The 56,661-nt window shown below is 64.4% G+C and carries 50 protein-coding genes (2 of these 50 running past the window's edge); 20 read left to right on the top strand and 30 right to left on the bottom strand.

The annotated features are described in order from the left end of the window. Both K1X15_RS01385 and K1X15_RS01380 read right to left on the bottom strand, forming a co-directional pair. Positions 1–709: the 5' portion of a sigma-54-dependent transcriptional regulator gene (locus tag K1X15_RS01385; RefSeq protein ID WP_220305737.1), read on the bottom strand. It extends 626 nt beyond the left edge of the window; only the first 709 of its 1,335 coding nucleotides appear in the window; it begins with the start codon at positions 707–709; its stop codon lies beyond the left edge, outside the window. Then, the gene (locus K1X15_RS01380; protein ID WP_220305736.1) at positions 706–2,517 is read right to left on the bottom strand and encodes an ATP-binding protein; all 1,812 of its coding nucleotides are present in this window, start codon (positions 2,515–2,517) and stop codon (positions 706–708) included. The genes K1X15_RS01385 and K1X15_RS01380 overlap by 4 nt, the downstream gene beginning before the upstream one ends. A 359-nt stretch (positions 2,518–2,876) precedes the next feature. Between K1X15_RS01380 and K1X15_RS01375 the strand changes: the two genes are divergently transcribed. Continuing rightward, complete coding sequence (locus tag K1X15_RS01375) at positions 2,877–3,911, top strand: sulfate/molybdate ABC transporter ATP-binding protein (protein WP_220305735.1); 1,035 nt, start codon at positions 2,877–2,879, stop codon at positions 3,909–3,911. Here K1X15_RS01375 and K1X15_RS01370 read toward each other — a convergent pair. The 6 genes from K1X15_RS01370 to K1X15_RS01345 all read right to left on the bottom strand — a co-directional run bounded on the left by K1X15_RS01370 (position 3,842) and on the right by K1X15_RS01345 (position 10,777). Next, positions 3,842–5,755, bottom strand: a complete 1,914-nt coding sequence (locus K1X15_RS01370; protein ID WP_220305734.1) for a glycosyltransferase family 2 protein — start codon at positions 5,753–5,755, stop codon at positions 3,842–3,844. The genes K1X15_RS01375 and K1X15_RS01370 overlap by 70 nt on opposite strands. A gap of 10 nt (positions 5,756–5,765) precedes the next feature. Next, positions 5,766–6,419 (bottom strand): acyl-homoserine-lactone synthase, encoded by a 654-nt coding sequence (locus K1X15_RS01365; RefSeq protein WP_220305733.1) that lies wholly within the window; start codon positions 6,417–6,419, stop codon positions 5,766–5,768. A 104-nt stretch (positions 6,420–6,523) separates the two neighbouring features. Further along, entirely contained in the window at positions 6,524–7,243 is a 720-nt protein-coding gene (locus K1X15_RS01360) for an autoinducer binding domain-containing protein (RefSeq protein WP_220305732.1), read from the bottom strand. A 111-nt stretch (positions 7,244–7,354) separates the two neighbouring features. Next, positions 7,355–8,356, bottom strand: a complete 1,002-nt coding sequence (locus K1X15_RS01355) for an Hsp33 family molecular chaperone (protein WP_220307385.1) — start codon at positions 8,354–8,356, stop codon at positions 7,355–7,357. Between the two features lie 148 nt (positions 8,357–8,504). Then, a complete protein-coding gene (gene argF / locus K1X15_RS01350; protein ID WP_220305731.1) occupies positions 8,505–9,437 on the bottom strand; it encodes an ornithine carbamoyltransferase in 933 nt (310 codons plus the stop codon). A gap of 131 nt (positions 9,438–9,568) precedes the next feature. Continuing rightward, positions 9,569–10,777 (bottom strand): aspartate aminotransferase family protein, encoded by a 1,209-nt coding sequence (locus K1X15_RS01345; RefSeq protein ID WP_220305730.1) that lies wholly within the window; start codon positions 10,775–10,777, stop codon positions 9,569–9,571. Between the two features lie 375 nt (positions 10,778–11,152). Between K1X15_RS01345 and K1X15_RS01340 the strand changes: the two genes are divergently transcribed. Then, positions 11,153–11,692, top strand: coding sequence for a GcrA family cell cycle regulator (locus K1X15_RS01340; protein WP_220305729.1), 540 nt, complete (start codon positions 11,153–11,155; stop codon positions 11,690–11,692). Positions 11,693–11,866: 174 nt separating this feature from the next. Here K1X15_RS01340 and K1X15_RS01335 read toward each other — a convergent pair whose 3' ends face one another. Together K1X15_RS01335 and K1X15_RS01330 are read right to left on the bottom strand one after the other, a co-directional pair. Beyond that, on the bottom strand, positions 11,867–12,145 hold the full coding sequence (locus K1X15_RS01335) for a hypothetical protein (protein ID WP_220305728.1): 279 nt from the start codon (positions 12,143–12,145) through the stop codon (positions 11,867–11,869). Positions 12,146–12,266: 121 nt separating this feature from the next. Then, complete coding sequence (locus tag K1X15_RS01330; protein WP_220305727.1) at positions 12,267–13,559, bottom strand: sensor histidine kinase; 1,293 nt, start codon at positions 13,557–13,559, stop codon at positions 12,267–12,269. Between the two features lie 87 nt (positions 13,560–13,646). Here K1X15_RS01330 and ppk2 point away from each other — a divergent pair, with 87 nt between their 5' ends. Then, on the top strand, positions 13,647–14,501 hold the full coding sequence (gene ppk2, locus K1X15_RS01325) for a polyphosphate kinase 2 (protein WP_220305726.1): 855 nt from the start codon (positions 13,647–13,649) through the stop codon (positions 14,499–14,501). A gap of 174 nt (positions 14,502–14,675) precedes the next feature. Here ppk2 and K1X15_RS01320 read toward each other — a convergent pair whose 3' ends face one another. Next, a complete protein-coding gene (locus K1X15_RS01320; protein WP_220305725.1) occupies positions 14,676–15,917 on the bottom strand; it encodes an aminopeptidase in 1,242 nt (413 codons plus the stop codon). A gap of 165 nt (positions 15,918–16,082) precedes the next feature. Between K1X15_RS01320 and K1X15_RS21375 the strand changes: the two genes are divergently transcribed. Together K1X15_RS21375 and K1X15_RS01315 are read left to right on the top strand one after the other, a co-directional pair. Beyond that, positions 16,083–16,205 carry a hypothetical protein gene (locus K1X15_RS21375; protein WP_276315287.1) on the top strand — a complete coding sequence of 41 codons (123 nt, stop codon included), beginning with the start codon at positions 16,083–16,085 and terminating at the stop codon, positions 16,203–16,205. A 484-nt stretch (positions 16,206–16,689) separates the two neighbouring features. Then, positions 16,690–18,486, top strand: a complete 1,797-nt coding sequence (locus tag K1X15_RS01315; RefSeq protein ID WP_220305724.1) for an ABC transporter ATP-binding protein — start codon at positions 16,690–16,692, stop codon at positions 18,484–18,486. Between the two features lie 34 nt (positions 18,487–18,520). Here the strand turns inward: K1X15_RS01315 and K1X15_RS01310 are convergent, their stop codons facing one another. Genes K1X15_RS01310 through K1X15_RS01300 form a run of 3 tightly spaced genes read right to left on the bottom strand, consistent with a single transcriptional unit; the run spans position 18,521 to position 20,280 of the window. Beyond that, positions 18,521–18,694, bottom strand: coding sequence for a hypothetical protein (locus K1X15_RS01310; RefSeq protein WP_220305723.1), 174 nt, complete (start codon positions 18,692–18,694; stop codon positions 18,521–18,523). A 58-nt stretch (positions 18,695–18,752) separates the two neighbouring features. Then, positions 18,753–19,298: a DUF924 family protein gene (locus K1X15_RS01305; protein ID WP_220305722.1), complete on the bottom strand. Its 546-nt coding sequence runs from the start codon at positions 19,296–19,298 to the stop codon at positions 18,753–18,755. Between the two features lie 58 nt (positions 19,299–19,356). After that, entirely contained in the window at positions 19,357–20,280 is a 924-nt protein-coding gene (locus K1X15_RS01300) for a VOC family protein (RefSeq protein ID WP_220305721.1), read from the bottom strand. 165 nt (positions 20,281–20,445) lie between these two features. On the opposite strand from K1X15_RS01300, the gene K1X15_RS01295 reads away from it, so the two are divergent. The 5 genes from K1X15_RS01295 (at position 20,446) to K1X15_RS01275 (ending at position 25,291) form a co-directional block, all read left to right on the top strand. Then, on the top strand, positions 20,446–21,021 hold the full coding sequence (locus K1X15_RS01295; RefSeq protein WP_276315286.1) for a DNA-3-methyladenine glycosylase: 576 nt from the start codon (positions 20,446–20,448) through the stop codon (positions 21,019–21,021). Between the two features lie 184 nt (positions 21,022–21,205). Further along, positions 21,206–21,523 carry a plasmid stabilization protein gene (locus K1X15_RS01290; RefSeq protein ID WP_220305720.1) on the top strand — a complete coding sequence of 106 codons (318 nt, stop codon included), beginning with the start codon at positions 21,206–21,208 and terminating at the stop codon, positions 21,521–21,523. A gap of 9 nt (positions 21,524–21,532) precedes the next feature. Beyond that, entirely contained in the window at positions 21,533–22,396 is an 864-nt protein-coding gene (locus K1X15_RS01285; protein WP_240549618.1) for an SDR family oxidoreductase, read from the top strand. A 49-nt stretch (positions 22,397–22,445) separates the two neighbouring features. Next, on the top strand, positions 22,446–24,302 hold the full coding sequence (recQ, locus tag K1X15_RS01280; protein WP_220305719.1) for a DNA helicase RecQ: 1,857 nt from the start codon (positions 22,446–22,448) through the stop codon (positions 24,300–24,302). Beyond that, positions 24,299–25,291, top strand: a complete 993-nt coding sequence (locus tag K1X15_RS01275; protein WP_220305718.1) for an acetyltransferase domain-containing protein — start codon at positions 24,299–24,301, stop codon at positions 25,289–25,291. The genes recQ and K1X15_RS01275 overlap by 4 nt, the downstream gene beginning before the upstream one ends. Here K1X15_RS01275 and K1X15_RS01270 read toward each other — a convergent pair. The 3 genes from K1X15_RS01270 to K1X15_RS01260 all read right to left on the bottom strand — a co-directional run bounded on the left by K1X15_RS01270 (position 25,267) and on the right by K1X15_RS01260 (position 30,347). Further along, entirely contained in the window at positions 25,267–26,583 is a 1,317-nt protein-coding gene (locus tag K1X15_RS01270) for a hypothetical protein (protein WP_220305717.1), read from the bottom strand. The two genes, K1X15_RS01275 and K1X15_RS01270, sit on opposite strands and share 25 nt — an antisense overlap. A gap of 102 nt (positions 26,584–26,685) precedes the next feature. Further along, positions 26,686–28,584 (bottom strand): ABC transporter ATP-binding protein, encoded by a 1,899-nt coding sequence (locus tag K1X15_RS01265; RefSeq protein WP_220305716.1) that lies wholly within the window; start codon positions 28,582–28,584, stop codon positions 26,686–26,688. After that, complete coding sequence (locus K1X15_RS01260; RefSeq protein ID WP_220307382.1) at positions 28,581–30,347, bottom strand: ABC transporter ATP-binding protein; 1,767 nt, start codon at positions 30,345–30,347, stop codon at positions 28,581–28,583. The genes K1X15_RS01265 and K1X15_RS01260 overlap by 4 nt, the downstream gene beginning before the upstream one ends. 326 nt (positions 30,348–30,673) lie before the next feature. On the opposite strand from K1X15_RS01260, the gene K1X15_RS01255 reads away from it, so the two are divergent. Together K1X15_RS01255 and K1X15_RS01250 are read left to right on the top strand one after the other, a co-directional pair. Next, positions 30,674–31,420 carry a TSUP family transporter gene (locus K1X15_RS01255; protein WP_220305715.1) on the top strand — a complete coding sequence of 249 codons (747 nt, stop codon included), beginning with the start codon at positions 30,674–30,676 and terminating at the stop codon, positions 31,418–31,420. Between the two features lie 321 nt (positions 31,421–31,741). Then, complete coding sequence (locus K1X15_RS01250) at positions 31,742–32,653, top strand: LysR family transcriptional regulator (RefSeq protein WP_220305714.1); 912 nt, start codon at positions 31,742–31,744, stop codon at positions 32,651–32,653. Positions 32,654–32,672: 19 nt separating this feature from the next. Here K1X15_RS01250 and K1X15_RS01245 read toward each other — a convergent pair whose 3' ends face one another. Together K1X15_RS01245 and K1X15_RS01240 are read right to left on the bottom strand one after the other, a co-directional pair. Beyond that, positions 32,673–34,412, bottom strand: a complete 1,740-nt coding sequence (locus tag K1X15_RS01245) for a PAS domain S-box protein (protein WP_220305713.1) — start codon at positions 34,410–34,412, stop codon at positions 32,673–32,675. A gap of 68 nt (positions 34,413–34,480) precedes the next feature. Then, positions 34,481–35,311 carry a sugar phosphate isomerase/epimerase family protein gene (locus tag K1X15_RS01240; RefSeq protein ID WP_220305712.1) on the bottom strand — a complete coding sequence of 277 codons (831 nt, stop codon included), beginning with the start codon at positions 35,309–35,311 and terminating at the stop codon, positions 34,481–34,483. A gap of 128 nt (positions 35,312–35,439) precedes the next feature. On the opposite strand from K1X15_RS01240, the gene eat reads away from it, so the two are divergent. Further along, positions 35,440–36,933 carry an ethanolamine permease gene (eat, locus tag K1X15_RS01235; RefSeq protein WP_220305711.1) on the top strand — a complete coding sequence of 498 codons (1,494 nt, stop codon included), beginning with the start codon at positions 35,440–35,442 and terminating at the stop codon, positions 36,931–36,933. 98 nt (positions 36,934–37,031) lie between these two features. On the opposite strand, the gene K1X15_RS01230 is transcribed toward eat, so the two are convergent. From K1X15_RS01230 to K1X15_RS01220, 3 genes are all read right to left on the bottom strand, one after another. Continuing rightward, entirely contained in the window at positions 37,032–38,096 is a 1,065-nt protein-coding gene (locus K1X15_RS01230; RefSeq protein WP_220305710.1) for a D-TA family PLP-dependent enzyme, read from the bottom strand. Then, positions 38,093–38,869, bottom strand: a complete 777-nt coding sequence (locus tag K1X15_RS01225; protein ID WP_220305709.1) for an SDR family oxidoreductase — start codon at positions 38,867–38,869, stop codon at positions 38,093–38,095. The genes K1X15_RS01230 and K1X15_RS01225 overlap by 4 nt, the downstream gene beginning before the upstream one ends. Before the next feature lie 143 nt (positions 38,870–39,012). Next, complete coding sequence (locus K1X15_RS01220) at positions 39,013–39,396, bottom strand: RidA family protein (protein WP_220305708.1); 384 nt, start codon at positions 39,394–39,396, stop codon at positions 39,013–39,015. 179 nt (positions 39,397–39,575) lie between these two features. Here K1X15_RS01220 and K1X15_RS01215 point away from each other — a divergent pair, with 179 nt between their 5' ends. Then, positions 39,576–41,033 carry a M81 family metallopeptidase gene (locus tag K1X15_RS01215; protein WP_220305707.1) on the top strand — a complete coding sequence of 486 codons (1,458 nt, stop codon included), beginning with the start codon at positions 39,576–39,578 and terminating at the stop codon, positions 41,031–41,033. Between the two features lie 175 nt (positions 41,034–41,208). Here the strand turns inward: K1X15_RS01215 and K1X15_RS01210 are convergent, their stop codons facing one another. The 7 genes from K1X15_RS01210 to K1X15_RS01180 all read right to left on the bottom strand — a co-directional run bounded on the left by K1X15_RS01210 (position 41,209) and on the right by K1X15_RS01180 (position 49,821). Beyond that, entirely contained in the window at positions 41,209–43,215 is a 2,007-nt protein-coding gene (locus K1X15_RS01210; RefSeq protein WP_220305706.1) for a beta-N-acetylhexosaminidase, read from the bottom strand. Positions 43,216–43,409: 194 nt separating this feature from the next. Beyond that, the gene (locus K1X15_RS01205; protein WP_220305705.1) at positions 43,410–44,276 is read right to left on the bottom strand and encodes a MurR/RpiR family transcriptional regulator; all 867 of its coding nucleotides are present in this window, start codon (positions 44,274–44,276) and stop codon (positions 43,410–43,412) included. An 85-nt stretch (positions 44,277–44,361) separates the two neighbouring features. Then, positions 44,362–45,438, bottom strand: coding sequence for an ABC transporter ATP-binding protein (locus tag K1X15_RS01200; RefSeq protein WP_220305704.1), 1,077 nt, complete (start codon positions 45,436–45,438; stop codon positions 44,362–44,364). 74 nt (positions 45,439–45,512) lie between these two features. Next, positions 45,513–46,706 (bottom strand): ABC transporter substrate-binding protein, encoded by a 1,194-nt coding sequence (locus K1X15_RS01195; protein ID WP_220307381.1) that lies wholly within the window; start codon positions 46,704–46,706, stop codon positions 45,513–45,515. A 117-nt stretch (positions 46,707–46,823) separates the two neighbouring features. After that, complete coding sequence (locus tag K1X15_RS01190) at positions 46,824–47,666, bottom strand: carbohydrate ABC transporter permease (RefSeq protein ID WP_220307380.1); 843 nt, start codon at positions 47,664–47,666, stop codon at positions 46,824–46,826. A 101-nt stretch (positions 47,667–47,767) separates the two neighbouring features. Further along, positions 47,768–48,655: a carbohydrate ABC transporter permease gene (locus K1X15_RS01185; protein WP_220305703.1), complete on the bottom strand. Its 888-nt coding sequence runs from the start codon at positions 48,653–48,655 to the stop codon at positions 47,768–47,770. An 11-nt stretch (positions 48,656–48,666) separates the two neighbouring features. Further along, positions 48,667–49,821 carry a Gfo/Idh/MocA family protein gene (locus tag K1X15_RS01180; protein ID WP_220305702.1) on the bottom strand — a complete coding sequence of 385 codons (1,155 nt, stop codon included), beginning with the start codon at positions 49,819–49,821 and terminating at the stop codon, positions 48,667–48,669. Positions 49,822–50,190: 369 nt separating this feature from the next. On the opposite strand from K1X15_RS01180, the gene K1X15_RS01175 reads away from it, so the two are divergent. The 6 genes from K1X15_RS01175 to K1X15_RS01150 all read left to right on the top strand — a co-directional run bounded on the left by K1X15_RS01175 (position 50,191) and on the right by K1X15_RS01150 (position 55,468). After that, positions 50,191–50,685 (top strand): hypothetical protein, encoded by a 495-nt coding sequence (locus K1X15_RS01175; protein ID WP_220305701.1) that lies wholly within the window; start codon positions 50,191–50,193, stop codon positions 50,683–50,685. A gap of 217 nt (positions 50,686–50,902) precedes the next feature. Then, positions 50,903–52,090 carry an MFS transporter gene (locus tag K1X15_RS01170; RefSeq protein ID WP_240549617.1) on the top strand — a complete coding sequence of 396 codons (1,188 nt, stop codon included), beginning with the start codon at positions 50,903–50,905 and terminating at the stop codon, positions 52,088–52,090. Further along, positions 52,090–53,523: a M81 family metallopeptidase gene (locus tag K1X15_RS01165; protein WP_220305700.1), complete on the top strand. Its 1,434-nt coding sequence runs from the start codon at positions 52,090–52,092 to the stop codon at positions 53,521–53,523. The genes K1X15_RS01170 and K1X15_RS01165 overlap by 1 nt, the downstream gene beginning before the upstream one ends. A 32-nt stretch (positions 53,524–53,555) precedes the next feature. Further along, entirely contained in the window at positions 53,556–53,867 is a 312-nt protein-coding gene (locus tag K1X15_RS01160; RefSeq protein ID WP_220305699.1) for a hypothetical protein, read from the top strand. Positions 53,868–53,946: 79 nt separating this feature from the next. Beyond that, positions 53,947–54,714 carry a DeoR/GlpR family DNA-binding transcription regulator gene (locus K1X15_RS01155; RefSeq protein WP_220305698.1) on the top strand — a complete coding sequence of 256 codons (768 nt, stop codon included), beginning with the start codon at positions 53,947–53,949 and terminating at the stop codon, positions 54,712–54,714. Positions 54,715–54,730: 16 nt separating this feature from the next. Continuing rightward, positions 54,731–55,468, top strand: a complete 738-nt coding sequence (locus tag K1X15_RS01150; RefSeq protein WP_220305697.1) for a fumarylacetoacetate hydrolase family protein — start codon at positions 54,731–54,733, stop codon at positions 55,466–55,468. A gap of 53 nt (positions 55,469–55,521) precedes the next feature. Here the strand turns inward: K1X15_RS01150 and K1X15_RS01145 are convergent, their stop codons facing one another. Further along, positions 55,522–56,661, bottom strand: the 3' portion of a protein-coding gene (locus K1X15_RS01145) for an L-fuconate dehydratase (RefSeq protein ID WP_220305696.1). 135 nt of this gene lie beyond the right edge of the window; the window shows 1,140 of its 1,275 coding nt (coding positions 136–1,275); its start codon lies beyond the right edge, outside the window; it ends in the stop codon at positions 55,522–55,524.

Genomic DNA, 56,661 nt, shown 5'->3' with positions numbered 1-56,661 from the left:
CCCTCGCATATTCGAGCTTGCCGATCCTCTCGCCGGCCGCACCGGTGAAGGCGCCGCGGGCATGGCCGAACATTTCGCTTTCGAACACGGTCTCGGGGATGGCGGCACAATTGATGGCCACGAACTGGCCCCTGGCCCGTCCGCCGAAATCGTGCAGGGCCCGGGCGATCACTTCCTTGCCCGTGCCGGTTTCCCCCGTCACCAGCACGTCGACATCGATGTTGGCCAGTTGCAGCACGGAGCGGCGCAATTCGACCATGGCGGGCGAGAGGCCGACCAGGCGATCCTCGAGTTCGGTGCCGCCGGCGGCCTGGCGCAGACGCGTGAGTTCCCGCCCGAGGCGTCGCCGTTCCACCGCCCGATCCAGCACTGCCACCAGCAGTTCGGCGTCATAGGGTTTTTCGATGAAATCATGCGCGCCGGAACGCATGGCGCCGACCGCGAGGGGCACATCGCCATGCCCGGTCAGCAGTACAACGGGCAGATCGGGGGCGCGGTCACGGAAATGTTCGAGCACGGCCAGTCCATCGAGGCCGGGCATGCGCACATCGGTCACGACGCAATCGAATGTGGCGGGATCGACCTGGGCGATAGCCACATCGGGGGCGGTGAAACTGGTGACGGCAAAACCGCAGACACCGAGCCATTCCTCGGCCGCCGTGCAGAGTTCGGCCTCGTCATCGATGAACAGCACCCGACCCCGGTTCATGCCGATTCCAGTTTCTCGCCGGTCGCGGCGGCGCGATAAACGGGCAAGGTGACCCGGGCCAGCGTGCCGCCCTCGGCGCCCGCTTCGAAGCGCAGCGCGCCACCGAATTCCTCCAGCAGGGTGCGAGAGATCGATAGGCCCAGCCCGAGACTCTCCCCGCTCTTCTTGGTGGTAAAGAACGGCTCGAACAGGCGCTCGCGCACGGTGTCGGGTATGCCGGCGCCGCTATCGGCAATGTCAACCACGACCGTGTCATCGCCCTCGCTGCGCGCGATCAGGCGCACAGCCGCATTGCCGGCAGCGGCAGTGGCCTCGATGGCGTTGAGGATGAGATTGATAAAGACCTGCTCGAGCCGCACCGCATTACCGGCCACGGGCGGCAGGCCCGGCTCCCACACCGCCGTCACCAGCACGCCGGCATCGCGCGCCTGGGGCGTCAGGATATCCATGGCCGCATCGAGAACGCCGGACAACTGAACCTGTTCGGGCGGGCCAGGATCGCGCCGCGAAGAGAAGGTGCGCAGATGCTTGATGGTGCGCTGCATCCGCCGGAGCAGGTTGCGCCCGCTTTCGAGAATGCGCCTGACCTCACCCGGCGCATTGCGCTGGGCGTGCAGATCGGCGGCTGCAAGGGTGTTGTCGAGCGCCGAGAGGGGCTGGCTGACCTCGTGTACTATGGCGGCCGACATGCGGCCCAGGGCCGCCAGCTTGGCGGCGTGAATGAGGTTTTCCTGGGTGGCACGCAGTTCCGCCTCGGCGCGGCGGCGCTCCTCCACCTCATGGGCAAGTGCCTGCGTGCGCTCGGCGACCCGTCGCTCGAGAACGGCATTCTGGTCCAGCTTGAACCGTACGATCTGCCGACGCTGATTGAAAACAAGCCAGGCGCCCAGTGCCAGCACGGCCACCAGCGCAGCGAACCCGCCGATCAGCCGCGCTTCGCGCTCCACCGGCTCGAGCGGCAAAGCGGAGAGCAATTGCCAGCCATCCGGCTCCACCGCCCGGACGCCAAGCAGATATCTTTCGTCGGCGCCGATCATCAGGCTGCCGGCGTCCACATCCGCTTCCGGCGCCAGCGGCGTCGCGGCGGCGAGATCGACGCCATCATAGCGGCGCTGTTGTTCGAGCCGATCCAGGGTGCCAGGGTCGAGGGCCTGCAGCGGGCGATAGGTCCAGGCCGGATCACCGGACAAAAAGACCACACCCTCGCGGTCGGCAATGGCACTCATTTCTCCGGCCGCTGCCCAGGTCAACGCCAGGGGACCCATATCGACCTTGGCCACAACCACGCCGACGGACCTTGCGCCCACATCGATGCGGCTTGAAAGAAAATAGCCCGGCTTGCCCGTGGTGACGCCCACTGCATAGAAGCGGCCGGAGCCGAACGCCATGGCGTCGGCAAAGTAAGGCCGGAACGCGTAGTTGTGGCCCACAAAGCTGCCGGGCTCGTTCCAGTTGCTGGCCGCCAGCGTTTCCCCCGCGGGATCGAGCACATAGAGCTCGTCGACGCCGGACATGGCCCGGACGGACTTCAGATAGGCATTGGCCGCCGCGATAGCTTCGGGGCCACGCAGCTGGAGCAATGCCAGGATGCGGGAATCCTCGCCGACCACGCCGGGCAGATAGCGGAAGCGCTCGATCTCGCTTTCGACCGAGCGCAGATTGATGGTGAGACGATCCTGGACCTGCCGTTCGACCTCGCCGAGACCGCGCAGATAGGCCACACGCCAGGCGCCCAGCGCCAGGCACAGCACCACGGCCAGGGTCAGGGCGGCAAGTCCGATGTGACGGCGCCGGATCGCTGCGGGCACGGAAACGCACTCCTCCACGGCCGCCGGCGCGGCCGGCGGATCCTTGATGAGTTGAGCCCAGTTCAGCGGCAGGTGCAATCCATACCTTCTCACGAGACGGGGCCAGCGGTGCTCACGCACCTCAACCGCACATATGGCGGAAGCAGGCCAAGGCGCAGTTATTTCAATGTGTTAGGAGCGCAGGCGCGGTGCCCTCGCGCTAACCCAAAGGCGCTATCCTGCGCAGCGGCGCAATCGTGGGAGATTTTGGCGTGGGCCGCGCCACGGGGGAAAAATTCATGGCCCGCCCCCGCAAAGCCCCTTGCGGTAAGCATGAATTTGTTCCGAATACCGGCACTGGCTGCCCAATGGGATCGATGATGGAAGTTCGCGTAGAAAACGTCCGCAAGGAATTCGACCGGTTTCCGGCGCTGCACGACGTCTCGCTCGACATCAGGTCAGGCGAGCTGATCGCCCTGCTCGGCCCCTCCGGTTCGGGCAAGACCACCCTGCTGCGCCTGATTGCCGGCCTCGAACGGCCGACGGCCGGCCGCATCCTGTTCGGTGATGAAGACGCCTCGGAAAAGAGCGTGCAGGCGCGCAATATCGGCTTCGTGTTTCAGCACTACGCGCTGTTTCGGCACATGAGCATCCTGGAAAACATTGCCTTTGGCCTCAAGGTGCGGCCACGCGCCACCCGTCCGGCCAATGCCGAAATCCGGCGCCGGGCCATGGAGCTGCTGGACCTGGTGCAGCTTTCGGGCCTCGAAAAGCGCTATCCCAGCCAGCTTTCGGGTGGTCAACGCCAGCGCGTGGCGCTGGCCCGGGCGCTGGCGATCGAGCCGCGCGTGCTGCTGCTCGATGAACCTTTCGGCGCCCTGGACGCACAGGTGCGTCGCGAACTGCGCAAATGGCTGCGGGAAATCCACGACCGGACGGGGCATACCACGGTCTTCGTTACCCATGACCAGGAAGAGGCGCTGGAGCTGGCGGACCGGCTCTGCGTGATGAGCCAGGGCCGCATCGAACAGGTCGGCACGCCCGACAGCGTCTATGACACGCCGGCCTCGCCTTTCGTTTTCGGCTTCATCGGGGAATCGAGCCAACTGCCGGTAACGCTCGAGCATGGCGGCATCAGCCTTGGGGGACGCCCGCTGGGGCTGGCGGCCTCCGGAACGCCGGGCGCGCAGCGGCTCTATTTCCGCCCGCACGATATCGAGCTGGTCGAAGGCGATGCGGCGCTGACCGGATTGGTTGCCAGCAGCCGCCGGGTCGGTGGCACGCGCCGAGTGGAGCTCGACCTGGGCGCCGGCACCAATCGGGTCGAGATCGACCTGCCCTTCGATCACCCCGCGGTCGAGCGATCCCAGATTGCCTTCCGCCCCAGGCGCTGGGCCCTGTTTCCCGCCACCTGAGCGGTGACCACATCTGGTGCCAGGCGCCTCGATAGCGAAGGCGCCGCGCCTGTCGCGAGGTGCGGCGTCTTGAACCAGTGGAAGGGGCGCAAGGTGAATTCGCGCAGGGCCAGCAGTGTCGCGCCCCCGATCAGCACCCAATAGAGCGGCACGCCGACCTGCTGGCCACCCAGGTGAAGCTGGCCCGTGCGGGACAGGCCGACCAGGTTGGTGGTCATGGCCACGGCATGGCCGAGCACCAGTACGATCGCGCAGGCGAGCGGCCAGAGATCGGCCTCGGGCCAGCCCAATTGCCCCTGCACCGCCATGCCGAGCACAACGAGCAGGAAGCCGGCATGCAGCAGTGGCGCCAGCAGCATGCCCAGCAGGAGCACCTGGAACATCAGGAAGCCCCGCCATCCCAGGTCGGCCAGAAGCGCGCCGGGCCGCCGATTGTGCACGACATAGGTCTGCATCCAGCCCTTCATCCAGCGCGTGCGCTGCCCCAGCCAGGGCACCAGCCGGACGGGCGCCGCCTCGAAGGTGCGTGCGGTGCTGGTGGCGCAGCGCAGCCCCCGGCGCGCCAGCCTGACGCCGAGATCGGCGTCCTCGGTGACATTGAAGGCATCCCAGCCACCGAGCTGGCGCAGGGTCCGCGTCCGGAAATGGTTGGAGGTGCCGCCCAGGGGCATGACCAGGCCCCAGCGCGCAAGGGCCGGCAGCAGGACGGCAAAAAGGCCGGCATATTCGCCGGCGAACAGGGCCGGCAGCAGGCCCTCCCGGCCATTATCGATGACCAGTCGCGCCTGAATGCACGCAATGTCGGGCTGGTGGCGGAACTGGGAGAGGACACGCCGGAGCTGGTCCGGTTCTGGCCGGTCCTCGGCGTCGAAGACCACGAGAAACTCGCCCCGGCAGATCGGCAGCGCGAAATCGAGCGCCTTGGGCTTGGTGCGCGGCAGGGCGTCGGGCACGATCAGCATCGAAAAGCGGGCATCGCCCAGATGTCGCCGGACCGCCTGGATGGTGGCCGGAGACCGTCCCTCGACCACGAAGACGATTTCGAGCTTTTCGGCCGGATAGTCGAGCGCGCCAAGAGTGGCGCAGAGCTGGTCCACCATATTGGCCTCGTCGCGCAGCGGCACGAGAACCGAGTAGAGCGGCAGTGCCGAACTGTCCTCTTCCCCCGCCGCCGGCTCAGGCTCGGCCTCGGGCGGCATGGCGAGCGCAAACAGGCGCAGCGCCGAGGGCAGCGCCACCAGGCCAATCCAGATCGGCGCCAGCCATCCCTGGCCGGTCAGCGGCGCCAGGATGATCAGGGCCGTCAGCGCCAGCAGCAGCAGGGCGAAGCCTCTGCGGATCGGGGCGGTCAATTCGAGCTGCGCGGCCGCATGGGGCCAGTATCGCGCCATGGTCTGGCGCGCGCCATCGAGCAAGGCTTCACTGGCCCGATCGACCACGAAGACCCTGAGCGCGGGGCCCGGCACCAGGCAGAGATTGCGCTGCAGGTGCGGGCGCGCCCGGCAGGAGCGTGCGAGGCGCAACACGCCGAAGAAATCCGGAGCGGCGACGGCAATCTCGCGATCGAGAAGCTGCAGCCGGTGCATGCGCACCTCGCCGAGCGTTTCGAGCCGGGCCGGTTCGAGCATCGTCTCCACGCCTCGCGGCACCACGTCGAAGAAGGCCATGCCGCCCCATGCGGCCGCGCGACGCATGATTTCGGCGTCGGAAACGCCCAGATGGGTTGCGCACCAGTGCAGGGGATCGGTCTCGGAGAGAAGGGCCTGATCGAGCGCCTGTTGCGCGGCCGGGACACTGGTTTCCGGACCGAGCAAGGCCTGCATCAGGCTGGCTGCCGCGGACACGGTCGAGCGCTCACGCCGGCACAGGTCGGTCCGGGAGTCGCTGCGGCCAGCCGCCATCAGCCGGCAACAGGCTCCTGGTAAAGCCCGTCGCGCGCCGCACATTGTCCAGCGCGGTTTCGGAGACCTCGATCCAGGCGGCAATGGTTGGCTTGCCCTCGCTCATGACCGGCGCGCCCAGCGGGGTGATCCGCCAGCCGACCGCGGTGCCGTGTTCGAGCATATAGATGGAGGAGACAAAGGTGATGAAGGTCAGGCCCTGGGAAAGAGCATATTCCATCACCGCACAGAAAAGGGCTGCAGACTCGGGCGCGCGCCGCCGGCCTTCGCGTCGATCCGGATGCACGTAGAAGCGTGTCCAGTCGGCCCCAAGCGAAGGGTGGGCGGGGAGTTCTCCTTGCACTAACCCGTTAAAGACAGTCTGCAGCAAGTTCGGCCGGTTCAGCGGGGTGATGCGCGATCCGCCCACCAGGTTCCCGTCTGAATCGGTAATCAGGAGATGGGTGGCATCCTCGCAGTCGAACGCGTCGACGTCGCGTCCGTCGGCGCGACGCAGGGCTTCCCAGCCCTCCATCTCGACGAACACGCGGTGCCGCAACCGGAAATTCTGCTCGAGCAGGTCAACGTGCTGTCTGTCCGCTGGATCGCGGATGATGTGCAATTTCATCGATCTGCCCCCGAAGCTTCCGGCCCCGAATGGGGGCATTAGGCACAGGCAGCAGATCGAGCGAAATTGGTAAAAATCCCAAGGTTTCGGAGATTCTTGCGCGTCTAGAGGGTAATAAGCTTATGCCTTATCGCCTCAACCACTGTATGCAGGCGATTATTCGTACCCATGCGCTTTTGCGCGTTTTCGCAATGCTGGTTGATGGTACGCGGCGTGAGGCCGGTGATGTCGGCAATCTCGGCCGCGGTCTTGCCGGTGGCGGCCCATTTGAGGATTTCCGCCTCGCGCGGGGTGATGCCACGCCGCACGGTGGGGCGACCGATGGGGCCATTGAGATAGCGCAGGCGGCCATGGGCATAGAGCGAGAGCATGTGCAGTTCGAGCCGGCCCGTCTCGTCCAGGTGATCGGTCTTGCCGACCAAGGAGACGACGCCCTGCATGCCCCCTTCCATGTGCACCGGCACGCAGAGGCCCTGATCCATGCCGAAATCGCGCGCTTCCTCCATCACACGGCGAGCGGGGCCGTCATTTTCCCGGTCATAGGGCGCCTCCGACCAGTCGAAGGGCAGCGTGGTGGAAAAGCAGTGGCGGGCCACCGGGTCGAGATGCACATAGCCCTTCGTGGTATAGCGTTCATACCATTCGTCGTCCCAGCCCGAGAGCAGAACGAAGGGGCGCACATCGACCCCCGGGTCAGGAAGACCCGAAATAATGAAGCGCTCGAAGCCATATTGGTCGATGGCCCCATACATGATGTCGAGAATGGCATCGGAGCTGGTCTGATGCTGAATATTCTCGATAGTCGACATCAAGTCGGCGTTCATCCCGGCAAGTCCCCTTTGCCGTTGAAATCGCGACAACATTGATCCTGTTCGCCAAGGAAGGCAAGCGCGGCATACTGATATTTCCGCGGGAAATATCAGTATGCCTCAAGTCTAGTTGTCGGAATGGAAGTGGTGGGGATTGAACCGATAGGCCGTTGAACAGAATTCGCAGACGACCTCGATTTCCCCATCCACGGCCATCTCCTGCCGCTCCTGGTCGGAGAAGCTGTTGGCCAGCATGTCCTCGATGCGGTCGGCAGAACAGGTGCAGCGCTCCACCAGGTCCTGGGCGGGAAACACCCGCACGCCGGTCTCGTGATAGAGACGGAACATCAGCCGCTCCGGCGACAGGTCCGGATCGTTCAGCTCCAGATCGCTGACGGTGCCGAGCAATGCCTTGGCCTCGGCCCAGCCATCGGCCTCGACGAAGTCCGGATCGGCCATGTCGGGATTGTCGAAATCGCCGTCACCGGGCAGATCCGCCATGACCGACTGGCCATTGGGCGGCAGGTGCTGGATGAGCATGCCGCCAGCCCGCCAGCGCGGACGATGGTCGCCCCTGGTGGACATCTGCGCCACCGCCAGGCGCACCTGGGTCGGGATCTGCTCGGACTGCATGAAATAGGTATGCGCTACTTCCTCGAGAGAATGGCCGTCCAGCCCCACAATGCCCTGATAGCGTTCGGTATGCGGGCCCTGGTCGATGGTCATGGCCAGATGGCCCTTGCCCAGAAGCTCTGCCGGACTGGTCCGGCCTGCTTCGGAAGCCTTGAGCAGCGCATCGTGATCATAGCGGGCATAGCCGCGCATGCCGTCGGGCGCGTCGAAATCGACAACGATCAGGTTCACCGGGCCGTCGGTCTGGGTCTGGAGGATGAAGCGGCCCTCGAATTTCAGCGAGGAGCCAATCAATGCCGCGAGCACCACCGCTTCACCGAGAAGGCGGGCCACCGGCAGGGGATAGTCGTGACGGCTGAGAATGGTGTCGAGAGCCGCACCCAGGCGAACCACCCGGCCGCGGGTGTCGAGCTTTTCCAGGGTGAAGGGCACCACGGCGTCGTCACCGGTCTCGGGGCGGTCAAGGCCCAGGCTGGAGAGCAGGTTGTCAGTCATGGTCTGTTCCGTGGTCATTCGGGTCACTGTCTTTCTCAAGGCTACGCCCTCGAAGCGAAACGCGCCACCTTCGCGGCAACGGCCCGCCCATGCCATCCCCGACAGGCGGAGATGACCGGGCAGGCTCCAAACAGCCAGATCGGGTCTGCTAGTTGGTTTCGACCCCGAAGGCCCAGCACAAAACGGCTTTCTGGGCATGGAGGCGGTTTTCGGCCTCGTCGAACACCACCGACTGGGGACCGTCGATCACCTCGTCGGTCACCTCGTCGCCGCGATGGGCGGGCAGGCAGTGCATGAACAGGGCGTCCTTGTTCGCCAAGGCCATTAGATTGGTGTTGACCTGGTAGGGTTTCAAGACCCGGCGGCGCTCGGCGGCATCCACATCGCCCATCGACACCCAGGTGTCGGTGATGACCAGATCGGCGCCTTCCACGGCTTCGCGCGGATCCTCGATGAGGCGGGCATATTTGCCGGCGCGGGTGATGTCCTGCATCAGATCCTTTTCGGGGCTGTATTCATCGGGTGTCGCGATGGTCAGCTCGCATTCGAACAGTTCGGCCGCGTTGACCCAGGAGTGCAGCACATTGTTGCTGTCTCCCACCCAGGCGATCTTGGCGCCACGAATGTCGCCGCGATGCTCCTCGAAGGTCATGAGGTCAGCCATGATCTGGCAGGGATGGGCTCGCCGCGTCAGGCCGTTGATCACCGGCACGGTGGCCGCCTCGGCCAGTTCGAGCAGGTCAGCGTGGCTGAGGATGCGGATCATGATCGCATCGACATAGCGGCTCATCACCTTGGCGGTGTCGGCCAGGGTTTCCTCGCGGCTCAATTGCATCTCCTGGCCGGAGAGCATGATGGTTTCGCCCCCGAGCTGGCGCATGCCGACATCGAAGGAGACACGGGTGCGGGTGGACTGGCGCTCGAAGATCATCGCCAGCACCTTGTCCTTGAGGAGAAGGGGCCGATCACCTTCCTTGAGGCGCTGCTTGAGGGCGCCAGCCTGGTTGAGCATGCCGCGCAGTTCGGCATAGGAAAAATCGTCGATGGAGAGAAAATGGTTCGGGGTGCCGGTCGTCGTCATGGGCCGGGTTCCTTTGTGACGCTTCAGGAAATGGGGCGGCGCGGGGCCGCGTCTGCAAGCTCCGCCCTATCGGGGCGGAGGGAACAACCCGCTTCGGCGCCGCCCGAAATGATAGAAAGTCAGCATCGCCGTCAGCTCGCCGAAGCAGAGGCGGCCGTCTCCGCCTCGATGGCGTCGAAAGCCGCACCGATGCGGGCCATGGCATCCTCGATATCGGCTTCGGAGACGATCAGCGGCGGCAGCAGCCGCAGCACATTGTCTCCCGCGCCGATGGCCAGAAGCTGGTGATCGTCGCGCAGCCGGGCCACGAAATCGCGCACCGGGGGGGCGATCTTGATGCCGGCGAGCAGGCCTTTGCCGCGCAGCTCGAGCACATAATCGGGATATTTCTGCGCCAATTGCTGCAGGTGCCAGGCGAGGCGCTGGCCCATCTGGGCGACATGATCGAGGAAGCCGGGCGCCTGGATGCGGTCGAGCACGGCATTGCCCATGGCACAGCCCAGCGGATTGCCGCCATAAGTGGAGCCATGGGTGCCGGTCACCATGGAGGCCGCTGCCGCTTCGGTGGCGAGGCACGCACCAAGCGGGAAGCCACCGCCAATGGCCTTGGCCACGGCGACGATGTCCGGGGTGATGCCGGCCCATTCGAAGGCGAAGAAGCGGCCGGTCCGGCCAAAGCCGCACTGCACTTCGTCGAAGATGAGCAGCATGTCGTTTTCATCGCAGATCTGGCGCAGGCCCTGCAGGAATTCAGCGCTCATGGCCGTGACGCCGCCCTCGCCCTGCACGGGCTCGATCAGGATGGCGCAGCTCTGCGGGCCGATCAAAGCCTTGACCGCATCGAGATCGCCCGGCGCGGTATGCTTGAAGCCCGGCATGGGCGGGCCGAAGCCTTCGAGATAGCCCGGATTGCCACCAGCTGCGATCGTGCCCAGGGTCCGGCCGTGGAAGGAGCCGGTGAAGGCGATGATCTCGTAGCGATCCGGCTGGCCCTTGGCGAAGAAATAGTGCCGGGCCGTCTTGATGGCGCATTCGATCGCCTCAGCGCCGGAATTGGTGAAGAACACCTTGTCGGCAAAGGTCGAGTCCACCAGCCGCTGCCCCAGCCGTTCCTGCTCGGGAATGGTGAAGACATTGGAGGTATGCCAGACCTTGTCGGCCGCCGCCTTGAGCGCCGCGACCAGATGCGGGTCGCCATGGCCAAGCGCATTGACGGCAATGCCGGAATGGAAATCGAGGAATTCTCGGCCGTGCTGGTCGTACAGGCGCATGCCCTCGCCCCGCTCGAAGGCGAGATCGGACCGGGCATAGGTGCCGTAGAGCGCAGACATGGCGAACATTCCTCTTGTGTTTCAGGTCAGGGACGGGAAAGCGTGGCAAAGCTGCCACAGAAACCAAAAACGCGCCCTCTCGGCCGCGCGTTTGGACCCGAGAATTAGGCGAATTGGCCCCGTAAAGTCAATCTGATACCGGCCAAGTCCCTGATTTGACTCATCGATTGTTAGGACAATCTTAACCAATGAATAAACGGGGAAAATCCGCCCCGACTCTTGATCCCGATTCCTGCGATGGCGTAATCTCCGAGGCGTTGGGGACACGATATCTCGTGCGGCGGACCCGCTCAACATACGAGCTGTAGAGTCGAAAGGCTGCCAGGCCGTTTTGGCAGCGCAATGAAGGATTCTGTTTTGTCGATGGTTTCAGGAGCGCAATCGATGGGCTGGACTGACGAGCGCGTCGAACTTTTGAAGAAACTTTGGATGGAGGGGCTCAGCGCCAGCCAGATTGCGGCTGAACTGGGCGACGGAGTGACGCGCAATGCCGTGATCGGCAAGGTGCACCGCCTCAAGCTTTCGGCCCGTGCCAAGCCGACCAATACCGCGCCGCGCGCCCGTCCGGCAGCGCGACCCGCGGCGCCGCGGCGTCCCGCCACGAGCTCGGTTGGCAGCAGCACGATGAGCGCCAAGCCGCGCATGTCGATGTCTCGCCCGCAGGTCGTGGGTGCCACGGCACTGGCCGCCAGCCCCGAGATGGATGCCGAACTCTATGTCGCCCCGGCAGCAGCGGAGCTGTTCATTCCGGAGGACAAGCGGCTCAACCTGCTGCAGCTGAACGAACACACCTGCAAGTGGCCGATCGGCGATCCGCTGACCAAGGACTTCTATTTCTGCGGCCAGCACAGCCTGGAAACCGGTCCCTATTGCGAATTCCATTCGCGCCGGGCCTATCACCAGATGGACAAGAAACGCCGCTGAGGCACGGACCTCGCTGGAATTGAAACGGGCGCCGAAAGGGCGCCCTTTTTCATGGCAGCGCTGTCGCCTGACAGAGCCTTTCCCGTTCCGATTGAATCGGATCGGGCGCTCCCTTTTTTAGTCTTGTCGCGCTTTCGAACCGCGCAAGTGGTGTCCACTTTTGCTGAAAGCGCTCTATTGCACCCGCATGGCGCCTTCCGCCCGCAATTGCGCTGCGCGGTCACCGCCTCCAGCCGCCCAGTTCTGGCCGAACGACACCGCGCATCCACGAGCCGCTGTCAGTTTCTCGACAGGGATGGTGCCACCATTGATATGAATGGCCTGGACTTCGCCCGCCAGGCGGTGGCAGTCGTCCAGGCTTGGCTGGTCAACGGCCGGGGAATAGTAATTGCTCAAGGCGAAGAAGCCGGTCACGGCGAGGGCGATCGTTGCTGCTGGCCAGAGAGTGTTCATGGTGCCGCTCCTGTGCCGCAAATCTTGTCGGCGGCGACGCGGATCGTCCACAGGGCGACTCAAATTGTCTTAAGAGCTGGTTACCGCGCAAGCCGGGATTACAGGCCAGGAAAGGCAGCCGTCAGGGCAGCAAGACATCGACGCGCAGGCCCTCGCCGGGTTGCGACCTGATGCTCATCTGGCCGCGGTGGCGCTGGATGATGTGCTTGACAATGGCCAGCCCCAGGCCAGTGCCCTTCTTCTTGCGGCTCGCTTCGGCATCGATGCGGTAAAAGCGCTCGGTCATGCGCGGCACATGCTCCGGCTCGACGCCCGGGCCATGGTCGACCACGCTGACCATGTGCCGAAGTCCAGGACGATCGATTTCGGACAGCGTCACCTCGACGGTCTTGCCGGTAGCGCCGTATTTGATGGCGTTGTCGATCAGGTTCTCGAACACTTCGTAAAGCTGGCTGCGGTCGCCCACGACCATGACAGGCGCTTCGGGCAGCTTCAGGATGACGTCGAGATCGGCCGCGCGGGCCTGGGTCTGCAGGCCCTCGCGCACTTCGCGCAAGAGACCGGCCAGGTCCACCGAGCCGGTGGGACGCACATGCTGGTGCATCTCGATGCGCGACAGGCTCAGCAGGTCATCGACCAGCCGGCTCATCCGGTCGGCCTGGGTCCGCATGATGCCCAGGAATTTTTCCCGCGCCGCCGCGTCGCCGGCTGCCGGGCCGAGCAGCGTGTCGATGAAGCCGATCAGCGAGGCCAGTGGCGTGCGCAATTCGTGGCTGGCATTGGCGACGAAGTCGGACCGCAACGCATCGACGCGCTTGAGTTCGGTCAGGCTCTGGAAGGTGACCAGCAATTGGCGGTCCTCGTCGGAGAACCAGTCGCGCTCGGGCCGGCGCAACGGGGCCACCACGATGCGGTTCCAGGTTTCTGACGGCAGGGTCTCATGCAGTTCGAAACTGCGCGTCTCGCCGGTGCGCATGGACGCCTCCACCGCCGCAACCATTTCGGGATTGCGCATGACCAGGGTCAGCACCCGGCCGGGCTGCAGGTTGGGATATTGCCGCGCTGCGGCGCCATTGCGGTGCTCCACCGCGCCGCGGCCATCCAGCACCAGTGCCGGATCGCCCAGCGCCTCGACAAAGGCGGGCAGCATGTCGGGTTGGACGGCCGTGGGCGCCGACAGGACCGGGGGAGCCGCATCGATGCGGGTAATGGTGCGGACCGGCTGGGGCAGGACGGCCACGAGGCACAGGACCAGGCCATAGCCGATCACCGCCAGATCGACCCGCAGTCCCCCCAGCACCACGAAGGCGACGACAAGCCCGGCCAGACCCAGCAATAGCGGGCTCTGTGCGGCAAGTCGCGCCGGGATTGCGGCGGCTCCGGTGGCTTGGTCTGTGGGCGCGGTTTCGTCCATTTTCGGCGGTCGAATCAACAGTTTGACCCCGCCTCTTGCGCGGGAAGCGGGTTCATAGCACGCTCTGTGTGACAGTGGAGAGACAGCGTGACCGATCCTATCGACGGCTTCGACATCAACAATCCGGACCTGCCCAAATCCATCAAGAAGGCCGCCTTCGAATCGGGCGGATATCCCTACGAGGACAAGCTCGACAAGGACGAGTATGACACGCAGATGTACCGCCTGCAAAAGCAGTTGGTGCTGCACCAGGCGCATATGGCCGAGGCCGGCACGCGCACGGTGATCATCTTCGAGGGTCGGGACGCGGCCGGCAAGGGCGGCACGATCGAGCGCTTCCTCGAAAATCTCAATCACCGCTACAACCTGATCGCCGCGCTGCCCAAGCCGAACGACCGGGAGCGCACGCAATGGTATTTCCAGCGCTATGTGGACTGGCTGCCGGCGGCGGGCGAAATGGTGCTGTTCGACCGCTCCTGGTACAACCGGGCCGGGGTGGAGCCGGTGATGGGTTTCTGCACCCCCGAGCAGACCGAGCATTTTCTCGATGAGGCGCCGGAATTCGAAAAGCGTCTCACCAATGACGGGATCAGGATCTTCAAGCTCTGGCTGTCCATCGGCCGGGAAATGCAGATCAAGCGCTTCCATGACCGGCGGCATGATCCGCTCAAGACCTGGAAGCTCTCACCGGTTGATCTCAAGGCCCTCGAGCTCTGGGGGGATTATTCGGATGCCAGGGACAAGATGCTGGAGCGCACCGACAGCCGGCACGCCCCCTGGACCGTGATCCGGGCCAATGACAAGAAGCGCCTGCGCCTCAATGCCATCCGCACCGTGCTGCACCGGCTCGACTATGAGGGCAAGGACAAGGAGGAGATCGGCGAGATCGACCGCAATATCGTGCTCACCGCCGAGGAATTTCTGGGGATGGAGGGGGAATAGGTCCGGCCTCTCCACACCCCTGGTGCGACACCCTCCCCTTGACGGAAGGGATGGGGAGGGGTGTTCACGCTCATAGGTCGCGTGTTGAGTGCACCCCCACCTAGCTCTGCTACGGCCCGATGGGCCCAGCGGCGCTACCTCCCCCATCAAGGGGGAGGAGACCCGGCGTCTGGATCAAAACGCCCATTCACCCTTGCGCATGACCGGCTCGGTGGTGCCGTCGGCGTGAACGCCGTCGATATCGACCTTGTCGGAGCCGATCATCCAGTCGATATGGATCAGGCTCTTATTGCCGCCCTGGGCAAAGATCTGGTCGGGGCTGAGCGTTTTGCCGTCGTCGAAACAGTCGGCGTAGCACTGGCCCATGGCGATGTGGCACGAGGCGTTTTCGTCGTAGAGCGTGTTGTAGAAGAGGATGCCCGAGGCCGAGATCGGCGAGGAATGCGGCACCAGCGCCACTTCGCCCAGACGCCGGGCGCCCTCGTCGGTGTCGAGCACCTTGTTGAACACGGCCTCACCCTTGGTCGCCTTGAGCTCGACCATGCGGCCCTCTTCGAAGCGCGCCTGGATGTTCTCGATCAGCGTGCCGTTGTGGCTCAGTGGCTTGGTGGCCGAAACCGTGCCCTCGACGCGCAGGCGATGAGGCGTGGTGAACACTTCCTCGGTGGGGATATTGGGGTTGCAGGTGACCCCGTTCTTGGCTTCGGAGGCGCCGCCCTTCCAGCGGTGACCATCGGCCAGGCCCACGGTGAGGTCGGTACCCGGGCCGGTATATTTGAGCGCCGAGAACTTCTTGCCGTTGAGCCAGGTCCAGCGGGCCTTGAGATTGGCGTTGTGCGCCTTCCAGGCGGCAATCGGATCGTCCTGGTCGACCCGGGAGGCCTTGAAGATGGCGTCGGCCAGCTTGGCGATGGCGACGTCCTCTGGATCGTTGGGGAAGACCAGCTTTGCCCAGTTGGGCGTGGGATAGGAGACGATGTTCCAGTTGATGTCGAAGCCGGTGATCAGCTCCAGCGCCGGGCGATAGGCGGCCGAATTGGCGCGGTTGGCGCGGGAGACCTTTTCGGGGTCTTCATTGGCCAGCATCATCGGGTTGTCGCCGGAAATGGCGAGGCGCGCCGCGTTGTTGCGATAGGCTTCGGCCATGCCGGAATAGAGCCAGCCGGCAGCGCGATCGAAGCTGAAGTCCCGGGCATGGCGGAAGCGCGACAGGGTGGCTTCCTCGTCGGAATAGATGGTGGTCACCAGACCGGCGCCGGCCTTGTAGGCATGCTCGGTGATGCGGCGCACCAGCGGGGCCGCCGTCATCGGCGCGGTGATGATCAGGTCCTGGCCTTCGGCCAGCTGCAGGCCGACCTTGATGGCGACCTCGCCGAGCTTGTCGAGCTTGGTCGGATCGATGGGAGAATTGCTCATTGGGCGAAAAGCCTTCTTGCTCTTGAATCAATTGGCCAGAGCCTAGCGTCCCCGATGCGGCGGCGCCACCCGGGAACAAAGGCGAGACCGATTGACCTGGATCAAACCGCAAACCGGCGTCCGGTGCGAGAAGAAAGCCAGCCTGATCTGGAGGTTCTTTAGGCCATGGACACCACACTCGTCATCGTTGCGGTTCTCTGCATTTTCGGCGTCTTCTCGCTCGCCCTTGCCTATGCGCAGGTCCAGACGCGGGGCGTGCTCGCGCCCGGCGCGCGCAAGGTGGACTGAGCAGGTGTGGGAAGGCTCCGCCTGGCATTGCGGCGACGCGGTTGCGCGGTGGACGCATCCCGAGGCGCCTGCGTCTGACCCCCGAAGCCGGTAGCGACACCGCCTGCTCCATGTCTGGCAGGTCCAGATCGACGTGTCCCAAGTGGACCCGCGTCTGTGACCTTCCTGCATCACCGGCCCCGCTGATCACAATTGTGCCATTGGCAAGAGCGAACGGTTTGGCTACAAACCGTTCGCCGCTTCATTTTTCGAACCAGGGGGAGGCGTTGCATGACAGCACCGATGTTCTCTCCCCTTGCGGGCAAGTGCCGACCTTAGGTCCTTGTTCCCCGCGATCCGCCGTTCCGGCCTGATCGCAAGCGGTCTTTTCCGTATGTCCTGCAGTTGAGCCGCGCCTTCGGGCGTCGTCCATTCCGGCCCCAACTGCGCTCTATTCTTCCCTTTTCGAGGAACCGGTGGCCGGAGAACGGCGCCGGAGACAAAAATGAGTCGCAAGAAGCTCGATTTCCGTGCCGATGCCTTTCGCAATGTGCTCGGCTTCACCTTTGGTCACTGGCGGGGACAGCCGGCGCGGATCGTCTTGATCTGCGGCCTCGTCATTGTCTCCACCCTGGCCGAAGTGATGGTGCCGCTGTTTTCTGGCCGCATCGTGGATGCCATAGCCGGCAGCGACAGTTCGGCGACGGCCGACGCGTTGCGGGCCTTTGCCGTGGTGGTCGGCCTGGGCCTGACCAGCGTGGTGCTGCGCTTCTTCATCTTCCACGGCATCATCAAGCTGACGCTCAAGATGATGGCGGATATCGTCAATGACGGTTTCCACCGCGTGCAGCGCTTCTCGACCGACTGGCATGCCAACAGCTTTGCCGGTTCCACGGTCCGCAAGATCACCCGCGGCATGTGGGCGCTCGATGCGCTCAACGATATCCTCTTGGTCGCGCTCCTGCCCTCGGTGGTGATGCTGGTGGGTGCCTCGATCCTCTTGGGCAGCTTCTGGCCGGTCATGGGCCTGATCGTGGCCATTGGCTCGCTGATCTACATCGGCTTCACCGTCGCCATGTCGATGGGCTATGTGGCGCCGGCGGCGAGCCTGGCCAATGCCTGGGATACGCGCCTGGGCGGGGCACTGGCCGATGCGGTGAGCTGCAACAGCGTGGTCAAGGCCTTTGGCGCCGAGACGCGCGAGGAGAGCCGCATGCGCCATGTCATGTCCAAGTGGGACAGCCGCACGCGCCGCACCTGGAAGCGCGGCACGCTCAACGGCACCCTGCAGGGCTTCATGATGGTGTCGATGCAGGCGGGCATCCTGGGCACGGGGCTCTATATGTGGACGCAGGGGCTGGCCAGCCCGGGCGACATCACCTTCGTGCTCGCCATGTTCTTCGTGCTGCAGGGTTATCTGCGCGATGTGGGCATGCATATCCGCAACCTGCAGCGCTCGGTCAACGACATGGAGGAACTGGTGGCCCTGACATCGATGCCGCTGGGCATTGACGACAAGGCCGGCGCCAAGCCCATTGCCATCAGCGATGGCGGCATCCGGTTCGACAATGTGACGTTCCAGTATGGCGCCCATCCGACCCCGCTCTATCGCGACTTTTCGGTCGAGATCAGGCCGGGCGAGCGGGTCGGGCTGGTGGGGCATTCGGGCTCGGGCAAGACGACTTTCGTCAAGCTCATCCAGCGTCTCTATGACGTGAGTGGCGGTGCCATCACCATTGACGGGCAGAACATTGCCGAACACCAGCAGGCCTCGCTGCGCGGGCAGATCGCCATCGTGCAGCAGGAGCCGATTCTGTTCCACCGGACGCTGGCCGAAAACATCGCCTATGGCCGTCCTGATGCCAGCCGCGGCGAGATCATGGAGGCAGCCGAACAGGCCAATGCCCATGACTTCATCATGAGCCTGCCCAAGCAATATGAGACGCTGGTGGGCGAGCGCGGGGTGAAGCTGTCGGGAGGGGAGCGGCAGCGCGTCGCCATCGCCCGGGCCTTCCTGGCCGATGCGCCGATCCTCATTCTCGATGAAGCAACATCGAGTCTCGACAGCGAGAGCGAGGTGATGATCCAGCAGGCCATGGAACGGCTGATGCAGGGCCGGACGACGCTGGTGATCGCCCACCGGCTTTCGACGGTGCGGGCACTCGACCGGCTGCTGGTCTTCGACAAGGGCCGCATTGTCGAGGAAGGCGACCACCAGGCACTGATCCGCCTGCATGGCGGTATCTATCGGCGGCTGTTCGAGCGACAGGCGCTTGAGCTGACCAAGGGCCTGGTGGCCTGATATTCTTAAGGGGCGCTGCGGCGCCCCTTTTGCCTCAACCGTCCTGGTCCTCGCGCTCGTATTCGCGGCGGGTTTCGACCTCGGTGGTCACCCGCTCGGACAGGGTGCGGCTGCGATTGCGCATGATGCCGTAGACGGCGGCGCCGCCCAGGACGAGAACGCCGACGGTCAGCGCGATGAGCCAGAGTGTGGGGCCGGCATATTCCATGGGACTTCTCCTTTGAAGTCCCAACGGCAGGCGCCCCGAAGGGTTGCCGCGTCCGGGATCAAAACACCCGGTCGCCCTTTTCGGCCATATAGGCCAGTTCCTCAGGCGTGCTGTGGCGGCCAAGTGCCTTGTTGCGGAAGGGAAAGCGGCCAAAGCGGGCGATGGTGTCGCGGTGGTCCACCATGAATTGCAGCGCGTCCTTGTTGCCCAGCGCCTCGAACAGCCGCACGCCCTCGTCCTGGATGACCAGGGATTCGGCATGCATGAAAGGCATGTAGAAGAACATGGCGCGACTGGCATCGACCTCCTTGTCGGCGCCATCGAAGATGGCTTCCTGCGCCAGGACCAGCGCCATGCCGTCCTGCGCAAAGGCCCGGGCGGCGCCACGATGCAATTGCCGGGAGAACTGGTCGAGCATGAGCACCTCGGCGAGCCGGCCATTGGCGGTTTCGCGCCAGTGCCAGGCCTCGCCGCGGCTCACGCGCCGGTGCAGGTCGCCAAAGCGGGCCGCCAGCTTGGCATCGAACTCGGTCTTGCCGCCGAACCAGTCCTCATAGCCATGCTCGACAAACCAGAATTCAATGACGTCCCGCGGACCCTGCATGGCTTTCCTCCAAAGCGACAGGGCGACATTGTCGCTGTCGCCGCAGACGCTGTCCAGATCAGTCGGCGAGTTCGAGACGGATGCGATTGCCGAAGGGATCGCGGGTTTCGAGATCATTGCCGACCACTTCAAGCGGGGCGCCGGCCTGTTCGAGCCGGGCCTTGAGGGCCGCCAGGCTTTCGGCATCGGGCAGCGCGATCGTGAACCAGCGGAGGCCCGCCGAGCCGGCCGGCGGCAAGGTTGCATTGGGGCCCGACCAGATATTGAAGGCCAGGGTATGGGGCATGTAGTCGAGCCCGACATCGCCCATGCCGAAGGACTGGATGAGCAGGAAGCCGGCAAAGCCGAGGACGTCGCGGTAGAAATCCATGGCGCGGTGGAGGTCGTTCACATGCACATGCACATGGCCGATGCGGGTGCCGGCGGGCATGCGGGGCGCCAGGGCCGGGTTCTCGCCCAATTCGCCGAGGAGCCCGTCGAGGTCGATCGGCTCGCGTCCCGAATGGGGTTTTCCCTCGGCCGTGATGGCATAGGTCTGGCCCTTGTCGGGATCACCCAGGCTGCCGCGCCAGGGCGTTTCGAAGGTGATCTCGATGCCGTTGCCATCGAGATCCCAGAGATAGATGGCTTCGGAGACGAGGTGATCGGTGGGGGAGATGCGCACATTGCGCTGCAGCGCCCGCACCGCCATCTGCGCCAGGTCGGCGCGATGGGGCACATGGATGGCGACGTGATAAAGACCGATGGTGCGGGGTGCGACCGGGCGAGTGGCGCCGGTTTCGAGGACGATCAGCACTTTGCCGCCCGCCCCCATGGAAAGGGCATTGCCCTGCTCCTCGATCAGGTCGAGCCCGACCACGTCCTGCCAGATGGCGAGGGCCTTCTGGCGGTCGGTCACGGCGAGGTGCACGGGCCCCAGCGTGGTGGTGAGGGGCAGGATGGGCTGGGAGCGCACATTGGTCTGGACGGATGTGTCGATCATGTCGACCTCCTGTGAAATGACTGTTGCCCCGGATGTAGCCCTTGCCGGGCCGGCAACAAAGGGAACAGTGGCGAAGGCATTGTTCGCCGGAACATGCCCAATGGCGCCTAGCCGCGCTTGCCTTGCCCGCCGCGGTGACGACAGAGTGGGCGCGTTGTGACGAGAGTGCCAGAGTTGATTACACGCAGCTTTTTCGACCGCCCCGTGCTGGAGGTGGCCCACGATGCCATCGGCATGACCATGCTGTTCGACGGTGCGGGCGGCCGGATCGTCGAGGTCGAGGCCTATGACGAGCATGACCCGGCCTCGCACAGCTTTGCCGGGCCGACGCCGCGCAACCGGGTGATGTTCGGGCCGCCGGGCCATGCCTATGTCTACAAGATCTATGGCATCCATTATTGCCTCAATTTCGTCTGCCGGCCGGGCAGCGCCATATTGATCCGGGCGCTGGAGCCGACAATGGGGCTCGACCGCATGGCGGAACGGCGCGGCGCCATGGCGGAGAAAAACCTCTGCTCGGGGCCGGGCAAGCTGGCGCAGGCGCTGGGCATCGATCTCCGGCATGACGGACTGGCTCTGGATGCAGCCCCGTTTGCCCTTCACCCTGCCGACACCGCGCATGAAATCGCCACCGGGCCGCGCATCGGGATCACCAAGGGCGCCGAGACTCCGTGGCGCTTCGTCAAGCGCAATTCGCCTTTTCTCAGCAGACCCCTGCCCCGCATCCGGCCCGATTTGTGATCGGGCCCGGAGCAACCGCCGCGGCGCCTGCCCGTTCCCCCAATCTGGCCGGCGCGCGTCAACCGGACGTGGTGGTATAGGGCTTTTGGTGCGGTTTTTCCGGTTTCCCGCATCAGTCACTCAACCTGACCCAGGCCTTTGTCCCACCCGCGCCGCGCCTCACCTTTGCAACAGGAGAGCAGCCATGCCCCAGGGTGACAAGAGCGCCTATACCGACAAGCAGAAGCGCAAGGCCGAGCATATCGAGGAGCGTTACGAGGATCGTGGCGTATCGCATAAGGAGGCCGAGCGGCGCGCCTGGGCCACCGTCAACAAGGATGATGGCGGCGGCAACAAGTCCGGCTCCGGACGCGGCACGCACAAAGATCATCCTGCCGCCCACAAGGGTGGCAAGAAGGGCGGCGAAGCCTCGGCCAATCGGCCCGCATCGGAGCGCTCAGCTTCCGCAAAAAAGGCCGCCGCAACCCGCAAGCGGAACCAAGAGCACCACGCGCATCACTAGGAGACAGCCATGTCCGGCTCGGCCGCCAAGCCCATGAACCCGCCCCAGACCCAGGACCATCAGCCGGGGCGGGAAAGCGAAATGCATCCCAAGCCCGATTACATGCCGAAATTCCCCGGCAATGGGCGCCTCAAGGACAAGGTCGCCATCATCACCGGTGGCGATAGCGGGATCGGGCGTGCCTGCGCCGTCCTCTTTGCCCGTGAAGGGGCCGAGGTGGCGCTGGTCTATCTCGAAGAGACCGATGACGCGAGGCTCACTGCCGAGGCCGTCAAGGCGGAGGGCAAGGAGGCGCTGCTGCTGCGCGGCGATGTCAGCGACAAGGCGGTTTGCGAGAGTGTGGTCGGCCAGGTGGTCGAAAAATTCGGCAAGCTCGATGTGCTGGTCAACAACGCGGCCGAGCAGCATATGCAGACCGAGCTCGAGGCCATTTCCGAAGAGCAGTTGCGGCGCACCTTCGAGACCAATTTCTTTGGCTATATGTTCATGACGCAGGCCGCGCTGCCGCATCTGAGAAAGGGGTCGGCGATCGTCAACACGACATCGATCACGGCCTATCGGGGCTCGCCGTCACTGATGGATTATGCCGCGACCAAGGGCGCCATCGTCGCCTTTACCCGATCGCTCTCGGAAAGCCTTGCCGGCAAGGGTATCCGCGTCAATGGCGTCGCACCCGGCCCGATCTGGACGCCGCTGATCCCGGCCAGTTTCCCGGCCGACAAGGTGGCGGAATTCGGGGCCAGCCAGCCATTGGGCCGGCCGGGCCAGCCCAATGAGGTGGCAACGAGCCACCTGTTCCTCGCCTGCGAAGAGAGTTCCTACATCACCGGGCAGGTGCTGCACCCCAATGGCGGGGAGATCATCGGGGGGTAGCGTGCCGGATGCGGTTGCCTCCCCCTGGCCCCCGTGATTCAAAAGGGCTGTGGAAGCCATTGAGTCGCTCGACCTGTTCTCGCCCCATCGCCACGAGCGGCCCAGCCCGCTCGCGGTGCTGCGCGACATTTTCGGCCATCGCGATTTTCGCGGCCAGCAGGCCGAGGTCATCGACCATGTGACCGAAGGCGGCGACGCGGTGGTGCTGTTCCCCACCGGCGCGGGCAAGTCCATGTGCTACCAGATCCCCGCCATCTGCCGGGACGGCGTGGGCATCGTCATATCGCCGCTGATCGCCTTGATGCGCGACCAGGTCGAGGCCCTGAGGCAGGCCGGAGTGGCGGCGGCGGCGCTCAATTCCTCGCTGACACAGGAAGAGGCGAGCGACGTGCGCCGGCAATTGCGGCGGGGCGAACTGGACCTGCTCTATGTGGCGCCGGAACGGGTGGCGACGCCCGGCTTTGCCAATATGCTGGCCGATACGCGGATCGCGCTCTTTGCCATCGACGAGGCCCATTGCGTGAGCCAGTGGGGCCATGATTTCCGGCCCGAATATCGCGAGCTGATCCACCTCGTTGAACTCTTCCCCGGCGTGCCCCGGATCGCGCTGACCGCCACCGCCGACCCGACCACGCGCGAGGACATCATCGAGCGGCTGGGGCTGGAACAGGCCCGGGTCTTCACCACCAGCTTCGACCGGCCCAATATTTCCTATTCCATCGTCGAGCGCGACAAGCCGCGCGAGCAGTTGCTGGAATTCCTCTCCGGGCACAAGGGCGATAGCGGCATCGTCTATTGCCTTTCCCGCGCCAAGGTCGAGGATGTCGCCGACTGGCTCTCCGGCAAGGGCATCCGCGCCCTGCCCTATCATGCCGGCATGAGCGCCGAACTGCGCTCGGCCAATCAGGATGCCTTTCTCAAGGAAGAGGGTCTGTGCCTCGTCGCCACGGTGGCCTTCGGCATGGGCATCGATAAGCCCGATGTGCGCTATGTCGCCCATCTCGACCTGCCGGCCTCGATCGAAGCCTATTACCAGGAGACCGGCCGCGCCGGGCGCGACGGACAGCCTGCCGATGCCTGGATGAGCTATGGCATGGCCGATGTGGTGCAGCGCCGCCGCATGATCGAGGAGGGCAATGCGCCCGACGAAATCAAGCGGCTCGAACACGGCAAGCTCAATGCCCTCCTGGGTGTGTGCGAAACCGCCTCCTGCCGGCGCCAGGCCATCCTCAGCCATTTCGGGGAAACTTATCCGCAGCCTTGCGGCAATTGCGATACCTGCCGCTCGCCGGTGGAAAGCTGGGACGGCACGGAAGCGGCCATCAAGGCCATGGCCGCGATCTATCGCACCGGCATGCGCTTTGGCGCGGCCCATATCATCGATGTGCTGATGGGCAAGGAGACCGAGAAGGTCGTCCGTTTCGGCCACCAGCACCAGAAGGTGTTCGGTCAGGGCACCGAGCTCGACCCCAAGGCCTGGCAATCGGTGATACGGCAATTGACCGCCATGGGACTGATCGTGGTCGACCACGCCAATCACGGCGCGCTGACCCTGAGCGCGGCTGCGCATGAGGTGTTCAAGCGGGAACGCCATGTGACCCTGCGCAAGGACCGGCCGAAGAAATCGGTCGAGGTGCGGCGCGCGCTGGCGCGCTCGATCGACGTCCCCGAGCATGCGCGACCCCTGTTCGAGGCGCTGCGCGCGGAACGCACGCGCCTGGCCAAGGCGCAGGGCGTGCCGCCCTATGTCATCTTCCATGACCAGACGCTCAAAGCCATGGCGCTGGCGCAACCGACCCATCCGCACGACATGCTCAACCTGCCCGGGGTCGGACAGGGCAAGCTGGACCGCTATGGCGATGATTTTCTGGCGGTGGTGCGCGGGCATCTCGTGGCGTCCGCATGAGCCAGCCAGCACGTCCCCGCCTCGCCATCATCGACATCGCCCGCGGCGTCGCCATCGTGGCCATGGCGATCTACCATCTGTGCTGGGACCTCTCCTATTACCGCTTCATTCCTGTCGACGTCGGCTACGACCCCGGCTGGGTTGCCTTTGCCCGCTCGATCCTTTTCGCCTTCATGGTGCTGGTCGGGGTCGGGCTGGTGCTGGGGCACGGAGACGGTATGCGCTGGCGAGCCTTCTGGAAGCGCTGGCTGTTCATCGCCGGGGGCGCCGGGCTGATCACGCTGGGCACCTGGTTCACCTTTCCCGACAGCTTTGTCTATTTCGGCGTGCTGCATGCCATTGCGCTGACCAGCCTGCTCGCGCTGCCGTTTCTCTTCACCCCGCTGTGGCTGACCGGGCTGGTCGCCATCGCGGTGATCGGCCTGCATTTTTCGTTTGCCAATCCGCTCTTCAACGAGAAGCTGTTCTCCTGGCTCGGCTTCTGGGAAGTGCCACCACCGGCCAATGACCTGGTGCCGGTCTTTCCCTGGCTGGGCGTGGTATTGCTGGGCGTGCTTGCCATGCGGCTGGTGCGCGGCACGAGGCTGGAAGCAAGGCTGGCCGCAAGCCAGCCGCGCACTATCGTGGCCCGGGTCCTGGGCTGGATGGGGCGCTGGAGCCTGGTCATCTATCTGGTGCACCAGCCGCTGCTGCTGGCCGTGATCGTGCCGCTCTCCATGGCCATGGGGACGCAGGAGACCAGCCGCGACATGGACTTCCTCAATTCCTGCCAGGCGAGCTGCGAAGAGAGCGGCACCACCGCCGCGCTCTGCGCCATCTATTGCCAGTGCGGCCTCGAGGGCGTGAAACGCGACGACCTCTGGGAGCCGGTGTTTACCGGCCTGGTTTCCGCCGCGGATCAGGCCAAGCTCGACGCCAATAACCGGCAATGCTCGGCCCTGATCTATCCGGACCTGAACAGCGATCAGTCCGAGAGCTCGGGAAAGTAGTCCCTGGCAGTGGGTGCCAGGAACCGGCCGAGTTCGGCCAACGGCACGGTCAGCAGGTCGCTATTGCAGAACGACATGATGTGCGGATAGCCCGAGGCGGTGAAAATGGCGCTCGGCCCGGGACCGAAGCGGATATCGAGTTGGTCGGCCAGCGACCCTGCCGAATAGCAGTCGTCATCCATCTCCGAATCCGCGGCGGCATATTCGGGCGGGAGATTGTCCCGCACATAGGCGATCAGCTCGGGGCTCGGCCCCCAGTGATAGGCATCGGGGTTTTCGAAGGCGAGGTCAGTGTCGGCGACTTCGTCGGGGGCGGCGCCCCATTCGCGCGGCACCCAGGCGGAAAACACCTGGCGCAAGTCCAGCGGCTTTCCGGTCGCCACGTCATAGGTGAAGCTGTCGGCGTGATTGTAGGGATGGGCGCCCATGCAGAAGAGCGAACCGCTCTGCGACCAGCTCACCAGAAGGGGCGAGGCATAGCTGAGCTCGACCAGCTCCTGGTCATAATCCCCCAGGTGACCGCCGAAATCACCCCAATTGCTGCCCATGCCATAGCTGCCGAAGCGGAAGGCGAGGCAATCAAAGGCGGCCAGGTTCATGCGCGCGTGCCGGTCGGCGAGGATGGCATTGGCCGGCTCGACGCTCGCCCCATCGGCAAAGGACAGGATGCGGGGAAAGGCGAATAGTGTCCGCGGGTCGACCACCTCGTGATAGACCGCCCCGCCCAGTCCCGTCTCAGGCCCGAACTTGAGCGGCACATCCATGAGGGTCATTTCATAGGGCGCAGTGCTCCAGTCCAGCTGCCAATCCATCATGAAGGCATATTGCGCCGAGCGGTCGTGCAGGCTGAAGGCCGTCGCCTCCTCGCTTTCGCCCAGCGGCCGCCAGGCGATCGTCGCGAGCTCCAGCGCCTGCTCCTTGGCCTTGCTGCCGACGGATTGGCGGATACCGGTGGCGATATAGGTCTCGGGGTCATAGGTCAGCTGCCAGACGGCGGCGATGGGCGCGGCCACCAGCTTGCCGTTTACATCGAGCACGCAATCGTCCTCGCCACAGGGCGCTTCCTCATTGAGCAGCCAGGTCTTGCCGTCGCTGGAGACCGGCACAAGCGGCACGTCGCCACCGGTATCCATGAAGGCAAAGCGGCCCGCGACGGCGCCGTCCTGGGGCTGGGTCAGTTCCACCACGATCTCGCGGCTGCCCAACTTGCCCATAAGGGTGAGCGCATCGGCGAGGGCAGGAACAGGCAGAAGGGCAAGAGCGGCAGACAGACCGAGCAAGGCCAGACGCATGGGCGACACTCCCGTTTCGCGCCTTTCTAGCACGGCGTGATGAATGGGGGATGAGGGAAGTGTTTTCCCTGCGAGGTCACCCCACCGATTTCGCCGTGCCCTTCAGGTACTCGCAGCCTTCGCATTGGCCTGGGCGACCAGCTCGTCGGGAATGTCGTCGAAGCTGGCATAGTTCATGTTGTAGAGGCGCGAATAGAGCCCGCCCAGTTCCATGAGCTGGTCGTGATTGCCCTCCTCGATCTTCTCGCCATTCTGCAGCACGATGATGCGATCAGCCCCGCGGATGGTGGCGAGGCGATGGGCGATGACCATGCCGGTGCGGCCCTTCAGGAGGATTTCCAGCGCCTTCTGGATCTGCCGTTCGGTATAGCTGTCGATATTGGCGGTAGCTTCGTCGAGGACGAGGATCTTCGCGTCGGCCACCAGCGCCCGGGCAAAGCTCAGGAGCTGGCGCTGACCCAGCGACAGGTTGGAGCCGCGCTGCTCGAGCATGGTGTCATAGCCATTGGCGAAGCGGGCGATGAACTCATGCGCGCCCACCGCCTTGGCGGCGGCGATGACATCCTCACGGGTGGCCGAGGCCTTGTTGTAGCGGATGTTCTCGAAGATGGTGCCGGTGAAGAGGAAGGGCTCCTGGAGCACCATGGCGACCTGTTCGCCAAGGCTTTCCTGGGTCACGTCGCGCACGTCGTGCCCGCCGACGACCACGGCGCCCGACTGTACCTCGTAGAAGCGGTGCACCAGGGCCATGGCACTGGTCTTGCCCGAGCCGGTGGGGCCGATGACGGCCACGGTTTCACCAGGATTGACCTTGAACGAGACATTCTTGAGCACCGGGCGCTTCGGATCGTAGCCGAAGACCACGTCGCGGAACTCGACCGAGCCGTCCATGTCCCCGGTCAGGGTGACGGCATCGGGCTTGTCCTCGATCACCGTGGGCAGGTCGAGCACTTCGGTGATGCGGCGGCCCGAAGTCATGGCGCGCTGCATGATCGAATATTGCATGGTCAGCGAGCGGATCGGATCGAAGAAGCGCTGGATGTAGAACAGGAACGCCACCACGACGCCGACCTGCAGACTGCCATTGAGCACCATGGCGCCGCCCACGACCACCACCGTGGCCATGGAAATGCCGGTGAGCGTATCGACAATCGGCACCATGACCTGGGCGAATTTCGAGCCGGTCAGCTGGGTGCGCAGATTGTGGTAGGCCTTGTCGTCATAGAGGTCGAAATTGACCTTCTGGCGATCGAGATTCTGCACCGTGCGCACGCCATTGATGCCCTCGGCCATGGCCCCGGCGGTCAGTGAATTGGTTTCATGCGCCGCCCAGAAGGCGCGCTTTGCCGGCGGCAGCCAGAAGATGCGGATGATGAAGAGGACGGGCATGGTGACCAGCGTCAGCAGCCCGAGCCAGGGATCGAGGCTCAGCAGCACCGCGACGATGCCGAACAGCAGCACCATGTCCCCGACCGAAATCACCGAGGTTTCGAGGAATTCCTGCATGGAATTGACGTCGCCCTGGAGGCGGCTCATCAGCCGGCCCACCTCGGTCTTGTCCATGAAGCTCAGGGACACGCGCTGGAGCTGGGCGAACATGGCGCGGCGCATGTCGAACAGCACATGCTCTGCCACTTGCCCCACCTGGGTCTCCTGCACCCAGGAGGCGCCAAAATTGAACAGCACGGCGATGGCAAAGGCGCCGACCGCCCAGAGCAGATTGGCGGGATCGCCGCCTGCCACCAGGGCATTGTCGATGGCATTGCCGATGATCAGCGGAATGGCCAGCTGGGTGCCGGTAAAGACCAGCACGGCAATGACCGAGAGATAGATCTTGTGCCGGTAGGGCCGCACATAGGCCCAGATGCGCCGAACCGTCTTCGGATCATAGGCCTTGCCAAAGACCTCTTCCTCGATGCGGTGGCTGCCCACGGAAGCCCGGGGCGGTCGCTGGCCGGGAAAGGCGGCCACGTCGCGTTCGTCGTCGTCGATCACGCTCATTGGGCTGCCTCCAATTCGTCGGTGGGGCGGGTCTGTAGATCGTAGAGGGCCCGATAGCGGCCGCCCTGGGCCAGCAATTCCTCGTGGCTGCCGCGCTCGACGATGCGGCCATCCTCGAGGAAGAGGATGAGATCGGCATGCATGAGCGAGGAGAGGCGGTGGGCGATGATCATGGTCACCCGGTCGCTGGCAAAGCGGCGGATGGCCGAGCGGATGCGGTGCTCGGTACCGGCATCGATGGCGGCGGTGGAATCGTCGAAGACCATGACGGCGGGCTTGAGCACGAGGGAACGGGCGATGGACAGGCGCTGGCGCTGCCCGCCCGAAAGCGAGACGCCGCGCTCGCCCACCACGGTGTCGTAGTCGGCCGGCAAGCCCATGATGTAATTGTGCAATTGCGCGCTCTCGGCGGCGCGCTCGATCTTGCGATCCTTGGCCCAGGGATCGCCATAGGCGATGTTGTTCTCGATGGTAGTGGTGAAGAGGAACGTGTCCTGCTGCACCACCGCAACCGAGCGCCGGAGGCTTTGCAGGGTCACGTCGCGCACGTCCTGCCCGTCCAGCGTTACGCGGCCCGAGGTGACGTCGTAGAAGCGCGGAATGAGGTGGGCGAGCGTGGACTTGCCACTGCCCGGGGCGCCGACAATGCCGATGGTCTGGCCAGCCCTGGCCTCGAAGCTGATGCCATTGAGGGTGGGCACCGTGGCGCCAGGATAGGTGAAATGAACGTCCTCGAAGCGCAGCACGCCCTCGGTGACCTTGAGGGGCACCGCCCCGGGCCTGTCCTCGATCTCGACGGGTGCGTCGAGGAATTCATAGAAGCGGTCGCCGCAGGTGGAGGCGCGGGCATAGGAATTGACCATGAGGCCGAGCTGGCGCACCGGCATCTGCAGTATGGTCATGAAGGTGAGGAAACTGGCGAGCGTGCCGACGCTCATCTCCCCGGCGATCACCTTGTTGCCGCCGACCCAGAGCACCAGGCCCATGGCGGCAAAGAAGGAAAAGGTCATCATCGAGGTGTTGTTGACGCGCACCCGCACGCGCTGATGGGCCAGTTCCAGCGCGTCCTTTGAGGCCGTGTCGAACTTGGCCAGCTCGAACTTCTGCCCCGAAAAGGCGCGCACCACGCGAATGCCGCCGAGATTTTCCTCCATCACCCGGGTCAGCACGGAGAGCTTTTGCTGCAGCACCAGCCAGGTGGCGCGCAGGGTGAGCTGCGCGACCGAGGAGCGCCAGGCCACGAAGGGCACGAAGCTCAGCGCCAGAAAGCCCAGAAGCAGATCGGTGGTGAAGAGCATGAAAGCACCCACGCCGATCAGCACGGCGAGCAAGACGGTGCGGACGAGCCCGGTGGAAAAGAACATGCGCAGCCCGTCGAGATCGAGCAGGCCAATGGTGATCAGATCGCCCGAATGCACCCGGTCATGATAGGAATAGGAGAGGCGCTGGACCTTGTCGTAGAAGGCCAGCCGCAATTCGTAGCCCACATGGTGGCCCACGCTTTCCGAGAAATAGTTCTGCACCAGGGTGAAGAGGCCGCGCGCCACCGAGACGCCAAGCAGCGTCAAGGCGGTCACCATCAGCGCCTCCTGCGCCCCCTCGCCGGCCACGCTCAGCACATTCTGCGCTTCGTCGATGGCGCGGCCGAGAAGACGCGGGATGGTCAATTGCAGCGTCGCTGCAATGATCGTGGCGCCAACGGCGAGGCTCGCCTGAAAGGGGTGGCGGAGGGAAAACAGGGTAATGCGCTTCAATGGCCCCATGCCCTTGCCGGCATGGGCTGCTGCAACATGGTCCCGAGCATCGCCGCGCGAACGCTCGCGGCCAGCCTTGAGGGTAATCAAGGAAGTATCCAGACGTCAGTTAAAGTGGGACCCGAAGGGGAGAGGCGGGAGGACCGTCAACGGGCCATCGGGCAAATCAAAAACTCGCGCCCACTATAAAAATCGGAATGCGCGTTCCATTCAAGATGCAATCTGCGCAAAAAATGCAACGTTACAAAGAAAGTGTGACATTGGCATGACCCCTTGCCGAAGCGGTGGTGGCCGAAGGGGCATGGAGAGCGCATCAGTGTGGCAGGAGATTGCCCATGCTGCCGCTGCTGACCGCTGCGCTTGTCGCCCTTTGCGTGTTCCTGACCTCGACGCTGTCGGGCGTGTTCGGCATGGCCGGCGGGCTGGTCTTGCTGGCGGTCCTGCTGGCCATGCTGCCGGTCGCCACCGCCATTGCGGTGCAGGGGGCCATCCAGATCGTCGCCAATGGCTCACGCGCCTGGTTTTCGCGCGAGCATATCGACTGGCGGGTGCTGGGTGTGATCTGCCTGGGGCTGGCTGCAGCGGCGCTGGCGCTCTACATCCTGCGCTACACACCCGACCTGGCGACCGTCTGCATCGCCATCGGCCTCATGCCGATCCTGGTGTGGATTCCCAAGCACTGGTTGGCGCTCGATGCCAGCAAGCCGCACCACGCCTTTCTCTGCGGGTTCCTGGGCGGGGGGCTGAACCTGGCCGTCGGCGCCTCCGGCCCGACCGTCGACATCTTCTTCATCCGCACGCTGATGGACCGGCGCAAGATCATTGCCACCAAGGCGGCGACACAGGTGATCTCGCATGCGGCCAAGGTGATGTTCTATGGCGGCCTGGCGACGGCCATGAGCGGCAATGACTGGTTGCTGGTGGTGATTGCCGCGCCCTTTGCGGTGGCGGGAACCAATCTCGGCTACCACATCTTGCAGCGCATGAGCGATGACGGCTTCCGCGCCTGGACCCGCTGGGTGGTGACCGGCATAGGCCTGTTCTATCTTGGGCGCGGCATCTTGCTTCTGGCGGGCGGCTAGCTCTATCTCTTTGTTTTGTCGCGCTTTCGAACCGCAAAAGTGGCGTCCACTTTTGCTGAAAGCGCTCCAGGAATTTCTGTGCCTGAAGTGAATGGTCCTTGGGTCAGGCCCGAGGACGGAACGCGGGGGGTTGAGCGTCCGCGCAGCCACCGAAGCCGGTTCCCACTTTTCCGGGCGATGCAAATCTGTTGAAGCATCGCCTTCGTCCGAAAACCGGTTCCCACTTTTTGGGGCGATGCAAATCTGTTGACGCATCGGCTTTCCCGGAAAACCGGTTCCCACTTTTCCGGGCGATGCTCTATGGTGCCCGGGGGAGACGACATGACACCTTTCGACAGCGTAACCGCACGCCTCATCCTGCTTCTGGCGGAAACCGGCTCGATTGGGCGCGCCGCAGAGCGGGAGGGCATCGCCTCCTCTGCGGTCAGCAGGCGGGTTTCGGATCTCGAAGGGCGGCTGGGCGTGGTGCTGTTCGACCGCTCCGCCCATGGGGTCAAGCTGACCAAGGCCGGCGAGGCTTATGCCGAAGGCTGCCGGACGGTTTTGCGCTCGATCGCCGACCTTGACGCCATCATGGATGATTTCGGTTCGGGCCATCGGGGCAGCCTCAGGCTGGCCTGCACCAGTTCGGCGCTGACCGGCCGGTTGCCGGAACTGCTCGCCAAGTTCGCCGCCAAATATCCGGGCATCGAGATCGCGATTTCCGAGATGGGCGCCGCCAAGGCGCTGCTGGCGCTCGATGAGGGACAGGCCGACATCGCCATCGTCTCGGACAATTACGATTTTTCCCGCTTTGAAATCCGGCCCTTCGAGGATGAACGGGTATGGGTGCTGGTGCCGCCCGAGCATGAACTGGCCGGCGCCATCGCGCCGCGCAAATCGGTCAGCTTCGCCACGGTGCTTCCGCATGCCATTGTGGGCATCCACCACGCGGGTTCGCTCGACCGCCTCTTGAGCGAGGCTGCCGAAAAGCAGGGAAAGAAGCTGACCGAGGCCTTGCGGGTCGAGAGTTTCCCGGCCCTGGTGCGCATGGTCGAGGCGGGCTTCGGCATCGGCTTCCTGCGCTCCACGAGCCTGCATCTGCTGGCGGGCACGGACCTGGTCTGCGCCCCCCTGGCCGAGCCATGGGCCATGCGGCAATTGCTGGTGGCCCGGCGCAAGTCCAGCCCCTTGTCGGCCGCCATGAAGAGCTTTGTGGCGCTCTGCGCCGAAACCTATCTTCCCTCGGCATAGGCCATTCTGCGCGCTTCGATCAGCGCCCCTGCCGCTGCGCCATTTCGGGATAGGCAACCACGCAGCCCCTGCCCTTGGCCTTGGCAGCATAGCAGGCCGCGTCGGCCTCACCCATGAAGCCGAGCGGGGAGGCAGGCGCGCCGGTGATCATCGTCACCCCCGCACTGGCACCGATGCGATAGCTGCGCCCCACCCAGGAAAATTCCAGCGCCCCAATGGCGCGAACAATCTTTTCGGCGACCCCGCGACCATTCTCGATACTGCAGTCCTCGAGGATCACCGCGAACTCGTCGCCACCGATGCGCGCCGCCATGTCGTGACTGCGGCACACGCCCCTGATGGTCTGGCCCACCTGGCGCAGCAAGGCGTCGCCTGCGGCATGGCCGGCCGTGTCGTTGACCGGCTTGAAGCGGTCCAGGTCGAGATAGATCAGGCAGTGCCGGCCGGAGCGATGACGGGCACCGGTGATGGCGTCGGAGAGGGCGCGCTCGAAGGCGGCGCGATTGGGCAGGCCGGTCAGGGCATCATGGGCCGCAGAATGGGCCAGCTGGCGCTGCAGCGCGCGGCTCTGCGTCACGTCCTGGAACACCAGCACGGCGCCGGTCAGCACACCGGCCTCGCCCAATACCGGGGAGGCGGTACAGCGAATGTCCCGCTGCGGGCCATCGAAGGCGCAGAGGACGCTGTCATCGTCCACGCGCACCTGGCTGGTCCTGTCGAGGCAGGCCCGGACCGGGCACGGCAGCGCGCCATTTCCGCTTTCGCTGCGCAGGCGGAAGACCTGGTCGACCGGGCGCCCGACCGCCTGGGCAGCGCTGAGACCCAGGAGCTTTTCCGCGGCTGGATTGATGAACACCACGCGGGCATCGAGATCGGTCGAGATCATGCCGTCGGCCATGGATTCCAGCGTCACGCGCAGCCGTTCCTTCTCGGCGGCCAGTTCCTGTTCCATGATCTTGAGGCGGGTGATGTCGGTATCGGTGCCGATGGTTCGGATGGGATTGCCGTCCTCGTCCCACTCCACGGGGCGGCCCCGGCTCAGGATCCAGACATAGCTGCCGTCGCGCTTGCGCTCGCGATATTCGAGGGCATCAAAATCGCTGTCGCCCTGGTCCTGCTTGTCGACATTGGCAAGGATATGCGGCCGGTCGTCCGGATGCACCCGTTCGAGCCATTGCTGGCGGTCGCCATCCACCACTTCGTCGGGCGGAATGCCGCGCATGAGGCGCCACATGCGCGAATAGAACATGGTGTCCTTGCGGATGTCGTGATCCCACACACCCTGCCGCGCGCTTTCGAGCGCAAAATTCCACCGGCTTTCCGAATAGGCCAGGGCCTCCTCGGCGCGCTTCTGCAATTCAATGCTGGTGAGCTGGACGATCAATTGCCGGGGGGCGCCGGGCGGGTCCTCCAGCAGCGTTGCTGCCACCATGACCCAGAGCAGGCTGCCATCGGCATGGCGCCAGCGATGTTCGCCGCGATAATGCCGGGTTTCGCCGCGCGCCAACCGATCGAAATGCAGCCAGGCCGCAGCGACATTCTCGCTGTCCACCAGGTCGAGAACGTTGAGGGCGAGATCATCGGTCCAGTGATAGCCCAGGAGCTCGCCAAAGGCGCGATTGGCGTAGCAGATCCGGCCGGTGAGATCGGCGACCACCATGCCCACAGGGGCCGCATCGAGCAGGCGTGCCAAAGCGGCACCGGCCCGCGGCAGGCGCGCCGGTCGTGTTGGGGCAAGGGGCTTCGGGGCCGTGCTCATCCGGACATGATCACCCGACCAGGCTTAACAACTGGCTTCGCGGCCATCACATTTTCGTCCTGCCGTGCCTAGGCCAGGCGTGACAGGATGAAATCCCGCTCTTGTGAGAGGCCATGCCATTCGGAGGGATGGTCGGCATCGAAGATCAACGTATAGGGACCTGTATAGCCGGCCTCCTCGGCGACGCCGACACAGAGGCCATAATCGGCTTCGTCCATCTGCCCGTCGGCAAAGCTGGCCTTGGCATGGCAGAGTTCGGCGCGCGGGAAGATCGACTTCAGCCCTTCATATTTGTCCGGCCCGGTCCAGTTGCCGAAATCGGCCAGGAGGCCCACCTGGCCGTCAAGCCGATCGAGTAGTTCATGCACGGCCGCCGGGGTGGAGAGCAGGTCGAACCAGTTTTCGGTAAAGAGCCTCAGCGGCGAGCCGGCATTGGCGGCCAGGAGAGTGCGGAAACCGGCGGCCGAGCGGGCGATGGTTTCCGGCGTCGGCTTCTGTTTGCCGGCGATGATGCGGGCGTTTTCGGCTCCCAGCGCGTTGGCGACATCCACCCAGCCGGCGATCCAGCGCGTATCGCGCTCGCCATGGACCGGGTCGGTCATGTCGCCATCGTCGATGAGCAGCGTCTGCAGCGTCACCCCCGATACGTGGAGCTGGTCGCGCAATTCGCCCAGATAGACCGGGTCACGGCTGCGCAGGTGGAAGGAGACGATTTCGAGCCGGTGATAGCCGTGATTGGCCAGCACCGAAGGCAAGCCGAGCAGGGATTCCTCGCCCTCACCGTAACGGTCATTGCCCTCGCCCACCGCATCGGTGGTCAGGTCGTGGGGATAGATCGTGCCCAGCAAATGGTGCAGCGACCAGGTGGATATTGCGATGCGCTGGTTTGGATCGGCCATTCGCGACTCCTCTTTTGGGGAGAGACTTCCACGCCAGCCAGAACCGCGCAAGGCGGGAGAATAATCGTTGACTTGACCATTGGGCTCGCGCCACCTGCCCGCTACAAAACGCAATGGGGGCATTGGCGATGCGTGAGAGCGGACAAGGGCGCGGCGTGGTCTATGCCGGCCGCGACAGGGCCTATTTCGACCGGCGAGGCCTAATGCGCCACGCCAATGCCTGGCACCTCTGGGCACTGGGTGTGGGCGCCGTCATTTCGGGGCATTTTTCCGGCTGGAACGGCGGCCTGCTGCAGGGCGGCTGGGGCGGCATGCTGGTGGCGACCCTGATCATCGGGCTGATGTATCTGGGCCTGACCTTCGCCATTGCCGAAATGAGCCCGGCCCTGCCCCATACCGGGGGCGCCTATTCCTTCGCCCGCACCGCCATGGGCCCCTGGGGCGGGTTCCTGACCGGCCTCACCGAGAATGTCGAATATGTGCTGGCGCCCGCCGTCATCGCCTTCTTCATCGGCACCTATATGACCGGCATCTTCGAGACGCCCGAAGCCTGGCAGCCGGCCTGGTGGGTGGGGTGCTATGTGCTGTTCGTGGGGCTCAATATCTGGGGCGTGGCGCTGAGCTTCCGTGTCACCCTGCTGGTCACGCTACTGGCCCTGGCGTGTCTGGTCGTCTTCTGGATCTCCGCCCTGCCCCATATCGACTTCATGCGCTTCGCGCTCGATGTCGGGCCGGGCGGCACCAGACTGCCCGAAGGCAATGGCCCGTTTCTGCCCAATGGGGTCATGGGCATCTTCACGGCCATGCCCTTTGCGGTGTGGCTGTTCCTGGCCATCGAGCAATTGCCGCTGGCGGCCGAAGAAAGCATGGACCCCAAGCGCGACATGCCGCGCGGCATCCTGCTGGGGTTCCTCACCCTCTCGGTATCGGCGCTGGCGGTGTTGACGCTCAATCCCTCGGTGGCGGGCGTCGGCTCGTTTGCGCTGAGCGGGTCGGGCGAGCCGCTGCTGGACGGGTTCCGGGCCATCTATGGCGATGGGCTGGCCAAGGTGCTGGCCCTGGTGGCGGTGCTGGGGCTCGTCGCCTCGTTCCACACCGTGGTCTTCGCGCAGGGACGGCAGATCTTCTCGCTGAGCCGGGCCGGCTACTTCCCCACCTTTCTCTCGCTCACCCATGACCGGCGCCGCACCCCCCATCTGGCCATGGTGTTCGGCGCCATTGTGGGGCTGGTGGTGCTCACGGCCATCTGGCTCTTCGCCGGGGAGGAAAATCGCGGCTCGCTGATCGGCTTCACCCTGCTCAATATGGCCGTGTTCGGGGCAATGCTGAGCTACATCATGCAATCGATCAGCTTCATCCTGCTCCGACGCAAACTGCCCGATATCGAGCGGCCATTCCGCAACCCGCTGGGCGTGCCGGGTGCGGTGGCGACGATCATGATCGCCAGTGTGACGCTGTGGTTCCAGGTCACGGGCGATCCGACCTATCGCGCCGGGATCATCGGGGTGGCGCTGTGGTTTGCGGTCTGCGTGGGCTATTTCGCCCTTATCGGGCGGCACCACCTGATCCTTTCACCGGAAGAGGAATTCGCGCTCGAGCACGGGAGCGGCGGGAAGCGCTAGAGCGTTTTCAGCAAAAGTGGACACCACTTTTGCGGTTCGAAAGCGCGACCAAACAAGAATAGAGCTCCCATTCTGATGCAATCAGAATGGGAAATGCGCTAGTCCACCCGGCCGCGGGCGGCGACCGTCAGGGTTTCCACCAGTTCCCCATCGCGGATCAGGTTGACCCTGTCGAACAGGTTGGTCACCGGGCAGCAGTGATTGGGGATGATGCGGATGACATCGCCGATCCTGGGTTTCGTCGCGCAGGCCGAGACGTCGAGCGTCCCGTGTTCCTCGCTGAGGCCGGTGACCTTGGCGTCGGGAAACTCGACGACATGACCATGACCGATGAGCCCAAGCAGGTCGCTGGTCAGCGCCTTGGAGCCGGCATCGATGATGGCGCGGTTCTCGGTGGGCCGGGACACCACCGTGGCCAGCACGGTCAGGGCGCAATCGTCGAAGCTGGCGGCGCCGGCGGCGACCTGGGAGCGGTCCATATAGATATAGGTGCCGGGCCGGTATTCGGTGGCGACGCGGGCGGCCTCGTCCATGTGCCAGATGTCGGGCGTGCCCCCGGTGGTGATGGCGGGCAGGTCAATACCGGCAGCGGAAAAGGCCGATCTGGCATTGGTCAGCCATTGGGCCGCCTCATGATATTTGCCGGCGGCCGGATAGGTCATGAGGCCGGCAAAGGCGAGACCGGGCGCCGCGATGATGGCGCGGGCCAGCGCAACGGCCGCTTCGGGCGATTGCACGCCGCAGCGGCCCATGCCGGTGTCACATTCGACAAAGACGCCGAGCGGGTGATCCGGATCGGTGAAGGTCGTGGCAAGGCCGGCCACACAGTCGGCGCTGTCGGCCACGGTGCGGATGGTCACCCGCTCATGCAGGGCCTTGAGGCGCTTCAGCTTGGCCGCGCCGATGATGTTGAACGTCAAAAGCAGGTCATTGAGACCGGCGTCGGCCATGACCTCGGCTTCGCCGAGCTTCTGCACGGTGATGCCGACGGCCCCCAGTTCCACCTGCCGCCGGGCGAAATAGGGGAGCTTGTGGGTCTTGATGTGGGGCCGCAGCGCAATGCCGGCCTTGTCGGCACCGTCCTGGGCCTTTCTGAGATTGGCTTCGGCGCGATCGAGATCGATCAGTACGGCTGGGGTGTCGAGTTCGGAAAAATGGGTCATTTGGCCCTCAGGACTTCGTTGACGAAGCGCAGATTGCCCGCGGTGAGGCCGGCATCGACGGGAATGGTCACGCCGGTAATGCCCGAGGCGGCATCGGAGGCCAGGAACAAGGCAGCATTGGCCACTTCCTGCGGGCTGACCATGCGCCCCAGCGGGTAATGCGGCAGGACATTGTCGAGCAGGTTCGGATTGGCGGCGAGGCGATGGTCCCACGCCGGGGTGCGCACCGAGCCGGGCGCCACCACATTGGCGCGGACGCCTTCACCGCCACGCTCGACGGCAATGGCCTTGGCATAGGCGATCAGCCCCGCCTTGGCCGCCGAATAGGCCGGATTGCCGAAATGCTGGAGGGCATTGACCGAGGAGATGAACACCACATTGCCAGAACCGCGTTTCGCCATGGCCTCGATGATCGGATCGGTCAGCGCATAGGCGCCGTTGAGATTGATGGCCATTTCGCTGGCCCAGACCGCATCATCGAGCTGGCCCAGATGTTCGGCGCGGGTGAAGCCGGCATTGGCGATGACCGCATCGACGGCGCCATTGGCGGCGATATCGGCCAGAATTGCGGCCCGGGTGGCCGCCGCATCGGCCTGGTCGAAGATGACGCTGCGGGTGAGCGGCAGGCCTTCGAGCATGGCCGGATCGCGATCGGCCCCGACGACTTGGGCGCCTGCGGCGTGAAAGCTCTCGACAAGCGTACGGCCAATGCCGCCACCGGCGCCGGAGATGAGGACGGTCTTGCCGTCCAGACGAAAGGGGGAATTGGTCATTGCTCGTTCATCCTGCACAATCGAACCCCCACCCTTGCCCCCCACAAGGAGGAGGGAGACGATGAACACCGGCCCTTGATCCTGCGCCTCCCTCCCCTTGATGGGGAGGGAATGAGGGTGGGGTGAGGCCGGGTGCACCAGCCCTAGGGTCCCTTATAGGCCACGCATTCGATCTCGACCTTGCAGTCGACCATCATGTGGCTCTGCACGCAGGCGCGGGCCGGCGGGTGCTCGCCGAAATAGGACTTGTAGACGGCATTGAAGCTCCAGAAGTCACGCGGGTCGTCGAGCCAGACCCCGCAGCGCACCACATGTTCGAGCCCGTAGCCGGCCTCTTCGAGGATGGCGATGAGGTTCTTGATGGTCAGATGCGTCTGCTCGATGATGCCGGTGCCGACGATCTCGCCGTCCTTCATGGCCACCTGGCCCGACACATAGAGCCAGCCGCCGGCCTCGACCGCACGAGCGAAGGGCAGGTTCTGGCCACCGGCCCCGGACTTTTCCGCACCATAGCGCTTGATCGGCATTCTGCTCTCCTTTGATGAAATTGAATTTCGTTACCAGCGCTGTTTATAGCGCGATTTCCAGATTTTTGGGACAATCTCCACGCCAGAATGTAAATTTCTTACGTGAATAGCGGCTCGCCATGGTGTAGCCTGCGATCCAACTCCCTATTTGTATCCCGTTTCAGCCGGAAATCAGTCCCTTGCGCCTTTTCACCGCCGCCCTCGCCACCGAGACCAATACCTTTTCTCCCATTGCGATCGACAAGCGGGCATTTGAGGCCTCGCTGCACGCCAAGCCGGGGCAACATCCGGTGACGCCGACATTGTGCACGGCCCCCATCACGGTGGGGCGCGAGGTCTGTGCCCGTGAGGGCTGGACGCTGATCGAAGGCACGGCCAGCTGGGCCGACCCGGCGGGCCTGGTGGCCCAGGCGACCTATGAGGAATTGCGGGACGAGATCATCGGCCAATTGCATGCGGCCATGCCGGTCGACGGGGTGGTGCTGGGCCTGCATGGCGCCATGGTGGCGCAGGGCTATGACGATCCCGAGGGGGATCTGCTGACCCGTATCCGCGCCATTGTCGGTCCGGACGTGCTGGTCTGCGCCGAACTCGATCCGCATAGCCACCTCACCGCCAAACGCGCCGCGGCCGCGGATTTCTTCGTCTACTTCAAGGAGTTCCCGCATACAGACTTCGTCGACCGGGCGCGTGACCTGTGGTCCATCGCCGTGCGGACGCTCAAGGGCGAGATCCAGCCCGTGATGAGCATATTCGATTGCCGGATGATCGACGTCTTCCCCACCTCCAAGCAGCCCATGCGCGGCTTTGTCGACGGGCTGACGGCGCTCGAACAATCCGAGCCGGGGCTGCTCTCGCTCTCGGTGGTGCACGGCTTCATGGCCGGGGACGTGCCGGAAATGGGCACCAAGCTGGTCGCCATCACTGACGGCCAGCCGGAAATGGGCGCGGCGCTGGCCGAAAAACTGGGCCGGGAGCTGTTTGCCATGCGCGGCACCTTCATGGTCAGCCAGGTGGACGAGAAGACCGCCGTGGACGCGGCCCTTGCCGCGCCGAAGGGGCCGGTGGTGATCGCCGATGTCTGGGACAATCCGGGCGGCGGCACGGCGGGTGATGCCACGGTGATCCTCAGCGAGCTGATTGCGCGCGGCGTCACCGATGTGGCCGTCGGCACCATCTGGGACCCGATTGCCGTGCAGATCTGCTTTGCCGCCGGAGAAGGCGCGGTCGTCCCGCTGCGCTTCGGCGCCAAGTCGGCGCCGCATACCGGCCTGCCGGTGGATGCGCGGGTGACGGTGAAGCGCCTGGTGCGCAATGCGGAGATGAAGTTCGGCGACAGCTTCGCGCCCTTCGGCGACGCGGCCTGGATCCACTTTGACGGGATCGACGTGATCCTCAATTCCACCCGCGCCCAGAGCTTTGACCCCAGCCTGTTCTCCGCGCTGGGCATCGAGCCGACCTCGCGGAAAATCCTGCTGATCAAGTCGACCAATCATTTCTACGACTCGTTTTCCAGGATCGCTTCCGAGATCGTCTACTGTTCGGCCGGCAAGCCCTATCCCAACCGCCCGGCGGAGACTGACTATCGCAAGGCACGGCGCGATATCTGGCCGATGGTGGAGAATCCTTGGCTTTGAGCCGTGCCGGAGGCAAATCCGCTCCGGTGGAGCGGATTTAGGCGAGAAGGCCATGAGAGCTATGCTCGAGTGGCGGGTACCAGTTCACCCCACCCTAGCTCTGCTACGGACCTGCGGTCCGAGCGACGCTACCCTCCCCATCTAGGGGAGGGAGACGCACCGCACGAGCTAAGAGTTACTCCGCAGCCCAGTGACCGTACATGATCGGCATGAGACCAACCATGGACTTGAAGCGCTCCCAGCTCTTGCGCTCGGGCAGGGTCCAGCCGGCTTCGGCGATGGCCGAGAGGCGCGGGAAGACCAGGCGGTCGAAAATGGCGCGGTCGGTCATGCTCTCGGACCAGATGCAGCTCTGGATGCCCTTGAGGTGCTTGAGGCCCTGTTCGGAAAAGCCGGCGCGGGCTTCGAACTCATAGGTTTCCTGCGGGCCGGACCAGCCGGCCCAGCCGGCGCCCGGCTCGGACCAGGAGACGCCATTGGCCATGTCGAGATAGTAGCGCTGGCCGGGCGAGACGACGATGTCGAAGCCGCGTTCGGCGAGCGCCGCGTTGATCTCCACATTGCGCCAGCCGATGACATAGGAACTGGCCTTGTCGACGGCATCGCCATGGGCCGCCTCTTCCCAGCCGCCGGTAATGGCGCCCTTGGACGTGATATAGGCATGGACGCGCTTGATGAACTCGGCCTGGAGGATGGCCGTGGGCGAGCCCTCGATCTCGTCGGCGCCGTGGTGATTGCCGAGCTGGTTGAACTGGGCCTCGTGCTTGGCCCGCATGGCGGGGCCGGCCAGCTTTTCGAGCATGTCGAGCGCCAGGGGCGAACCGGACCAGGCCGCCAGCGGCACTTCATCGGCGCCGAGATGGAAGATGCCGGCGGGGAACAGCTCCAGCGTCTCGTCGATCACCTTTTCAACGAAGGCATAGACCGGCTCATGCGCGGGGTTGAGGCTGTTATTGGGGAAGCCCTGGACCGACTGGTACTCGCCCTTTTCATTGGGGTCGCGCAGTTCGGGCAGCGCCTGCAGGGCCGCATAGAAATGGCCCGGCATGTCGATTTCGGGAATGACGGCGATGGCCAGGTCATCGGCCAGGGCGACGATCTCGCGCACCGCGGCCTTGCTGTAATAGCCGCCTGTCGGCTGCGGGCCGGAGCCGAGCAGCGGCGGCAGCGCCTTGCCGTGGCCGCGCCAGGCAGCGATTTCGGTGAGGGCGGGATAGGCGTCGATTTCGAGGCGCCAGGCCTCGTCCTCGGTCAGGTGCCAGTGGAACTTGTTCATCTTGTTCCAGGCCATGATGCGGATGAGCCGGCTGACTTCGGCGCCGGTATAGAATTGGCGGGCCACGTCGAGATGGCTGCCACGGAACTCGAAGCCCGGCTCGTCCCTGATGGTCCCGGCGGTGGGGAAGAGGAAGGTCGACGGATATTGGCGCGCGCCGCGCAGCATGTGCCCGAGGGTCACCAGGCCATAGAAGAGGCCTTGCCTTGTGGTGGCGGAGACCGTGGCACTGTTCTCCGCAAAGGCGATTTCATAGGCCTCGGCGCCAAGGCCTGCCTTTTCCACCACATGCACCGGCATGCCGGCTTCCGAGGCGGGGCGGACGATGGCTTCGACCGGGAAGAGTTCGGCGGTGAGATCGGCGAAGGCGTCGGCGGCGCGGATAGCCAGGTCGCCCACGGGCTTGAGGTCAAAGCCGACCGGGGCAATGCGGCTGCCCTTGGTGTCGACATGGCGGGGCCAGGGGATGATGGAATGGGGCGCGGGCGCCTTGGCCGGAACCGGGAAGCGCGCCGCCCCCTTGAGCAGCGGCGAATTTTGGCCCTTGCCCTTGGTCGGAGCGGTGGGGATGGCGACAATCTCGCCGCCCTCGAGCACCACATAGGCCGAATTGGCGCCATCGCTCCAATGACGAAGGCCATAGGACAGGCCCCGCGCCGTCGCCGTCCAGGTCTCGCCCGGCTGCAGCACGAAACCGTCGGGCGGGGCGATCAGCGTGTGGTTGGAGAGGCGCTTCAAAAGCTTGCCGTTCTCCAGCGTGGCGTGCGGGTCGATCCGCGCCGGGCCGGAAAAGCCGAGCTGGAAATTGGAGACGGGCGCGTCGGCATTATTGGTCAGCTCGATGCCATAGCCGAGCGGCTCGCTGTCGGTGGCCGGAGACCAGGTGGTGACGAGGGAAAACGACATGATGAGAGTCCTTGCAAAACAGGCAATGCGAAAGGGGCCAAAGCGCAGGGCGCGCGCCGGGCTACTCCCTCCCCCTTGCGGGGAGGGTTGGGGTGGGGGGCCTCATGGGCAGGGTTTGCGTGGCGCACCCCCACCCATCCTCCCCCGTCAAGGGGGAGGAGCAATATCGAGTTCGCACGAGCGTCGGGACCAAACTAATCCCCCAGCGGCTGGGCGTCGTCGCCATCGCGATTGACGACGAGCTGGTGCTTGATGCGGCGCATGCTGGCGACGGCCGAGGCGCCGAGGCGCGCGGCAATGGTCTGGCTGAGAATGTCCACCGTGGCGAGAAAGGCATAGCGGCCGGGTGTCGGGCGCAGGATGTCCTGGTTTTCGCGCCACAGCACAGGCAGCAGGATGTCGGCCTGCTCGGCCATCATCGAGCCGGGGCGGGTGACCACGATGCGGGTCATGCCGTATTCACCGGCCACGCCCAGCGCCTTGACCAGCGGCAGATTGTTGCCCGACAGCGAATAAGCGATGATCACGGTGCCGGCAGGTGCGGAGGCTGCCCGCATCATCTGCACCTGGTGGTCGGTGGAGGCGGTGACCTTGAGGCCCAGCCGGAAGAAGCGCGCCTCGGTCTCATTGGCCATCATCGAGGAGGAGCCGCCCGAGCCGAAACTCAGCACGAAACTCGACTTGACCAGCGATTCCGCCGCGCGCTCGATGGCGTCGAAATCGAGGCTGTCAAAGGCGTCGTAGATAGTGGACTGAATGCCGTTGACCACGCCCTGGGCGATCTCGCGCACGCTCGATGGTCCCGAGGCCGGCGCGAAATAGCGCTGCCCGACGAAGCGGGACTGGGCCAGGCGCACCTTGAAATCGGCATAGCTGTCGCAACCGAGACGCCGGCAGAAGCGGGTGACGGTCGGGGGTGACACGTCGGCCTGTGCGGCCAGGTCGACAATGCTCATCTTGAGCACGCTGTCGACATCGGCCAGCACGATCTCCGTCAGAGCCCGCTCGGAGCGCGTGAACGCGTCCTTTTCGGTCTGCAGCAGGCCTACGATATCCAGCATCGTGCGTCCCTCTCAGCCGGCGCGGCTCAGGCGTTTGCGGGAGACAGGCTTGCCCCGAAATCCCGCAGCGCCGCCCCCCGAAGCCCTAGTACACGGCCATGCCCTTGGCGTCGAACAGATGCACCTGGGCGATGTCGAAGCCCACGCGGATCGTCTTGCCGTCCTCGAGGTCCGGATTGCCCTCGAACAGGCCGATGAAGTTCTCGCCACCGGGCAGCGTCGAATAGGAAATGGTGTGGATGCCCAGATGCTCGACGATATTGGGGGTGGTCTCGATGGTGAACTGGCCCTGGGCGAGCGCGAGGTGTTCGGGGCGGATGCCCAGGGTCACGTCCTGTCCCGCCACGGCGGTATTGGTGCGCGGCAGCTCGATCACGCCCAGGCTTCCCAGGTCGACCGTTACGGTGGTGCCATTGGCGGCACGCACCTTGCCATTGATGAAGTTCATCTTGGGCGAGCCGATAAAGCCGGCGACAAAGAGATTGTCGGGCTTGTGGTAGAGCTGCAGGGGCGAGCCGACCTGGCTGATTTCCCCGGCATTGAGCACCACGATCTTGTCGGCCATGGTCATGGCCTCGATCTGGTCGTGGGTCACGTAGATCATGGTCGAACCGAGGCGCTTGTGCAGCTCCATCAATTCGATGCGCATTTCCGAGCGCAGTGCCGCATCCAGATTGGAGAGCGGCTCGTCGAAGAGGAAAATCTTGGGCTGGCGCACGATGGCGCGGCCGATGGCGACGCGCTGGCGCTGGCCACCGGACAACTGGCCGGGGCGATGCTGCAAACGGCTCTCGAGCTGGAGCACCTTGGCGGCGGCCTGGACGCGATTGTCGACTTCGGCCTGGGGGAGTTTTTCCACGCGCAGGGGGAAGGCGATGTTTTCATAGACGGTCATATGCGGGTAGAGCGCATAGGACTGGAACACCATGGCGATGCCGCGCTGGACGGGCGGCAGGTCGTTGACGATATTGCCGCCAATCTCGATCTGGCCGGCGCTGACGTCCTCGAGCCCGGCGATCATGCGCAGCAGGGTGGACTTGCCGCACCCCGAAGGGCCGACAAAGACAACGAACTCACCTTCGCTGACGTCCAGGTCGATGCCCTTGATGATGCGGGCTTCGTTGAAGGACTTTTCGAGGCGCTTGAGGCTCAGCTGCGACATTGTTTGCGGCTCCGCAGAGAATGGGAGGGATGCCGCCGCCCCGAAGGGCGACGGCGGCAGGTCGGGAGGGACCCTTACTTGTACTGCTCGAGTTCGGCAGCGGCCTTTTCCAGGGCAGCCTGGGGTTCGGCAGCGCCGGTCACGACCGACTGGACCATTTCGATCATGGTGTTCTGCAGGCCGATATAGTCGGTGAACAGCGGCTCGGGGCCACCAAACTCGATACCGTCCAGGAACGGCTTCCAGTAGGGGGTCTCGGCAACCAGCTCATCGGAGTGGATCGGGCGCAGCGGGGTCAGGCCCTGGGCCATTTCGGCATCCCACTGGCGTTCGCCATCGGTGATGTACTTGGCCAGGCTAATGGCCTGCTCTTCAACGCCGGTGCCCTTGAACACGGCCAGGGCGTCGGTGATCAGCAGGGTGCCGGGACCCTTGGCATCCGGACCGAGCGGCAGCGGGGCAACACCCCAGTTCATGCCGGCTTCCTCGGCGCGCAGGGCCGCACCGACCGAGGCTTCGATCATGGCAACGCCACCGTCGAGCCAGATGGCGCGGACTTCGTTCTGCTCGTAGGCGGTCGGGCCTTCTTCCGAGTAGGGGATGATGTCGCGCAGGGCGGTGAGGGCCGCCAGGACCTGCGGGGAGTTCAGCGTGATATTGCCATCAGCATCGATCACCAGGCCGTCATTGGTGTAAACCCAATGGAGGAACTGGTGCATGGTGTTGTCGAAGGTCTTGGCAACAGCACCATAGCCGGCGGCATCGGTGTTCTCGGTGATCTGCTTGGCGAAAGCGATCTTTTCTTCCCAGGTCTTGGGCGGGGTGTCTGGATCAAGGCCGGCTTCCTCGAACAGGTCCTTGTTCCAGAACAGGGCCTTGGTCGAGAACGCCACCGGAACGCCCCACTGGGTGCCGTCGAAGGTGACGGTATCGGGCACGTAATTGTAGTAGGCGGCCTTTTCCTCATCGGTCATCGGCACCGGAACGATCAGGTCGTTCTGGGCGAACTGCTTGAGGGTACGCGAGCCGACATAGGCCAGGGCGACCGGGGTGCCGGCAGCGGCCAGCGTGGTCACCTTGTCCTGGCACTGGCCCCAGCCCACGATCTCGGGCACGACCTTGTAACCGGGATTGGCAGCTTCCCACTCGGCGAAGTAGTCGGCATAGCCGGCGGTCAGTTCGTCACCGCAGTTGATGAAGGTGATTTCCTTGTCCTGGGCAAAAGCCGCCGGGGCAGCGCCGGCCAGAGCCAGCATGGACACGGCCATCAAACCGATTGTCTTTTTCACTTGGTAGTCTCCCTTGATTGTGGGCCCCTCGGCCCTTTCCGGAGGCCGCCCGGAGTTTGCTTGAAACGCCGGGACGATCTCCAAACTCGTTGTCTGTTACTGTTTCACGGCACCGGCGGTCAGACCGGCGACGAGGTAGCGCTGCAGGAACACGATGACGATCATGACCGGCAGGATGCCGACGAAGGACGCCGCCATCAGCTCGTTCCAGACCACTTCCTGCTTGCCGAAGAAGGCGAACAGCCCGATCGGCAGCGGCATGAACTCGGTCTTTGAGTTGAAGGTCAGCGCAAAGATGAACTGCTGGGCGTAGGCGCCGATGAAGGTCATGATGGCGACCACTACGATGCCCGGCATGGCCAGCGGCAGGATGACCCGGCGCAGGGTATAGAGGCGTGATGCGCCGTCGACCCAGGCGGCCTCGTCCAGCTCGCGGGGGATGCGCATCATATAGGTGCGCAGCAGCCAGACGGACGAGGGAATAAGGAAGGCGGCGCCGGGCACGATCATGGCCCAATAGGTGTTGAGCAGGCCCATGGTCCGCATCAGGCGGAACAGCGGGATCAGCAGCACGGCGCCGGAGAACATGTTCACCGCGAGGAACCCGGCCAGCATCAGCCCGGCGCCGGCGAAGCTGAAGCGGGCGAAGGCATAGGCCGCCGGCACCACGATGGCGACGACGATCAGCGTCACCACGGTGGAGATGAAGAAGGAATTGAAGATGTGCATGCCCAGCATGGGGACCGAGGTCCACATGTTGAAATAGGCGTCGAAAGAGCCGTTCTTGGGAATGAAGCTGTAGGGCGTCGAAAACAGCTGCGCCAGCGGCTTGAGCGAGACCAGGAAGCCTTCAATGAAGGGCGCCAGCACGAAGAACAGGAAGACGGCAATGCCCAGATAGAGCCCCACCACCTCGTACCACTTGTAGCGGTCGATCATCGGGCGGGAGGCGGACCAGAGGCCGCGGCGGGCCTTGGCCTGGGGCGTGACGCTGGCCTTGCTGTCAGCGGCGGCGACTTCGGTGGAACGGGCGACGTCGCTCATTTGGCTTCTCCCTGCTGGAGCTTGCGGACGGCGCGGAAGTAGACGATGCAGAACATGGTCACGAAGATGGAGATGACCACGGCGCGGGCGGCGCCTTCACCGTATTTCCGGGAGCCCATGGCGGTCTTGTAGGTGTCGATGATCATCGTGGTGGTCGAGCCGGACGGACCGCCCTGGGTGAGGATCCAGATGATGTCGAAGGAATTGAAGGTGGCGATGAGCGAGAGCAGGCTCATGGTGATGATCGCCGGCACCATCAGCGGCAGGGTGATGCGGCGCAGGCGGTAGAAGCGGCCCGCCCCGTCGGTCCAGGCGGCCTCGTGCAGGTCCCGGGGGATCGACTGCATGGCGGCCAGGAAATAGATGGTGACCATGGGCACGCCGATCCACACGTCGGTGACGATGGTCGCCCAGAAGGCGGTGTCGCCATAGGCCAGCCAGGCAACCGGCCCGTCGATGATGCCGAAGTTCTGCAACAGGCCCGAGATCATCCCGAACTGGCCGTTATACATCCAGCCCCACATGAAGATGCCGATGGCCATGGGCACGATCCAGGGCGGCATGGTGAGGATGCGGAAGACCATCTGGCCGGGGATGGCAGCATTGAGCAGCACCGCGCCGCACATGCCGATGATCATCTTTATGGAGACCGAGAAGAAGGTCCAGATGAAGGTGCGGATGATGACTTCGGTGAAATTGCCGGCGCCGAAGATGCGCTGGTAATTGGCCCAGCCGACAAAATCATAGCCGGGCCGCAGGGAGGCATTGGTGAAGGAGAGAATGATCGTGTCGACCAGCGGGTAGGCCACGATGGTCAGGATATAGATCAGTGCCGGAGCCAGCAGGGCGAGGGCGAAGAGGGTGGCGCTTCTGGTGCTGGTCATCGGCTGTCTCCTCAGTGCCCGCGGCCAAGGGCAGCATCGAAGCGCTGCCAGATGGGGGTCATGTCGATCACGGACTTGGTGCGCATCGCCTCGTCCATGGAGAGAGCCAGAAGGCCCGCCTCCAATGCATCGGTTACCGAGACAGGCAGCGGCACCCCGTCGAGCACGTGCTTGAGGATATCCTCGGCCATCTGCTCGTCGGCGCCATAGTGCTGGCTGAGCTCGGAGGTCTGGTAGGTCTTGTCCTCGAGCCGGTCGGAAGTGCGCGCGTCGGTGACCTTGAAATAGTTGCGGATGAAGTCGCCTTCCGCCATGCCCTTGGCGCCGATCACCGCGAAGCGGCGGAAATCGTCGGGCACGTTCATATTGGTGTGGAAGGTCAGCGCCGCACCGTTTTCGTACTGCACGATGGCGGTCTGGAAATCGATGATGTCGCCGTCGCTGTCGAAGACCTTGTCGCTGCCCTGCCAGCCGGACGGCTTGCGGTGATAGACATTGAGGTCGTTGACGCCGGCGCCCTGGGGGGCGTTTTCCGGGGTGAAGCTCTTGCGCCCGCCGAAGCTGGCAACGAAACGCGGCCGGCAGCCCATGACGCCATTATAGAGATCGAGGTCGTGGCAGCATTTTTCGAGCATGAAGCTGCCCGAATATTGCTGGTAGCGGCGCCAGTCGCGCATGAAGAAGGCGCCATGATAGGGCGGGATGGTCTCGGACGCCTCGATCGAGGTGATGTCGCCCAGCTTGCCCTCGGCCTGCGCCTTGCGCAGATCGACATAGAGCGGGGCATAGCGCAGCACCAGCCCGACCATGACATTGTCCGAGCCGTATTTGCCGATCAGTTCGGCCAGCGCCATGGTGTCTTCCACCGAGGTCACCACCGGCTTCTCGGCAAAGATCTTCATGCCGCGCTCGAGGCCGATGCGAATGTGCTCGAGATGGAGGTGGTTGGGCGAGCCGACCATGAGCAGGTCGAGATTGCCCTCGTCGATCATCTGCTCGAGGCTGTCATAGGACTTACCGACCGAGACACCATGCTCGGTCGCATAGGCCAGGCCGGCCGGCGCCGGGTCCACATAGCCAACGATCTCGAAATCGCCCCGCGCCACGGAAAACACTCGGGCCAGATACCCAAGACGATAGCCAAGGCCGATAATGCCTACCCGCATAACCCTGCCGTTCCCTGTTCTTATTAATTCCGCCGGTCTCTTGCGGACCGGTGTCGTTTGTGTAAACGATTTTCAAGACTAGGCGCCTTCTCAACGCAATGTCAACACACATTCGACGCCAATACAATACCAATTTAAGCCACCCCATGAATCTGCCCAAACGCGCGGCACTTTGCTGTATTTCTAAGCGTTTGAGGGCGACATTGGAGCGCAAGGGGTGTGGACAAAACACCGGATTGGGCGCAGCATGTCGCAATTGGTATCCATGTGGCCTCTTTCAGGAGACGGCATGGTGATGGCAAGTGTGAAAATTTGAAACAGAATGGTGAACGTGCCTCAACACGTCACTTATTCAACAAGAGACCAGAGATGAGCCTTTCGACCAACCCCTTTCCCGACGATGCCGACCGTTCGGCCATCTGGACCATGCTCGTGCCGCGGGACATCAAGGCCTATGTCAATGCCGACTGGTCGATGGTGGCAGACGATTTCGTGGCGGGTGATTTCATGGGGATCAACGGCAACGGGAAGGATAATCCCGATGGCTGGACCATCAGTTTCCCGACCCTCGCCGAATATCGCGACGAATGGCTGCGCCAGGCGCATGAGGGGCAGAAGACCGAATATGCCGAGGATGTCGAGGCGGGCATTCACCGTGCCACCAGCCTCACCGAAATCGAGATCAGCGGCGAACGGGCCGTGGCGCACAAGAAATTCAACGGTGAGATCAAGAAGGCCGATGGTGGCGTGGACCGGCTCAACTGGCAGACGCTCTATTTCTGCCGCAAGGTTGCGGGGCAGTGGAAGCTGACCGGGTTCGTCGGCTACCTGCCGTTTCCGATGGGCTCGGCATCGTCCCGGTAGGGCAAATCGCTCCAGTGGAGCGATTTGAGATGACGAGGCCATGAGAGCTACGCTCGGCCCCCTCATCCGCCCTTCGGGCACCTTCTCCCACAAGGGGAGAAGGGAGACACAGAGTTCAAAAGACCACCGGCACCCCCCTCTCCCCTTATGGGAGAGGGTGGATCGGCCAAAGGCCGAGACGGGTGAGGGGTCTCTTTCCCCAGCGAGATGCAGCTTCATGTCCTTCCTCTCTCCCCAGCGCCTGGTCATGCTGGTTTTCTTTCTCCAGCCCGTGGCCTTCGGGTCCTGGCTGCCGCGCATTCCCGAAGTGCAGTCCGCCATGGGCCTGGGGCCTGCAGCGTTGGCGCTGGCATTGCTCGGCATGCCGGTGGGAACCTTGCTGACGCTGCCCTTTGCCGGCCCGCTGGTGGGCCGGATCGGCGCCCGCAGCGCCATCATCACCGGTTTCGTCCTCTATTCGCTCGCTGCCAGCCTGCCGGTGCTCGCGCCCGATCCCATCCTGCTCTTTGTTGCCCTGATGCTGGCGGGCTCGTCGATCTCGTTTGTCGAACTGGGCCTCAATGTGCAGGCGGACCTGGTGGAAAAATCCACCGGCAAGCTGATCATGAACACCTCGCACGGGTGCTGGTCGCTCGGCATCATGGTGGGGAGCCTTGTCGGCTCGGGCTTTGCCGCTGCCGGCATCGCCCCCGCCATCGCCGTGCCACTGCTGGCGGCCATCGTCCTGCCTGTGGCCCTGGCAGCCGGCATCGCCCTGCCCCGTCTCCATGACGCCGCGCCACAGGGGGAAACCCAGCGCTCCGCCTGGTCGCTGCCGAGCCCGGCATTGATCGGGGTCTGCCTCTTCGTTTTCGGCATCACCATGACCGAGGGCGCCATGGCCGACTGGTCGGCCATATTCCTGCGCGATGCCTTGAGCGCCGAAGGGGGGCTGGTGGGCCTCGGCTATTCGGTCTTTGCCTTCATGGTGGCCGCCGGACGCTTTGGCGGCGATTTCCTCAAGCGGCGGCTGGGCAGCGTCAACACCGCCCGGCTCTGCGGCGCGCTGGCGGTATTGGGCGCGGCATTGCTGTTCCTGGCGCCAAGCGTCGAACTGGCGCTGATCGGCTTCGGCACGATCGGGGTGGGCGTCTCGGTGGGCTTCCCGCTGGCCGTGACGGCCGCAGCCGGTATCGGCGACCGCGCCGCCTCGGCCAATGTGGCCGTGCTCTCCTTCGTGGCACTGACCGGCTTTCTCATCGGCCCACCGCTGATCGGCTTCGTCGCCGAGCACAGCGATATCCGCCTCGGGATCGCCTGCGTCATCCCCATGCTGGTCGTCAGCCTGTTCCTCACTGGTCGCCTCAAGCCGCGGCCGGTGAAAACTGCCCATAACCCCGAAGCCGAAATTCCCGGAGTGCTCTAGTGAAGATCGCCGTTGCCGGGCTGCATACCGAATGCAGCACCTATAATCCTGTCATCGCCCGCGAAGCCGATTTCCGGGCGTTGCGCGGCCCCGCCATGCTCAAGGACCAGTATTTCGACTTCCTGACGCATTTTCCGGCCGAGTTCGTCACCCTTCTCCATGCCCGCGCCATTGCCGGCGGGCCGGTGGAGCGGGCACTCTATGAGCGCTGGAAGAGTGAAATTCTCGATGGGCTGAGGGCCGCCCTGCCGCTCGATGGGGTGTATCTGGCCATGCATGGCGCCATGTTCGTCGAGGGCCTGTTCGATGCCGAGGGCGATTTCATTTCGGCGGTCCGCGAGGTGGTCGGGCCCGATGTGCTGATCTCGGCCAGCTATGACCTTCATGGCAATATTTCCCAGCGCATCGTGGATGGGCTGGACATGTTCTCCACCTATCGCACCGCGCCCCATATCGATGTGCAGGACACCATGCGCCGCGCCGTCACCATGCTGGTGCGGGCGCTGAGGACCGGCGTGAAGCCGGTACTCGCCTGGGCGCCGGTGCCGGTGCTGCTGCCGGGCGAGCGCACCTCCACGCAGGATGAACCGGCGCGCACGTTCTACACCCAGCTCCATGAGATCGAGGAGCCGACCGGCATCTGGGATGCGAGCTTCCAGGTCGGCTATGTCTGGGCCGACGAGCCGCGCGCCACCGCCTGCGCCGTGGTGACAGGAACGGACCGCGCGGCCATCGCCAAGGCCGCCACCCATCTGGCGCAGAACTATTGGGACATCCGCGAGGGCTTCGTCTTCGGCATGGAGACCGGCTCGATCGAGGAATGCGTGGATCGCGCCGTCGCCAGCAAGACCCATCCGGTGGTGCTGGCCGAATCGGGAGACAACCCCACCGGCGGCGGTGTCGGTGATCGCGCCGAGGTACTGGCGGCGCTGATGGCGAAAGATGCGCAGGGCGTGATCTTTGCCGGCATTGCCGACAAGGCCGCCACCGATACCGCCTATGCGGCGGGCGTCGGTGCCCGAGTGCAACTGCATATCGGGGCGAGCCTTGATCCCTCAAGCACGCCAGTCGATGCCGAGGCCGAGGTGCGGTTTCTTCTTGAGACTGATCAAGAGCGCCTGCGCGAAGCCGTGGTGCGGATCGGGGGCATCGAGCTGGTGCTCACTGCCCGTCGCCGGCCGTTCCACAATATTGCGGACTTCACCAAGCTCGGGCTCGATCCGCATGGGGCAAAAATCATCGCCGTGAAATCGGGTTACCTCTCGCCCGAACTGGGACCCATTGCCAATCCGGGCATCATGGCGCTGTCACCGGGCGTGGTTGACCAGTTCGTGGAGCGCACGGAGCGAAAACACACGCCGCGCCCGAGCTTTCCGTTTGATCGGGATTTTGAGTTTGTGCCGGTGGTGAAGTGGTCGGCAAGGGCCGAATAGCCTAAGAGCGTTCAGGCATGGGAGGTGTCTGAATGAAGCACACGGATAGCCTGCTGGTCGCGATTGCAGCGGCCTTGGAGAAGCTGGAGCAGAGTGGCGATATTATTCTCGCCACTCAGACGTCCAAAATTGCTGCTCAGTTGCACGATTCCATAAAACACCAGTTGCCGTATTTGCATTTGACGACGGACGAGTGCGGTGCAGCAGGATCCCTGATTTTGCATGCCGTTGAGGACAAGCGCTTCTTTGATTGGGAGATGCCCATCCTTGTGGGCGGATCAGCCGAAAAATTCAGGGTAATCGGCAGCAAGCTCATGGGTCGAAATCCAGATACTGCAATCTGACACGATCGAGGGGCCGAGCAGAAGCCTTCCCCCTTCACTCGCTTTCGTTTAATCACCAAACGAAAGGGAGCGCGCCGAAATGACCCCAACCATGCGACAGGCGAAGATCGTCGAACTGGCGCGCCAGCAGGGCGAGGTCAGCGTCGAGGAGCTGGTCGCCGCTTTCGACGTCACGCCGCAGACCATCCGCAAGGATCTCAATGTTCTCTGCGACCGCGGCGCGCTGAAACGCACCCATGGCGGGGCGATGCACCCTTCAGGCGTGGAAAATGTCGAATATGAAGCGCGCCGCCAGATCGCCCCTGCGGAAAAGCGCGCCATCGGCCGGGCGGCCGCGGCGCTGATCCCCGATCACGCATCGCTTTTCATCAATATCGGCACCACCACCGAGGCCGTCAGCCAGGCGCTCATCGAGCATCGCGGGCTGATGGTCATCACCAACAACATCAATGTCGCCAATCATCTGCGCGTCGTGCCCTCGATCGAGGTCGTCATCGCCGGCGGGGTGGTGCGCCCCAGCGATGGCGGCATTGTGGGCGAGGCGGCGGTGGATTTCATCCGCCAGTTCAAGGTGGATTTTGCCGTGATCGGCGTTTCGGCCATCGACCCGGATGGGGCGCTCCTGGATTTCGATTATCGCGAAGTGAAAGTGGCGCAGGCGATCATCGCCAATGCGCGCCACGTCATCGTGGTGGCAGACGCGACCAAGTTTACCCGCACGGCGCCGGTGCGGATCGGTCATCTCGGCCAGGCCCACAGTTTCATTACGGACATCTGCCGAGCGGATTCCATCCGCCAAATCTGTGCAGATGCCAATATTGCTTTGATCGAAACAGGCTTGGCCTGATTTTCCGGGACATTTCATGACCACTCCACTTGCCGAACTCGCCGCACGCCTGATTGCGGCCCATGATGGTGGGCCGCTCGTGGACGGCAGCGCCGAAACGCTGGCGCCGGCCGATCTCGACGGCGTCTATGCCCTGCAGGATGAAATCATCGCCCAGATCGGCGAAGTCGGCGGCTGGAAGGTCGCGGCGGGCCTGGGTGATCCGCCGCTCTGCGCGCCCATTCCGGCCAATCGCTTCTTTGCCGGCGCCGACCTGCTCAATGGCCAGCGGCATCGCTTCATCATTGCGGAAATCGAGATAGCCGTGCGGCTGGGCCGCGACCTACCGGCCGGTGCTACACCGGACATGGTCGAGGCCGCCATTGCGGGCCTGCATACGGCCATCGAACTGGTCGGCAATCCCTTCGTCGATCGCGACGCGACGCCGCGCAATCTGCAGTTGGGGGATTTGCAGAGCAATGGGGCGGTGCTGGTCGGCAAGGCACTGGATCGGACGATTACCGCCGGCCTCGACACGCTGCCCGTTGCCCTCGAACTGGACGGCAAGCCCGTTCATGCGGCGGAAAAAGGCGCCAGCTGGGCCGACATCCTGGGGGCCATCGCCTGGCTGTCGGGCCATGCCGCCGAGCGCGGCCTGCCGCTCCAGTCCGGCCAGGTGATCATCACCGGCGCGCGGGCCCTTGCTCCACTCAACGGCGCCGGCCTGATCGAGGGCATTGTGGGCGAGTGGGGGCGGGTGACCGGCGGGATCTAGGGGACGCCAGTCAATCACCCCTCGGCCATCCTTAGGGTGGATGAGGGGCGCGGCTAACCCCTGAATTCATTCTCCGCGATGGAGGCCGGCTTCATCTCAATGGAAAAGCCCGGGCTCTCGGGCGGCATATAGGCCGCGCCCTCAATCACGCAGGGATCGAGGAAATGCTCGTGCAGGTGATCGACATATTCGATCACGCGTCCCTCCCTGGTGCCCGACACGGCCAGATAGTCGATCATGGACAGGTGCTGCACATATTCGCAGAGGCCTACCCCCCCGGCATGGGGCCAGACAGGCTTGCCATATTTGGCCGCCATCAGCAGTACCGAAAGGACTTCGTTGAGGCCACCGATGCGGCAGGCATCGATCTGCACCACGTCGATGGCGTCGCGGGTAATGAACTGCTTGAAGAGGATGCGGTTCTGGCACATCTCGCCGGTGGCCACCTTGACCGGGGCCACGGCCTCGCGAATCTTGCGGTGCCCCTCCACGTCGTCGGGACTGGTGGGTTCCTCGATGAAGAACGGGTTGAAGCGCTTGAGCGCATTGACCCAGTCGATCGCCTGATCGACTTCCCAGACCTGGTTGGCATCGATCATCAGGTAGCGGTCCGGGCCCATGATGGCGCGGACGATTTCGAGGCGGCGGATATCGTCGTTGAGATCGCGGCCGACCTTCATCTTGATATGGGTGAACCCGCTCTCGACCGCCTCGGTGGCGAGGCGGGTGAGTTTTTCGTTGGAATAGCCCAGCCAGCCGGCCGAGGTGGTGTAGCAGGGATAGCCTTCCGCCCGGAGCCGGGCGATGCGCTCGGCCTTGCCCGGTTCGGCGGCCTTGAAAATGGCCAGCGCTTCCTCGGGCGTGATCGCGTCGGTCAGATAGCGGAAGTCGATGATGGAAACGAGCTGTTCGGGGCTCATTTCAGCGACATAGAGCCAGACCGGCTTGTTGGCCCGCTTGGCAAGGAGATCCCAGACCGCATTGACCACGGCGCCGGTGGCGAGGTGCATGGCGCCCTTGTCCGGTCCGATCCAGCGCAGCTGGCTGTCGCCGGTCACATGCCGCCAGAAGCGGCCCGGATCGGCTTCGATCCAGTCGAGGTCGAGGCCGGTAACGCGATCGGTCAGCGCCTTGATGGCCGCAACCACCACCTCATTGCCGCGGCCAATGGTAAAGGTGAGGCCATGACCTTC

The organism is Devosia salina (assembly GCF_019504385.1).
Lineage (GTDB): Bacteria > Pseudomonadota > Alphaproteobacteria > Rhizobiales > Devosiaceae > Devosia > Devosia salina.
This window is presented reverse-complemented; position numbering and strand designations above follow the sequence as displayed.

Excerpts from the sequence above, each read along its gene's own strand:
- K1X15_RS01240 (WP_220305712.1), bottom strand. The coding sequence starts at position 35,311 with ATGGCCGATCCAAACCAGCGCATCGCAATATCCACCTGGTCGCTGCAC.
- K1X15_RS01375 (WP_220305735.1), top strand. The coding sequence starts at position 2,877 with ATGGAAGTTCGCGTAGAAAACGTCCGCAAGGAATTCGACCGGTTTCCG.
- K1X15_RS01205 (WP_220305705.1), bottom strand. The coding sequence starts at position 44,276 with ATGCTGGATATCGTAGGCCTGCTGCAGACCGAAAAGGACGCGTTCACG.
- K1X15_RS01170 (WP_240549617.1), top strand. The coding sequence starts at position 50,903 with ATGTCCTTCCTCTCTCCCCAGCGCCTGGTCATGCTGGTTTTCTTTCTC.
- K1X15_RS01175 (WP_220305701.1), top strand. The coding sequence starts at position 50,191 with ATGAGCCTTTCGACCAACCCCTTTCCCGACGATGCCGACCGTTCGGCC.
- K1X15_RS01270 (WP_220305717.1), bottom strand. The coding sequence starts at position 26,583 with ATGCGTCTGGCCTTGCTCGGTCTGTCTGCCGCTCTTGCCCTTCTGCCT.
- K1X15_RS01210 (WP_220305706.1), bottom strand. The coding sequence starts at position 43,215 with ATGTCGTTTTCCCTCGTCACCACCTGGTCTCCGGCCACCGACAGCGAG.
- K1X15_RS01340 (WP_220305729.1), top strand. The coding sequence starts at position 11,153 with ATGGGCTGGACTGACGAGCGCGTCGAACTTTTGAAGAAACTTTGGATG.
- K1X15_RS01185 (WP_220305703.1), bottom strand. The coding sequence starts at position 48,655 with ATGACCAGCACCAGAAGCGCCACCCTCTTCGCCCTCGCCCTGCTGGCT.
- K1X15_RS01320 (WP_220305725.1), bottom strand. The coding sequence starts at position 15,917 with ATGAGCAATTCTCCCATCGATCCGACCAAGCTCGACAAGCTCGGCGAG.
- K1X15_RS01260 (WP_220307382.1), bottom strand. The coding sequence starts at position 30,347 with ATGGGGCCATTGAAGCGCATTACCCTGTTTTCCCTCCGCCACCCCTTT.
- K1X15_RS21375 (WP_276315287.1), top strand. The coding sequence starts at position 16,083 with ATGGACACCACACTCGTCATCGTTGCGGTTCTCTGCATTTTCGGCGTC.
- K1X15_RS01315 (WP_220305724.1), top strand. The coding sequence starts at position 16,690 with ATGAGTCGCAAGAAGCTCGATTTCCGTGCCGATGCCTTTCGCAATGTG.
- K1X15_RS01250 (WP_220305714.1), top strand. The coding sequence starts at position 31,742 with ATGACACCTTTCGACAGCGTAACCGCACGCCTCATCCTGCTTCTGGCG.
- K1X15_RS01305 (WP_220305722.1), bottom strand. The coding sequence starts at position 19,298 with ATGCAGGGTCCGCGGGACGTCATTGAATTCTGGTTTGTCGAGCATGGC.
- K1X15_RS01365 (WP_220305733.1), bottom strand. The coding sequence starts at position 6,419 with ATGAAATTGCACATCATCCGCGATCCAGCGGACAGACAGCACGTTGAC.
- K1X15_RS01330 (WP_220305727.1), bottom strand. The coding sequence starts at position 13,559 with ATGGACGAAACCGCGCCCACAGACCAAGCCACCGGAGCCGCCGCAATC.
- K1X15_RS01275 (WP_220305718.1), top strand. The coding sequence starts at position 24,299 with ATGAGCCAGCCAGCACGTCCCCGCCTCGCCATCATCGACATCGCCCGC.
- argF (WP_220305731.1), bottom strand. The coding sequence starts at position 9,437 with ATGACGACGACCGGCACCCCGAACCATTTTCTCTCCATCGACGATTTT.
- eat (WP_220305711.1), top strand. The coding sequence starts at position 35,440 with ATGCGTGAGAGCGGACAAGGGCGCGGCGTGGTCTATGCCGGCCGCGAC.
- K1X15_RS01245 (WP_220305713.1), bottom strand. The coding sequence starts at position 34,412 with ATGAGCACGGCCCCGAAGCCCCTTGCCCCAACACGACCGGCGCGCCTG.
- K1X15_RS01255 (WP_220305715.1), top strand. The coding sequence starts at position 30,674 with ATGCTGCCGCTGCTGACCGCTGCGCTTGTCGCCCTTTGCGTGTTCCTG.
- K1X15_RS01160 (WP_220305699.1), top strand. The coding sequence starts at position 53,556 with ATGAAGCACACGGATAGCCTGCTGGTCGCGATTGCAGCGGCCTTGGAG.
- K1X15_RS01225 (WP_220305709.1), bottom strand. The coding sequence starts at position 38,869 with ATGACCAATTCCCCCTTTCGTCTGGACGGCAAGACCGTCCTCATCTCC.
- K1X15_RS01300 (WP_220305721.1), bottom strand. The coding sequence starts at position 20,280 with ATGATCGACACATCCGTCCAGACCAATGTGCGCTCCCAGCCCATCCTG.
- K1X15_RS01360 (WP_220305732.1), bottom strand. The coding sequence starts at position 7,243 with ATGAACGCCGACTTGATGTCGACTATCGAGAATATTCAGCATCAGACC.
- K1X15_RS01335 (WP_220305728.1), bottom strand. The coding sequence starts at position 12,145 with ATGAACACTCTCTGGCCAGCAGCAACGATCGCCCTCGCCGTGACCGGC.
- K1X15_RS01155 (WP_220305698.1), top strand. The coding sequence starts at position 53,947 with ATGACCCCAACCATGCGACAGGCGAAGATCGTCGAACTGGCGCGCCAG.
- K1X15_RS01150 (WP_220305697.1), top strand. The coding sequence starts at position 54,731 with ATGACCACTCCACTTGCCGAACTCGCCGCACGCCTGATTGCGGCCCAT.
- K1X15_RS01220 (WP_220305708.1), bottom strand. The coding sequence starts at position 39,396 with ATGCCGATCAAGCGCTATGGTGCGGAAAAGTCCGGGGCCGGTGGCCAG.
- K1X15_RS01230 (WP_220305710.1), bottom strand. The coding sequence starts at position 38,096 with ATGACCCATTTTTCCGAACTCGACACCCCAGCCGTACTGATCGATCTC.
- K1X15_RS01345 (WP_220305730.1), bottom strand. The coding sequence starts at position 10,777 with ATGTTCGCCATGTCTGCGCTCTACGGCACCTATGCCCGGTCCGATCTC.
- K1X15_RS01355 (WP_220307385.1), bottom strand. The coding sequence starts at position 8,356 with ATGACTGACAACCTGCTCTCCAGCCTGGGCCTTGACCGCCCCGAGACC.
- K1X15_RS01290 (WP_220305720.1), top strand. The coding sequence starts at position 21,206 with ATGCCCCAGGGTGACAAGAGCGCCTATACCGACAAGCAGAAGCGCAAG.
- K1X15_RS01190 (WP_220307380.1), bottom strand. The coding sequence starts at position 47,666 with ATGATCGACCGCTACAAGTGGTACGAGGTGGTGGGGCTCTATCTGGGC.
- K1X15_RS01265 (WP_220305716.1), bottom strand. The coding sequence starts at position 28,584 with ATGAGCGTGATCGACGACGACGAACGCGACGTGGCCGCCTTTCCCGGC.
- K1X15_RS01195 (WP_220307381.1), bottom strand. The coding sequence starts at position 46,706 with ATGGCCGTGTCCATGCTGGCTCTGGCCGGCGCTGCCCCGGCGGCTTTT.
- K1X15_RS01200 (WP_220305704.1), bottom strand. The coding sequence starts at position 45,438 with ATGTCGCAGCTGAGCCTCAAGCGCCTCGAAAAGTCCTTCAACGAAGCC.
- K1X15_RS01180 (WP_220305702.1), bottom strand. The coding sequence starts at position 49,821 with ATGCGGGTAGGCATTATCGGCCTTGGCTATCGTCTTGGGTATCTGGCC.
- K1X15_RS01285 (WP_240549618.1), top strand. The coding sequence starts at position 21,533 with ATGTCCGGCTCGGCCGCCAAGCCCATGAACCCGCCCCAGACCCAGGAC.
- K1X15_RS01310 (WP_220305723.1), bottom strand. The coding sequence starts at position 18,694 with ATGGAATATGCCGGCCCCACACTCTGGCTCATCGCGCTGACCGTCGGC.